General features: G+C 69.6%; 53 protein-coding genes and 2 tRNA genes (2 of these 55 running past the window's edge). 14 read left to right on the top strand and 41 right to left on the bottom strand.

The annotated features are described in order from the left end of the window. The 11 genes from ABNF93_RS04730 to ftsY all read right to left on the bottom strand — a co-directional run. Positions 1 to 2,218 carry the 5' portion of a [protein-PII] uridylyltransferase gene (locus ABNF93_RS04730; protein ID WP_349326281.1) on the bottom strand. Its footprint begins 116 nt before the window's first position, so 2,218 of the gene's 2,334 nt are visible here — the first part of the coding sequence; the start codon lies at positions 2,216 to 2,218; its stop codon lies beyond the left edge, outside the window. Positions 2,219 to 2,222: 4 nt separating this feature from the next. Further along, the gene (locus ABNF93_RS04725; protein WP_349326280.1) at positions 2,223 to 2,561 is read right to left on the bottom strand and encodes a P-II family nitrogen regulator; all 339 of its coding nucleotides are present in this window, start codon (positions 2,559 to 2,561) and stop codon (positions 2,223 to 2,225) included. Beyond that, the gene (locus ABNF93_RS04720) at positions 2,558 to 3,910 is read right to left on the bottom strand and encodes an ammonium transporter (protein WP_349326279.1); all 1,353 of its coding nucleotides are present in this window, start codon (positions 3,908 to 3,910) and stop codon (positions 2,558 to 2,560) included. Before ABNF93_RS04720 ends, ABNF93_RS04725 begins: the two co-directional genes overlap by 4 nt. Before the next feature lie 274 nt (positions 3,911 to 4,184). After that, positions 4,185 to 5,564: an aminodeoxychorismate synthase component I gene (gene pabB / locus ABNF93_RS04715; protein WP_349326278.1), complete on the bottom strand. Its 1,380-nt coding sequence runs from the start codon at positions 5,562 to 5,564 to the stop codon at positions 4,185 to 4,187. A 72-nt stretch (positions 5,565 to 5,636) separates the two neighbouring features. Continuing rightward, positions 5,637 to 6,971 carry a BtrH N-terminal domain-containing protein gene (locus tag ABNF93_RS04710; RefSeq protein WP_349326277.1) on the bottom strand — a complete coding sequence of 445 codons (1,335 nt, stop codon included), beginning with the start codon at positions 6,969 to 6,971 and terminating at the stop codon, positions 5,637 to 5,639. A gap of 254 nt (positions 6,972 to 7,225) precedes the next feature. Continuing rightward, complete coding sequence (locus tag ABNF93_RS04705; RefSeq protein ID WP_349326276.1) at positions 7,226 to 7,489, bottom strand: thioredoxin family protein; 264 nt, start codon at positions 7,487 to 7,489, stop codon at positions 7,226 to 7,228. Beyond that, positions 7,444 to 7,968 (bottom strand): MerR family transcriptional regulator, encoded by a 525-nt coding sequence (locus tag ABNF93_RS04700; RefSeq protein ID WP_349326275.1) that lies wholly within the window; start codon positions 7,966 to 7,968, stop codon positions 7,444 to 7,446. Before ABNF93_RS04700 ends, ABNF93_RS04705 begins: the two co-directional genes overlap by 46 nt. Positions 7,969 to 8,056: 88 nt before the next feature. After that, positions 8,057 to 9,718, bottom strand: a complete 1,662-nt coding sequence (gene ggt, locus ABNF93_RS04695; RefSeq protein ID WP_349326274.1) for a gamma-glutamyltransferase — start codon at positions 9,716 to 9,718, stop codon at positions 8,057 to 8,059. Then, positions 9,715 to 11,538, bottom strand: a complete 1,824-nt coding sequence (locus ABNF93_RS04690; RefSeq protein WP_349326273.1) for an ABC transporter substrate-binding protein — start codon at positions 11,536 to 11,538, stop codon at positions 9,715 to 9,717. The genes ggt and ABNF93_RS04690 overlap by 4 nt, the downstream gene beginning before the upstream one ends. Positions 11,539 to 12,158: 620 nt before the next feature. After that, on the bottom strand, positions 12,159 to 13,469 hold the full coding sequence (locus ABNF93_RS04685; RefSeq protein ID WP_349326272.1) for an aspartate aminotransferase family protein: 1,311 nt from the start codon (positions 13,467 to 13,469) through the stop codon (positions 12,159 to 12,161). A 67-nt stretch (positions 13,470 to 13,536) separates the two neighbouring features. Then, positions 13,537 to 14,739: a signal recognition particle-docking protein FtsY gene (gene ftsY, locus ABNF93_RS04680; protein WP_349326271.1), complete on the bottom strand. Its 1,203-nt coding sequence runs from the start codon at positions 14,737 to 14,739 to the stop codon at positions 13,537 to 13,539. A 177-nt stretch (positions 14,740 to 14,916) separates the two neighbouring features. Here ftsY and ABNF93_RS04675 point away from each other — a divergent pair, with 177 nt between their 5' ends. The 3 genes from ABNF93_RS04675 to ABNF93_RS04665 all read left to right on the top strand — a co-directional run bounded on the left by ABNF93_RS04675 (position 14,917) and on the right by ABNF93_RS04665 (position 17,682). Further along, positions 14,917 to 15,591, top strand: coding sequence for an RNA polymerase sigma factor (locus tag ABNF93_RS04675; RefSeq protein WP_349326270.1), 675 nt, complete (start codon positions 14,917 to 14,919; stop codon positions 15,589 to 15,591). Next, the gene (locus tag ABNF93_RS04670; RefSeq protein WP_349326269.1) at positions 15,591 to 15,908 is read left to right on the top strand and encodes a hypothetical protein; all 318 of its coding nucleotides are present in this window, start codon (positions 15,591 to 15,593) and stop codon (positions 15,906 to 15,908) included. The genes ABNF93_RS04675 and ABNF93_RS04670 overlap by 1 nt, the downstream gene beginning before the upstream one ends. Positions 15,909 to 16,386: 478 nt before the next feature. After that, positions 16,387 to 17,682 (top strand): DUF222 domain-containing protein, encoded by a 1,296-nt coding sequence (locus ABNF93_RS04665; RefSeq protein WP_349326268.1) that lies wholly within the window; start codon positions 16,387 to 16,389, stop codon positions 17,680 to 17,682. A 349-nt stretch (positions 17,683 to 18,031) separates the two neighbouring features. On the opposite strand, the gene ABNF93_RS04660 is transcribed toward ABNF93_RS04665, so the two are convergent. The 8 genes from ABNF93_RS04660 to ABNF93_RS04625 form a co-directional block, all read right to left on the bottom strand. Continuing rightward, positions 18,032 to 19,051, bottom strand: a complete 1,020-nt coding sequence (locus ABNF93_RS04660; RefSeq protein WP_349326267.1) for an adenylosuccinate synthetase — start codon at positions 19,049 to 19,051, stop codon at positions 18,032 to 18,034. Between the two features lie 57 nt (positions 19,052 to 19,108). Then, on the bottom strand, positions 19,109 to 19,954 hold the full coding sequence (locus tag ABNF93_RS04655) for a TrmB family transcriptional regulator (protein WP_349326266.1): 846 nt from the start codon (positions 19,952 to 19,954) through the stop codon (positions 19,109 to 19,111). Between the two features lie 58 nt (positions 19,955 to 20,012). After that, positions 20,013 to 21,068, bottom strand: a complete 1,056-nt coding sequence (locus ABNF93_RS04650) for a DUF3048 domain-containing protein (RefSeq protein WP_349326265.1) — start codon at positions 21,066 to 21,068, stop codon at positions 20,013 to 20,015. Positions 21,069 to 21,249: 181 nt separating this feature from the next. Beyond that, the gene (locus tag ABNF93_RS04645) at positions 21,250 to 22,215 is read right to left on the bottom strand and encodes an LLM class F420-dependent oxidoreductase (RefSeq protein ID WP_349326264.1); all 966 of its coding nucleotides are present in this window, start codon (positions 22,213 to 22,215) and stop codon (positions 21,250 to 21,252) included. Between the two features lie 104 nt (positions 22,216 to 22,319). Continuing rightward, positions 22,320 to 23,996, bottom strand: coding sequence for a thiol reductant ABC exporter subunit CydC (gene cydC, locus ABNF93_RS04640; protein ID WP_349326263.1), 1,677 nt, complete (start codon positions 23,994 to 23,996; stop codon positions 22,320 to 22,322). Then, positions 23,993 to 25,672 (bottom strand): thiol reductant ABC exporter subunit CydD, encoded by a 1,680-nt coding sequence (gene cydD, locus ABNF93_RS04635; protein ID WP_349326262.1) that lies wholly within the window; start codon positions 25,670 to 25,672, stop codon positions 23,993 to 23,995. The genes cydC and cydD overlap by 4 nt, the downstream gene beginning before the upstream one ends. Then, on the bottom strand, positions 25,669 to 26,634 hold the full coding sequence (gene cydB / locus ABNF93_RS04630; protein ID WP_349326261.1) for a cytochrome d ubiquinol oxidase subunit II: 966 nt from the start codon (positions 26,632 to 26,634) through the stop codon (positions 25,669 to 25,671). The genes cydD and cydB overlap by 4 nt, the downstream gene beginning before the upstream one ends. Beyond that, positions 26,625 to 28,043, bottom strand: a complete 1,419-nt coding sequence (locus tag ABNF93_RS04625) for a cytochrome ubiquinol oxidase subunit I (protein WP_349326260.1) — start codon at positions 28,041 to 28,043, stop codon at positions 26,625 to 26,627. The genes cydB and ABNF93_RS04625 overlap by 10 nt, the downstream gene beginning before the upstream one ends. Positions 28,044 to 28,208: 165 nt before the next feature. Between ABNF93_RS04625 and ABNF93_RS04620 the strand changes: the two genes are divergently transcribed. Continuing rightward, a complete protein-coding gene (locus ABNF93_RS04620) occupies positions 28,209 to 28,589 on the top strand; it encodes a BlaI/MecI/CopY family transcriptional regulator (RefSeq protein ID WP_349326259.1) in 381 nt (126 codons plus the stop codon). Then, positions 28,586 to 29,515, top strand: a complete 930-nt coding sequence (locus tag ABNF93_RS04615) for a M56 family metallopeptidase (RefSeq protein ID WP_349326258.1) — start codon at positions 28,586 to 28,588, stop codon at positions 29,513 to 29,515. Before ABNF93_RS04620 ends, ABNF93_RS04615 begins: the two co-directional genes overlap by 4 nt. Positions 29,516 to 29,559: 44 nt before the next feature. Here the strand turns inward: ABNF93_RS04615 and ABNF93_RS04610 are convergent, their stop codons facing one another. From ABNF93_RS04610 to rsmD, 11 genes are all read right to left on the bottom strand, one after another. Then, positions 29,560 to 29,739, bottom strand: a complete 180-nt coding sequence (locus ABNF93_RS04610; protein WP_349326257.1) for a hypothetical protein — start codon at positions 29,737 to 29,739, stop codon at positions 29,560 to 29,562. A 17-nt stretch (positions 29,740 to 29,756) separates the two neighbouring features. Continuing rightward, complete coding sequence (locus ABNF93_RS04605) at positions 29,757 to 30,410, bottom strand: IucA/IucC family C-terminal-domain containing protein (RefSeq protein ID WP_349326256.1); 654 nt, start codon at positions 30,408 to 30,410, stop codon at positions 29,757 to 29,759. A 164-nt stretch (positions 30,411 to 30,574) separates the two neighbouring features. Further along, positions 30,575 to 34,144 (bottom strand): chromosome segregation protein SMC, encoded by a 3,570-nt coding sequence (gene smc, locus ABNF93_RS04600; protein ID WP_349326255.1) that lies wholly within the window; start codon positions 34,142 to 34,144, stop codon positions 30,575 to 30,577. 246 nt (positions 34,145 to 34,390) lie between these two features. Beyond that, the gene (locus ABNF93_RS04595) at positions 34,391 to 34,588 is read right to left on the bottom strand and encodes a hypothetical protein (protein WP_349326254.1); all 198 of its coding nucleotides are present in this window, start codon (positions 34,586 to 34,588) and stop codon (positions 34,391 to 34,393) included. Positions 34,589 to 34,938: 350 nt separating this feature from the next. Continuing rightward, on the bottom strand, positions 34,939 to 35,805 hold the full coding sequence (mutM, locus tag ABNF93_RS04590) for a bifunctional DNA-formamidopyrimidine glycosylase/DNA-(apurinic or apyrimidinic site) lyase (protein ID WP_349326253.1): 867 nt from the start codon (positions 35,803 to 35,805) through the stop codon (positions 34,939 to 34,941). Positions 35,806 to 35,836: 31 nt separating this feature from the next. Continuing rightward, the gene (gene rnc / locus ABNF93_RS04585) at positions 35,837 to 36,622 is read right to left on the bottom strand and encodes a ribonuclease III (RefSeq protein ID WP_349326252.1); all 786 of its coding nucleotides are present in this window, start codon (positions 36,620 to 36,622) and stop codon (positions 35,837 to 35,839) included. A gap of 26 nt (positions 36,623 to 36,648) precedes the next feature. After that, positions 36,649 to 36,840 (bottom strand): 50S ribosomal protein L32, encoded by a 192-nt coding sequence (gene rpmF, locus ABNF93_RS04580; protein WP_349326251.1) that lies wholly within the window; start codon positions 36,838 to 36,840, stop codon positions 36,649 to 36,651. A gap of 4 nt (positions 36,841 to 36,844) precedes the next feature. Next, the gene (locus ABNF93_RS04575) at positions 36,845 to 37,444 is read right to left on the bottom strand and encodes a YceD family protein (RefSeq protein WP_349326250.1); all 600 of its coding nucleotides are present in this window, start codon (positions 37,442 to 37,444) and stop codon (positions 36,845 to 36,847) included. A 107-nt stretch (positions 37,445 to 37,551) separates the two neighbouring features. Next, positions 37,552 to 38,190, bottom strand: coding sequence for a F0F1 ATP synthase subunit B family protein (locus ABNF93_RS04570; RefSeq protein ID WP_349326249.1), 639 nt, complete (start codon positions 38,188 to 38,190; stop codon positions 37,552 to 37,554). Positions 38,191 to 38,321: 131 nt separating this feature from the next. Further along, entirely contained in the window at positions 38,322 to 38,801 is a 480-nt protein-coding gene (coaD, locus tag ABNF93_RS04565) for a pantetheine-phosphate adenylyltransferase (protein ID WP_349326248.1), read from the bottom strand. 12 nt (positions 38,802 to 38,813) lie between these two features. After that, the gene (gene rsmD / locus ABNF93_RS04560; RefSeq protein WP_349326247.1) at positions 38,814 to 39,404 is read right to left on the bottom strand and encodes a 16S rRNA (guanine(966)-N(2))-methyltransferase RsmD; all 591 of its coding nucleotides are present in this window, start codon (positions 39,402 to 39,404) and stop codon (positions 38,814 to 38,816) included. A 157-nt stretch (positions 39,405 to 39,561) separates the two neighbouring features. Here rsmD and ABNF93_RS04555 point away from each other — a divergent pair, with 157 nt between their 5' ends. Next, the gene (locus tag ABNF93_RS04555; RefSeq protein ID WP_349326246.1) at positions 39,562 to 40,239 is read left to right on the top strand and encodes an HAD family hydrolase; all 678 of its coding nucleotides are present in this window, start codon (positions 39,562 to 39,564) and stop codon (positions 40,237 to 40,239) included. A 25-nt stretch (positions 40,240 to 40,264) separates the two neighbouring features. On the opposite strand, the gene recG is transcribed toward ABNF93_RS04555, so the two are convergent. Then, entirely contained in the window at positions 40,265 to 42,535 is a 2,271-nt protein-coding gene (gene recG / locus ABNF93_RS04550) for an ATP-dependent DNA helicase RecG (protein WP_349326245.1), read from the bottom strand. 364 nt (positions 42,536 to 42,899) lie between these two features. Here recG and rpmB point away from each other — a divergent pair, with 364 nt between their 5' ends. Then, complete coding sequence (gene rpmB / locus ABNF93_RS04545; protein ID WP_349326244.1) at positions 42,900 to 43,112, top strand: 50S ribosomal protein L28; 213 nt, start codon at positions 42,900 to 42,902, stop codon at positions 43,110 to 43,112. Between the two features lie 97 nt (positions 43,113 to 43,209). On the opposite strand, the gene ABNF93_RS04540 is transcribed toward rpmB, so the two are convergent. Then, a complete protein-coding gene (locus ABNF93_RS04540) occupies positions 43,210 to 44,226 on the bottom strand; it encodes a thiamine-phosphate kinase (RefSeq protein WP_349326243.1) in 1,017 nt (338 codons plus the stop codon). A 298-nt stretch (positions 44,227 to 44,524) separates the two neighbouring features. Between ABNF93_RS04540 and ABNF93_RS04535 the strand changes: the two genes are divergently transcribed. Continuing rightward, entirely contained in the window at positions 44,525 to 44,761 is a 237-nt protein-coding gene (locus tag ABNF93_RS04535) for an Lrp/AsnC family transcriptional regulator (RefSeq protein WP_502877533.1), read from the top strand. 53 nt (positions 44,762 to 44,814) lie between these two features. Next, complete coding sequence (locus ABNF93_RS04530) at positions 44,815 to 45,255, top strand: DUF3515 domain-containing protein (RefSeq protein WP_349326242.1); 441 nt, start codon at positions 44,815 to 44,817, stop codon at positions 45,253 to 45,255. Positions 45,256 to 45,277: 22 nt separating this feature from the next. Here the strand turns inward: ABNF93_RS04530 and ABNF93_RS04525 are convergent, their stop codons facing one another. Continuing rightward, positions 45,278 to 46,450 carry a D-alanine--D-alanine ligase family protein gene (locus ABNF93_RS04525; protein WP_349326241.1) on the bottom strand — a complete coding sequence of 391 codons (1,173 nt, stop codon included), beginning with the start codon at positions 46,448 to 46,450 and terminating at the stop codon, positions 45,278 to 45,280. A gap of 75 nt (positions 46,451 to 46,525) precedes the next feature. Between ABNF93_RS04525 and ABNF93_RS04520 the strand changes: the two genes are divergently transcribed. Continuing rightward, positions 46,526 to 47,674 (top strand): trans-sulfuration enzyme family protein, encoded by a 1,149-nt coding sequence (locus tag ABNF93_RS04520; protein WP_349326240.1) that lies wholly within the window; start codon positions 46,526 to 46,528, stop codon positions 47,672 to 47,674. 92 nt (positions 47,675 to 47,766) lie between these two features. On the opposite strand, the gene ABNF93_RS04515 is transcribed toward ABNF93_RS04520, so the two are convergent. Further along, positions 47,767 to 48,618 (bottom strand): lysophospholipid acyltransferase family protein, encoded by an 852-nt coding sequence (locus tag ABNF93_RS04515; RefSeq protein WP_349326239.1) that lies wholly within the window; start codon positions 48,616 to 48,618, stop codon positions 47,767 to 47,769. Positions 48,619 to 48,758: 140 nt separating this feature from the next. Here ABNF93_RS04515 and cofC point away from each other — a divergent pair, with 140 nt between their 5' ends. After that, positions 48,759 to 49,439, top strand: coding sequence for a 2-phospho-L-lactate guanylyltransferase (cofC, locus tag ABNF93_RS04510; RefSeq protein WP_349326238.1), 681 nt, complete (start codon positions 48,759 to 48,761; stop codon positions 49,437 to 49,439). A gap of 65 nt (positions 49,440 to 49,504) precedes the next feature. Next, positions 49,505 to 49,714 (top strand): cold-shock protein, encoded by a 210-nt coding sequence (locus ABNF93_RS04505; RefSeq protein WP_349326237.1) that lies wholly within the window; start codon positions 49,505 to 49,507, stop codon positions 49,712 to 49,714. Between the two features lie 80 nt (positions 49,715 to 49,794). Here the strand turns inward: ABNF93_RS04505 and ABNF93_RS04500 are convergent, their stop codons facing one another. The 3 genes from ABNF93_RS04500 to leuC all read right to left on the bottom strand — a co-directional run bounded on the left by ABNF93_RS04500 (position 49,795) and on the right by leuC (position 52,980). Continuing rightward, entirely contained in the window at positions 49,795 to 50,316 is a 522-nt protein-coding gene (locus ABNF93_RS04500) for an HU family DNA-binding protein (RefSeq protein WP_349326236.1), read from the bottom strand. 609 nt (positions 50,317 to 50,925) lie between these two features. Beyond that, positions 50,926 to 51,537, bottom strand: coding sequence for a 3-isopropylmalate dehydratase small subunit (leuD, locus tag ABNF93_RS04495; RefSeq protein WP_349326235.1), 612 nt, complete (start codon positions 51,535 to 51,537; stop codon positions 50,926 to 50,928). A gap of 36 nt (positions 51,538 to 51,573) precedes the next feature. Beyond that, the gene (gene leuC, locus ABNF93_RS04490; protein ID WP_349326234.1) at positions 51,574 to 52,980 is read right to left on the bottom strand and encodes a 3-isopropylmalate dehydratase large subunit; all 1,407 of its coding nucleotides are present in this window, start codon (positions 52,978 to 52,980) and stop codon (positions 51,574 to 51,576) included. A 143-nt stretch (positions 52,981 to 53,123) separates the two neighbouring features. On the opposite strand from leuC, the gene ABNF93_RS04485 reads away from it, so the two are divergent. Together ABNF93_RS04485 and ABNF93_RS04480 are read left to right on the top strand one after the other, a co-directional pair. Then, positions 53,124 to 53,843 carry an IclR family transcriptional regulator gene (locus tag ABNF93_RS04485; protein WP_349326233.1) on the top strand — a complete coding sequence of 240 codons (720 nt, stop codon included), beginning with the start codon at positions 53,124 to 53,126 and terminating at the stop codon, positions 53,841 to 53,843. An 88-nt stretch (positions 53,844 to 53,931) separates the two neighbouring features. After that, positions 53,932 to 54,513 (top strand): hypothetical protein, encoded by a 582-nt coding sequence (locus tag ABNF93_RS04480; protein ID WP_349326232.1) that lies wholly within the window; start codon positions 53,932 to 53,934, stop codon positions 54,511 to 54,513. Positions 54,514 to 54,744: 231 nt separating this feature from the next. Here ABNF93_RS04480 and ABNF93_RS04475 read toward each other — a convergent pair. From ABNF93_RS04475 to ABNF93_RS04460, 4 genes are all read right to left on the bottom strand, one after another. Beyond that, positions 54,745 to 54,817 (bottom strand) — tRNA-Glu (locus tag ABNF93_RS04475). A gap of 172 nt (positions 54,818 to 54,989) precedes the next feature. Beyond that, positions 54,990 to 55,061, bottom strand: a tRNA-Gln gene (locus tag ABNF93_RS04470). An 87-nt stretch (positions 55,062 to 55,148) separates the two neighbouring features. Continuing rightward, complete coding sequence (gene gltX / locus ABNF93_RS04465) at positions 55,149 to 56,651, bottom strand: glutamate--tRNA ligase (protein WP_349326231.1); 1,503 nt, start codon at positions 56,649 to 56,651, stop codon at positions 55,149 to 55,151. Then, on the bottom strand, positions 56,644 to 56,824 hold the 3' portion of the coding sequence (locus ABNF93_RS04460; protein ID WP_349326633.1) for a fumarylacetoacetate hydrolase family protein. 599 nt of this gene lie beyond the right edge of the window; 181 of the gene's 780 nt are visible here — the last part of the coding sequence; its start codon lies off the right edge, out of view; it ends in the stop codon at positions 56,644 to 56,646. The genes gltX and ABNF93_RS04460 overlap by 8 nt, the downstream gene beginning before the upstream one ends.

The following is a 56,824-nucleotide window of genomic DNA, read 5'->3' as shown; positions in this document are numbered from 1 at the left end:
TGACGTGCGCCGAGCGCACCGAGGCGTCCGCAGCCGCCACCGCCGTACAGATCTGGTGGAAGAGTCCGGGTCGGTCGTGGGCGCGGATCTCCACCACCGTGGCGGTAGCCGACGCGCCCGGCACCACGCGGACATCCGCGGGCGCCAGAGGGCTGCGGTGGTTCGCGTCCAGCCTGGACAGCCGCTCGGCAAGGTCGCTGGCTCCCGCCGAGCTGGACAGCGCGGCGGCCAGGCGTTCGCGCAGGATCGCCGCGTCGGGCGGGTCGCCGACGACGGCCCAGATGGACACGCCCACGCCGTCCACGGTCTCGACCGAGGCGGACTGCACGGACAAGCGGGCGAGAGCGAGTACGCCGGCCACTGTGGCGAGCAGGCCCACCCGGTCGGGCGCCACGGCGGTCAGGCAGGTCGTGTCCGACCGTACGGGAGAGCTGGGCTCGACAACCACGTCGAGCCGGCCCCGCTCGGCGAGGGCGCGCTGCCAGTGCTGGAGCGGCTCGGGAACGGGCAGGTGGCCGCGTTCGAGCTGGCTGCGGACGCGGACGACGAGCCTCGCCAGCAGTCCGGCCCGCCACGGCGTCCAGGCGGCGGGGCCGGTCGCCTTCGCGTCGGCCTCGGTGAGCGCGGCCAGCAGGTCGAGGAAGTCGGCGTCTCCCACGGCGGCGGCGACCCGCGCGATCGTGGCGGGATCGTCGAGGTCGCGCCGGGTGGCGGTCTCGATCAGCAGGAGGTGCTGGCGGACGAGCCCGACGAGCGTGTCGACGTCGGCCGGTGTGAAGCCCCACTCGGCGGCGATCTTGCCGGCGAGCACGGCACCCCGCTCGCTGTGACCCTCACCCTCCCCCTTGCCGATGTCGTGCAGCAGCGCGGCCACGAGAAGGAGGTCGGGCCGGTTCACCCGGCGGACCAGGGTCGCCGCGTGTACGCAGGTCTCCAGCAGGTGCCGGTCGACGGTGTGGCGATGCACCGGGGAGTATTGCGGTGCACAGCGCACCCGCTCCCACTCCGGCAGGACGCGTCCGATCAGGCCCGCCTGGTCGAGCGTCTCCCAGACCGGCAGCAGGTCATGTCCCGCGCCGAGCAGCGCGGTGAACAGCCGGCGCGCCTCGGCCGGCCAGGGGACCGGGAGCCTCGCCCGGCTGGCCGCGAGTCGCTCGGCCGTGTGCGGCGCGAGCAACAGCCCCCGGTCGGCGGCAGCGTACGCGGCCCGCAGGGGCAGCAAGGGATCCGAACCCCACCGGGTGGCGGAGTCGGGAGCGAGGACGACCTCGCCGTCGACGGCCGCGACGCCGGGGGCGAGCGGCGTGAGCTGCGGACCAGGCCGAGGCCGCGTCCTGCCGACCCGGCGACCCGACCGTGCCGCCAGCCCGCGCCCGGCCCGCCGCCAGGCGATGTCGGCGGTGTGGCTCATGGTGCGCCCGAGCTGGTAGACGTGGCGCAGGAGCGCGTCCCGGTCGGCAAGGCCGCAGCCCTGGGCGACGTCGGCCTGCAGGTCGGCCAGCAAGCGGTCGGTGGGCTTGCGGCCGGCAACCTGGTGGAGCACGTCGCGGACGTCCAGCAGGTCGGCGCGCATCCGCGCCAGCGCCGCGTGCGGGATCTCCACCAGCCACGTCGCTGCCAGCGCCCGGAGGACAACGCCATCGCGAAGTCCGCCGCGGGCCTCCTTCAGGTCAGGTTCGAGCAGGAACGCCAGCTCGCCGAACCGATCGGCCCGCCGCCGGCAGCTCTCCTCGAGCTCGGGCAGCCGCTGCCGCGCGCTCCGCCGCCATCCGGTGAGCAGGGTCGTCCGCAGCTTGATCGTCAGCGCGGCATCACCGGCGACGTGCCGCGCGTCCAGCAACGACAGGGCCGAGCGTAGGTCGGAGTCGGCGGCTTCCGTTGCCTCCTCGAGCGTCCGGACACTGTGGTCGAGGGGCACTCTGGCGTCCCAGAGCGGATACCACAGGCCCTCGGCCACGGTGGAGACGTCGGGGCAGCGTTCGTCGTCGTAGAGCAGAAGGACGTCGAGGTCGCTCGCGGCCGAGAGCTCGCCCCGGCCGTAGCCGCCCAGGGCGACCACCGCGACACCGCCGCCGGCGGTCTCGTCGGGCAGTGCAGCGGCGAGCAGGTCCCGCAGACGCGCGTCGGCGGCATCGGTGCGCTCCGCCCGCGAGCGGCTGACCGAGGTCAGTCGCTCGCGCTGCGGTGGTGCGTCAGCCGATGCCGCCGTCGACGTCAAGGCCCTACAGCGCCTCCTGCCCGCTCTCGCCGGTACGTACCCGGATGACGGTCTCGACCGGGACGACCCAGACCTTGCCGTCGCCGATCTTGCCGGTGTGGGCGCTCTTGGTGACCACATCGACGATGTCCTCGACGTCGGAGTCGTCGACGACGATCTCGACCCGCACCTTGGGCACCAGGTCCACTTCGTACTCCGCGCCACGGTAGACCTCGGTGTGGCCCTTCTGCCGGCCGTAGCCGCTGGCCTCCGTGATGGTCATACCCGAGACGCCGAAGGCCTCGAGAGCCGCGCGTACCTCGTCGAGCCGGTGTGGCTTGATGACCGCTGTCACCAGCTTCATCGGGCCACGCTCCCTTCCTTGTTCCCAGCCGCGTCGGCGGTAGCCGGTACGGCGCCGTCGGAGCCTTCTTTGGTGAGGACGTGAGCGCGGGAGCCGCCGCTGATCGTCGAGAAGTCGTACGCCGTCTCCGCGTGCTCGGCGAGGTCGATGCCGCTGACCTCGTCGTCGGTGCTGACCCGGAAGCCCATCGTCTTGTCGATGACCTTGCAGATGACATAGGTCAGGACGAACGAGTAGACCAGAACCGCGCCCGCCGCGATGACCTGCTTCCACAGCTGGGTGAAGCCGCCACCGTAGAGCAGACCGTCGACGCCCGCCGGCGCCACCGCCGCGGCGAGGAACCCGATGAGCAGGGTTCCGACCAGGCCGCCGACGAGGTGGACGCCCACCACGTCGAGCGAGTCGTCGTAGCCGAACTTCGACTTGAGCGAGACCGCTAGTGCACACAGCACGCCGGCCGCGACACCGACAAGGATCGCGCCGATCGGTGTGACCGCGGCGCAGGCCGGTGTGATCGCCACGAGTCCCGCCACCGCACCGGACGCGGCACCGAGTGTCGTCGGTTTGCCGTCCCGGATCTTCTCCACGAGCAACCAGCCGAGGACCGCGGCGGCCGTTGCCACCTGCGTGTTGATGAACGCGACCCCTGCGGCACCGTTCGCGGCCACTGCCGAACCGGCGTTGAACCCGAACCAGCCGAACCACAGCAGGCCGGCGCCGAGCAGAACCAGCGGCAGGTTGTGTGGACGCATCGGCTCCTTGCGCCAACCGATGCGCTTGCCCAGGACCAGGGCGGCCGCGAGACCCGCCGCGCCGGCGTTGATGTGGACGGCGGTACCACCCGCGAAGTCGAGGGCCTGGAGCCGGTCGGCGATCCAGCCGCCGTCGCCGTCGTTGAAGAAGAAGACCCAGTGCGCGACCGGGAAGTAGACGATCGTCGCCCAGGCCACGACGAAGACGATCCAGGCGCTGAACTTCGCCCGGTCGGCGATCGCGCCCGAGATCAACGCAACGGTGATGATGGCGAACATCGCCTGGAAGGCGACGAACACCGTTGAGGGCAATGTGCCGGACAGTGAGTCCTCGCCCAGCAGACCCCTCAGGCCGACAGCTTCGAGGTTGCCGAGGAGGCCACCTCCGATATCGGTCCCGAACGCCAGCGAGTAGCCGTACAACACCCACAGGATGCTGACGACGGCAATCGCGGCGAAGTTCATCATGAGCATGTTGAGTACGCCCTTGGCCCGGACCATGCCGCCGTAGAACAAGGCGAGTCCAGGTGTCATCAGTAGGACGAGGGCGGAACTGGCCAACACCCAGGCGGTGTCGCCTGCGCTGAGCTCGGGCATCGCTTCTCCTCGCGAGTTCGTCCGAACCTTCGGGTGATGCTCTCGTGGTGGAACCCGACGGTGGGCCCACCGCGGCCACGGGGCGCCGGCCCTGTTCCTCCAGGTACCGGGGCCACCCGCGGATGGATCTGGCAAGCGTGGTCTGGCCGTGTTTCGCAGGCTGCCGCCGTATGTTGCGGACCGATGACGGAAGGCCGGTCCGATGTGAATTCCGTGTGAACTACGCTCCGCCACCAACCGGGTGCGAGGGCCCGAAAGGGACGATCGCGGAGTGTCAGACCCGGCCCGCGAGCGCCCGCAGCGGGACCGCCGCCTTGAGCAACATTTCGTCGTACTCCTCCCCCGGGTCGGAGTCGAGCACGATCGCCCCACCTGCACCCACCGTGAGCAGACCGGCATGGACGACGGCGGTACGGATGACCACGCTGAGGTCGGCGGTGCCGGCGAGTCCGAAGTGTCCGACCGCGCCGGAGTAGACGCCCCGGGGGCGGTCTTCCAGCTCGTCGAGGATCTGCATCGTCCGTAGCTTCGGAGCACCGGTCATCGACCCCGGGGGGAAGCACGCGCGGACCGCCTGGACCGCGCTCACGTCGGCGCGCAGGCGGCCGCGGACCGTGGAAACCAGCTGGTGCACGGTGGCGTAGGACTCGACGGAGAGGAATGCCGGAACGCTGATCGTGCCGGGCTCGCACACGCGGCCGAGGTCGTTACGCAGGAGGTCGACGATCATGAGGTTCTCGGCCTGCGTCTTCGAGCTCGTCGCGAGTTCCTTGCACAGCAGTGCGTCGATACCGGGGTCGGCGGCGCGGGGCGCCGTCCCCTTGATCGGTCGCGACTCGGCGTGACGCTCCGCGTCGACGGTGAGGAACCGTTCGGGCGAGGCCGAGAGGACGTGGGCGTCTCCGAGCCGTAGGTAGGTGGCGTAGGGCGCGGGGTTGATCCGCCGTAACCGCCGGTAGAGCAACCATGGATCCGCGTCGCAGGGCAGCTCCACGGAATTGGTGAGACAGATTTCGTAACTCTCACCGGCCCGCAACCGGTCAAGACAGGTTTCGATGTCGGCGACGTAACGGTCCCGCGGACGGACGAGCCATGGTTCGGGGTCCACCCCGGCGGCGGGTTCCGACCAGTCCCCCTGTGGTGTCGCCGCGCGGGACAGGTCCCGCAACCGGGCGAGAGCGCCGTCGATCCACCGCGGCGGCTCGCCCGTGGTCGCCAGCTCGCACACCCAGGTCCGCGCGTCGCGATGGTCGACGACGACGAACCTCGTCGCCGACATCCAGGTCGCATCGGGCAGCGGGGCCCGGTGGGAACTGGCGACGCCCTCGTACGCCTTCAGCTCATAGCCGAGGTAACCCACGTAACCGCAGGCGAGAGCGGGCGGCAGACCGTCGGGCACACGGACGGTCCGGGCGGCGAGCCGGCGTTCGAGGGCGTCGAACACCGTGTCGGCGCCCCGGTCGGTGACCCTGGCGTGCAGGACGTCGCCGTGCGGACCGCCCGCGTCTCCGAGCAGGGAGTAACGGGCGGGGCCGGCCACGAGGCTGCTGTCCAGCCAGAAGGCCCACCGGCTGGCCCCGAACAGGGCCTCGAACGCCTGCTCGGCGTCCACCTCGCCGGCCAGCTCCCGGCAGTGGAGGACCCAGCTCGTCACCGCACCAGGCTACGGAGTCCCGCGGGCGGCCCCGGTGCGCACCTCGGCGTGCACCACGTCGACGCCGCTGACTCAACCGGTAAGGACGTCGACCGCCCGGCGTTCGAGGTCGGTCGCCTGCTCGACAAGTCCCGCCAGCCGGTCGAGCAGCTCGCGCAGGACCGCCTCGCCCGGCGGCGCCGCGGCGTAGGCGTCGGTGAGCTCGTCGACCCGCGAGGTCACCGCCCGGATCTCCTCGGCCGCCCCACCGTCGAGCAGCAGTCCGAGCCGTTCCTCGACCATCGCGTCGTACGCGGCGAGTGCCGGCAGCTCCGCGGGCAGCGCCGCCGCCGCGAGCGCCGACCACACGTCGCCCGAACGCCGGAAGAGATCCGCAGCCTCGAGGTAGGCCGGATCGTCGACGACCCCGGCGGCCTCGGCCAGGAAGTCGGCGTACAACGGCCGCGTCGCGCCCGGCCCGGTGTACTCCACCTCCAGGCAGTCGTGCAGCCGGCGGACACCGGCGAACAAGGCCCGGGGGTCGGCGAACCTCACCGCCCACCCGGTCTTTCCGCAGGGATCGGCGAGCTGTTCTGCCAGCCTCCGCATCCCGGAAAAGCCGAAGTTGACGTCGAAGGTGTTACCCAGGACCGGCCCCGCGAGGTGCGCGCAGGTGGTGGCGACCGCATCCCGCACGGCCGCCGCGAGGTCGACCGGCTGCTCCGGCGCGACCACGGCCAGCATCGCGTGCCGCCCCCTGCGGTGGGCGGCCCACGCGGCGAGGAACTCCGGCAGCGGCAGCGACCAGGGCCGCACGCTCTCGTCGTCGAGCAGCACCCGCTCCTCCCCACCCTCGTCGTCGAGACCACAGACGAGAACGTCGTACGGGTCCGCGTAGCGCTCGCCACACGCGAGTCCGTGCCAGGGCAGGCCGGCACGGTCGACGGTGCAGAGCGCCGGCTTTCCGGCGGCCAAAGCGGCGCGGAGGTTCCGCTCAGCGGTCCGTGCGCTGGACGTCCGGAGGCTTTCCGCCGGCGTGCCGATCCGGCGGAGCGCCGCCGGGACGAACGGCTCGGGGTGGTGTCTGGCGACGATCGTCATCGTCGGCAGCTCGCCGGCGTAGGAGAAGACGGCGTACATGAAGCCGATACCGCCGGCGAGCCCGGCGAGCATGGCCTCGGTGTACGGCTCATTCGTGTGTGGGGCCCGGACGCCCACGGCGTCCAGGGCATGAGCCAGCGCCGCCGACGCGTGATGCTGGCCGCCACCGAACCCGCGGTAACCGGGAAGCAGACCCGGGTAGGTCGCCGACGTGACGGTGTTGAGGGACGCTTGGGCGAGAACGTGTCGCCGCGCGGTGGTGTAGGACTCGTTGGTGCGGGCCATCCGAGCCCGGACCAGTCGCTTGAAGGACCGGCGTACGGTCATGGTTCGACCTCTCCTGACAACCCGCGCGCACCCCACGCCTCACCCGGGCCGCCGGACAGGGTTCCACCATGGACGGTGACATCGAACACCGGTGACCAGACCGCCGTCCCGAGGACACGTGTCCCCTTCGCCTCCGCGAAAGCCGGGCGGCGTGGGCGCGCGGTCAGGAGGTCTGGCGCAGGACGGCGCCGAGACACAGCCTAGTGCCGCCGGTCACCACCGCGTCCTCGGGAGCCCTCGCGTTCCGCGGCGGCTCAAAGGCCCAGCGGCTCCCTGAACTCAGCGATCAGCCGCGCCTTCGACCTGGCACCGACGATCATGTGCACGAGCTCGCCGTGCCGGTAGACCTGCAGCGTCGGGTTGGCCCTGACCTGGCAGGCGGCGACCGTCTGCGGGTTCTCGTCCGTGTTGACCTTCGCCACCGTGATCCGGTCGGCATGCTCGGTCGCGATCTCCTCCAGTACGGGCGCGATCATCCGGCAGGGAGGGCACCAGGCTGCCCAGAACTCGACGAGCACGGGCCGGTCACTGGCGAGAACCCGTTCGGCGAAGTCGGCGTCGGTGACGGTGACGGTGTCGGTGACGGTGTCGGTGACGGTGTCGGCGCTGGCGACGGGACGGTGCGGCATGGCTGGTCTCCTGTCGTACGACGAAGGGCGCTGGCGAGCTGCGCCTCGACCCGGGCCCGGGTGGCCCGAAGCCGGTCGATGCACCCGTCGAGCTCGGCGAGCTTGCGGCGGTAGACCGCGACGGAGTTGGGGCACACGTCCCCCGCGTCGTTGCCGGCGCGCAGGCACTCCACGAAGGGTCGGGTGTCCTCCAGCGAGAACCCGATGGCGAGGAGCGATCTGATCTCGGTGACGATCCGTTCGTCCGCGCTGCCGTAGTCGCGGTAGCCGTTCGAGCTCCGGCGCGCCGCGAGCAGGCCCTGAGCCTCGTAGTAACGCAGCGCACGGGTGGTCGTGCCGGTCCGCTCGGCAAGCTCTCCGATCCGCATCTGACCTCCTCACCAGCGACCGTAGACCTTGACGCCGACGTCAAGGCCAGTCGTGGCGAGCGGTATTCCCGCGCGAATGGCGGGGCCCTCAGAACCCCAGGACGAGGCCCTCCTGGCGGGGGTCGGATCCACCGGCGAGCACGCCAGTGTCCGGATCACGGGCGATGATCTGCGCGCCGCTCAGACAGCTCCAGTCCCCGTCGACGACGATCGTGTGACCGCGGTCGCGAAGCGACTGTGCGTACTCCTCACCCACCCGTCCCTCGAGGGTCAGCTCGAATCCGGTCGCCGGCCCAGAGCCGAAGCCCGTCGAGCTGAACCACAGCGGCTGCTCGACGGTCTGCTGGGCGTCCCAGCCACCGTCGACGAGACCGACCACGGTCTGGAGGTTCCACTGCGGCTGCCGGTCGCCGCCCGGCGTACCGCCCGTGACGACCAGCTGGCCGGCCGGATCGGCGATGAGGTAGCAGTTGAGCGTGTGCATGGGCTTCTTGCCGGGCGCGTAGACGTTGGGATGACGGTCGTCGAGGGAGAAGGCCGACGCGCGGTTGTTGAGCACGACCCCGGTGTCGCCGGCTACCACGCCACTGCCGAAGTTGGCGGCGACGGACTGGATCAGCGACACCATCATCCCGTCGCCGTCGACGACGTTCAGATAGGTCGTGTGCCCCTCGTCGAACCTGCCCGCCGAGATGTCCGTCTGGGCCCGGTCGCCGATCCGCGCCGCCCGCCGCGCGGCCCAGTCCTTCGACAGCAGCTGGTCGACGGGCGACTCGCCTGCCGCCGGATCCTTCAGGTACGCATGCCGGTCGGCGAACGCCAGCCGGATCGCTTCGACCAGCAGGTGCGTGGCGGCTGCCGTCCCCACGCCGAGCGCCGGCAGGTCGAAGCACTCGGCGATGTTGAGCGCCTCCAGCAGGATGATTCCCTGGCTGGGCAGGGCCGTCTGGAACACGGTGTGGTCGCGATAGGTCGTCGAGAGCGGCGCCGACACGGTCGTGCGGTGGTCGGCGAAATCGGTCGTACGCAGAGCACCGCCGACCTCGGCGAGGTACGCCGAGATGCGTTCGGCGATCTCTCCCTGGTAGAAGACGTCCGCACCTCCCGCCGCGACAGTCTCCAGCGTCCGCGCGAGGTCCTCCTGCCGGAAGACGCTGCCAGGCTCGGGCGGATGGCCGCCGGGCAGGAACACCTTCGCCGACGCCGGCAGTCGCCCGAGCAGGTCGGCGAACTTCGCGATGAACGACACGAGCACCGGGGAGATCGCGTGTCCCCGCGCGTAGTCGATCGCCGGCTCGACGAGTTCGGCGAACGGCCGGCTCCCCCACTGCTCGAGCAGCGTGAAGTACGCATGGACCATGCCCGGCACCGTTACCGAGAGCGGGCCGTTGGATGGCATGCGTACACCGTCGTGCGCCTGCCGCATCGCCTCGAGGGAGGCGCCACGCGGGGCTATGCCGCTCCCCTGGACCGAGCTCACCCGGCCCGTCCCACCGTTCGCCGCGGGGTCGTGGATCAGGGCGAAGAGGTCGCCGCCGAGCCCGCACATCTCCGGCATGACGACCGCCGCCACCAGTCCGGACGCGACCGCGGCGTCGACGGCGTTTCCCCCTGCCGCGAGCGTGCGCAACCCCGTGCTCGTCACCAGTGGATGCGACGAGGCGACCATGCCGTGGCGCGCGAAGGCAGGTGCGATCCGGCGGCGGGGCCAGTCGAAGGGTTGTCCGTCGGTCCGTGGAAACCCGATCACTTGGCGCCTTTCGCCGGGGTCAGCCGTCCTGCGTACATCAGCATGATCGTGAAGTTGTCGGCGTACGGTGAGTTCTGCAGGATCGGATCGCTGTCCGGCGGCCACTTCCCGGCGCGCTCACCCTCCAGGCACGGATTGTTTCCGTACCTCTCGAACAGCGGGATCATCGGCAGCAACTCGTTGAAGGCAAGAGCGATGTTGGTCACGCTCTTCTTCTGCGCGGCCTCGTCCAAGCCTTCGCCCGCCTCGATCACAAGCCTTTCGAGGTCGACCTCGCCGAGCGCCTTCGTGGTCTGCTCCAGCTCGAACCCCATGCCCCGACCGCCCTGGTTGGCCGCGACCGGGATGTTGTGCGTGAACAGATCCTGGACGAACGCGAAGTGGGGGTGCGGGTGGGCCGACGTCCCCCACGCCTGGATCGCGAGGTCGAAGGCGCCCTTGTCGACGTCGATCGGCTGCTGCGCCTCGGTGACGCCGCGCGCGGTGACGGCGATGCCGAACGCCGAGAGCTGCTTGGCGGCGTTCTGCCCGGCGGCGGACCAGTCGGCGTACTCCGCCGGGAAGCTGAGCTCGTAGCGCGCCGGCTCACCGTCCGGTGTCAACCACTGCTTGCCGTCCTTCGTCCAGCCCGCCTGGGCCAGCAGGTCGGCGGCCTTGTCCTGGTCGTAGGAGTACTTCTCCAACCGGTCCTGGTCCTGCGTCGAGAGCCACTCGGGGACGAGGTTGTCGGAGAATCCGGCCATGTACTCGACACCTACGCCGGAGTCGGCGAGGGAGACCTGGCCGTTCTGGTTCCGGTCGATCGCGTGGGCGAGCGCCTGCCGTGCCCGGACGTCACCGAACTCCTTCAGCTTGTCGAGGTTCATGAGCAGCGCCGGGCCGGAGTACACCGGCGGGCGGATGATCCGGAACCCCGTCTTGATCATCTGCTTCTCGGTGGCGACCGGGAAGCCGTGGGTGGCGTAGTCGAGATTGCGGGCCAGCACGATCGGCGTGATCGTCGGTGTCTCGCCGTTGAAGACGACCACCTTGTCGAAGGCCACCTTGTCCGCCGCGTACCCCTTGGGGTTCTTGACCAGACTCAGCTGCGCGTTGGTGATGCTGTCGTAGTCGTAGGTGAACGGGCCGGAGGCGATCGCCTCCTTCGGCCGGTACGCCTGGAACTCCTCGTTGAGCTTCTTGCCCTCGGGCGTGTCGAGGTCCTTGCCGTCGGCGAAGAGCTGCTCGGCCTTGCGCGCCCACTCGCCGTAGGTCGCGTCGGAGTGGAGACGCTGACGCAGGACGTAACGTTCGACGACGGTCGAGGGCTTGCGCATGGTGAGCACGACCGTGTGGTCGTCGGGTGCCTCCACCTTGTCGATGTACTCCCAGAGGGAGTTGCGCATGATCCGCAGGCACCAGTACGTCGTGAGTGCGTCCCGGCTCGTGATCGGCTTGCCGTCGCTCCACGTGAGTCCCTTGCGGAGCGTCATGGTGAACGTGCTCGCCGCCTCGTCGGTGTTCCACTTCTCGGCGAGCATCGGCTCCCAGGTCTGTTCCTTCCACCGGAACATCGCGCCGGGAGCGAGGATGAGGTCGATGTAGAAATGGTCGCCGAGAATCGAGTCGGTGACGCCGTCCATGAGGTTGAAGTGACCCTTCGGCGGCACCTGGAACGCCGTGCCGCCGTGGAACTCGGCGACCTGCGCACCGGCGCCGGAACCGCCACCGCCACCTCGTTGGCAGGACATGAGAAGCCAGGCCGTCGCGCCGGCTCCGGCGAGTTGAAGGGCGTGCCGCCGGGAGATGCGGGTCTCAGACCGCGGTTGTGATGAGGTCATGGCGCCCGATTGTGTCGCTCCACGCCCGATATCGAAAGCTTACGAGCAGGTTAGGCCAGCATCGGACAGCGCCGGCTTCCCTTTGTGCACAAGGCTTTTCCAGCGTGTGCCGGGGTTAACCCGCAAGTGACTCCATCCAGTGATCATGACGCTGATCAACGCCGCTGAACCAGACGGTGACCAGTGCCGCTGAGCCATGGCGCTGACTACGCCGACCACGACGCGACGGTGATCATGACAGAGACCATGAAGCGCAACGGGGCCATGTGCCCGAACGCCTTCATGTGCCCGAACGTCTTCATGATCACGCAAGCCGCGGCTATTCCGCTGCCACTGGAAGCGAGCTTCGCCGGAACGCGACGCCAGCGCCGGCCGCCAAGGCGACGCGGTGTGGCCGACGCCAGACCTCCCATGATCATGAAGCCAGACCGGACTGTGAAGGCAAAAGGGGCCAGGTGTCCACACAACCTTCATGATCACGATCATGATCACAGAGCTCAATCGACCACGAGGGGGCAGCGCGTCCCCGCCGCCCGGTCGTCCCACCCGCCGCCCGGTCGTCCCACCCGCCGCCCGGTCGTCCCACCCGTCGCGGCGGCGGGCAAAGGGTGAGCGAGGCGCTAGGCGGGGATAGCCGCGCTGTTCACAGTGGCGAGCGCATCGGCCAGGATTCCTAGCCCTTCGTCGGCCTCGTCCTCGGTTAGCGTCAGCGGTGGGCCGAGCCGGATCACGTTGCCGTGCAAGCCGCCCTTGCCCACCAGCAGACCGCCGCGGCGGCACTCCTCCATGACGAGACCGGCCACCCGAGGGCTCGGCGTCGTACCACCCGGCTCGACGAGCTCGATCCCGATCATCAGCCCCTTGCCGCGCACATCGCCGACCACCCGAAGCTCGTCGGCGCAGGTACGCAGGCCGCTCAGCAGCTTGCCGCCCACCTTGGCGGCGTGGGACTGCAGATCGTGGTCGAGGATGTAGTCGAGCACGGCGTTGCCGACGGCCATCGCGAGCGGGTTGCCGCCGAACGTCGACAGCGAGTTGGCGGCCAGCCCGTCCATGATGTCGCCGCGCGCCACCACGCCACCGATCGCGAGCCCGCCCGCGGCGCCCTTCGCGAACGTCATGAGGTCGGGCACGACATCGTGCGCCTGGTAACCCCAGAAGGAGTCGCCGGTACGCCCCCAGCCGGTCTGGACCTCGTCGGCGACCAGAAGGATGCCGTAGTCGTCGAGGACCTCCTTCATGGCCGCGTACATCCCGTCGGGCGGGACCGTGAACCCACCCACACCCTGGATCGGCTCGACGATCATGCAGGCGACATCGCCCGCGGTCGTGGTCAGGAGCACGTCACGCAGGTCCTCGACACACGCCTGGATGTAGTCGGTGTCGTTCAGGTCCCGGAACGGGCTGCGGTAGCGGTAGCCGCCGTGGACCCAGCTGACGTGCACCGGGGAGAGCGACGAGGTGCCCCAGCTCCGGTTGCCGGTGATGGCGACCGTCGCGAACGCCCTGCCGTGGTAGGAGTTTCGCAGGGCAATGACCTGGTTGCTGCGCCGGTGATGGGTGGCAAGGAGCAGGGCCGCTTCGTTGGCCTCGGTGCCCGAGTTGGTGAAGAAAACCTTCGCGTCGGGGATGCCGGACAGTTGGGCGATCCGCTCGGCGTATTCCACCTGGGCCCTGCCGAGATAGGCGGTCGACGTGTGCAACACACCGCTCGCGAGCTGGCGTTGGACCGCGGCGTTGATCTCGGGTACGCCGTAGCCGAGGGAGTTGGTCAGGATGCCGGCGAAGAAGTCGAGGTAGACCTTGCCGTCGCCGCCGGTCAGCCGGCGTCCCTCACCGCCGACGATCTCCAACGGCTCGTCGTAGTAGAGCGCCATCCACGCGGGCATAACCTCGCGGTGGCGGGTGAGCAGGTCCTTCTCGTCGCCCATGTCGGGTCTTCTCCTCGCTCCCAGTCTCGCGTTCAGTCTCGGGCTCGGTCTCGGGCTCGGTCTGGCTTCAGTCGCCGAGCAGCGCGTCGACGAAGGCTTCCGGTTCGAACGGGGCCAGGTCGTCGGCACCTTCGCCCAACGTCACCAGCTTGACGGGTACGCCGAGCTCGCGTTGCACAGCAACGATGATTCCGCCCTTGGCCGTGGTGTCGAGCTTGGTGAGGACGATCCCGGTGACGTCCACGACCTCGGCGAAGACCCGCGCCTGTGTCAGACCGTTCTGGCCGGTCGTCGCGTCGATGACGAGCAACACCTCCGAGACCGGAGTCTGCTTCTCGACCACCCGCTTGATCTTGCCGAGTTCGTCCATCAATCCGGTTTTGGTGTGCAGGCGGCCGGCGGTGTCGACGATCACCACGTCGACCTCCTGCTCGATTCCGGCCTTCACCGCCTCGAACGCCACGCTGGCGGGGTCACCGCCCTCGGATCCCCGCACGGTGGGTACGCCCACCCGGTCGCCCCACGTGGCCAGCTGGTCGACCGCCGCCGCGCGGAACGTGTCGGCCGCACCGAGGATGACGTCCTTGTCCTCGGCGACGAACACCCGCGCCAACTTGCCCACAGTGGTCGTCTTGCCGGTTCCGTTGACGCCGACGACGAGAACGACCGCCGGCATCGCTTCGGTGCGTACGACATGAAGGGAACGGTCGAGGTCAGCGCCCACCAGCGCGACCAGCTCCGCGCGCAGGATCGCCTTGGCCTCCTGCGGGCTCGCAACGCCCTCGACCCGGACGCGGGTGCGGAGGTGCTCGACCAGCTCCTGGGTGGGACCGACGCCGACGTCGGCGGCGAGCAGGGTGTCCTCGATCTCCTCCCAGGTGGCGTCGTCGATGCGGTCCCGCGAGAGCAGGGCGAGCAGTCCCTGGCCGAGCGTCGACTGCGACTGGGCGAGTCGCGACCGGAGCCGGACCAGCCGGCCCTGCACCGGGGCGGGGCGTTCGACGACCGGCGCGACGGGCTCCTCGAGCGCGAGCTCATCTGCGCTGACGGCACCGCCCTGCGGGGGGTGCGGCCGGTCCGTGGCGGCGGGTGGGTGGGAGTCCTCGCGTTCGTCCGCGAGGCCGACACCGTGCCCACCCCGCGGCGGGGGGCCCTGCTGCTCCGGTGGCCGGGTGGCGGCGCCCTTGCGGCGGCGACCGCGGGCCAACAGGCCGACGATCACACCAGCGAGAACGATGACAACGACGATGGCGACGACGACGTACTCCACGGTCGTTCATACTCCCAGACCGCACGCCTGCCCGCAGGCACCGCCCACAGTCGGGGGCCCACAGTCTCACGGCCCGAGCTGATATCAGTCGCAGAACTTTGTCCCATGTCCACACGGCTCGCCGCCGGCTTGGGGTTCCATAAGGGTGCGACGCGATCGGGCCAGGGGGGAGGCGCCGTGACCGACACCGATGTCGCCTCGCTTGTCGAGGCGGTTCGGTCAGGCGACCGGGAGGCGTTCACCCCCCTGTACCGCGAGAACGTCCGTGCCGTGCACCTCGCCGTCCGCGACCAGCTCCGCGATCCGGAGCGGATCGCGGACGCCGTGCAGGAGACATTCGCGCGCGCCCTTGCCTCGTTGGACAAACTCCGCGACCCCGAACGATTCCGGCCGTGGCTGTTGGCAATTGCCCGACACACCGCGGTCGACATCCGCAGACACCAGAACCGCGTCGGGCTCGAGGAACTCAACGACGATGATGTCGTCACGTCCGACACAACTGACCCGGCCGAGCTCGCAGCCCTACGGGACATGGCGGCGTTGGTCAACGGGCTCGTCATCGGACTCTCCCAACGGGACGCCCTCGCCCTGAGCCTGGTGACCCTCGGATTCGAGGTTGCCGACGTCGCCGCTGCCCTGCGGGTCAAACACGGCGCGGCCAAGGTGGTCCTGCATCGCGCCCGGCGCCGGTTGCGGGCCGCGTTGGTCCTACGCCTGCTGGCCGCGGGCGCCGGCATCCGGTGCCCTGAACTCGGGCCGATCGTCAACGAAGGTGGCACCACCGCGGGCGCGCGACATGCCGAACGCTGTCCGTTGTGCGAGGAAACGGCGCGCCGGGCGATCTACGGTTGATGGCGAGGTTCGTGGCGATCTCGTGGTTCGCCCGCATTCTCGCTGATACCAGGATCGCCGCAGAGACCGGTGACTCGCAGGTCCGAGCGTCGCAATGCCTGAGTGAGGCTCTCGGGCAGCCGCTGCGGATCCCAGTGGGTTGCCGGAATGTCCTCACCGAGATCTTCTTCTGCGTACGCCTGTGCGACACCTGGCGCGAGAAGGATCGCCAGCAGGGCACGCTCCTCCCCATCCAGCTGCGTACGCGTGAATTCGCGAAGCTTCTGGACGAGGCGGGCGGCAGCGTCGGCGTCGATACCAACATTGTCGCGCAGTAACCCCTTTTGGTTACGCGAGGTTCTGTCGGGCGGCTGGAGGCGTACCACGGCGGCCTCTGAACAAGGGCGGCGGTGTAACCGGATGACGCCGGCACCGACCTGCCTCGTGGGTGGTGCGATCCCGGGTCGGGGCCAGGGGGTGGGTCCTGCCGCAGGTCGATCGTGGCCACCCGGCAAGGGGGGAGGCGGATCCGCGAGTGGGCTGGGCGTCCAGCACCTTGCGGATCCGCCCACCTCGAGCGGCTGAGCGCTCAGCACCTTTGCCGATCCACCCACCTCGAGCGGCCGGGCGCTCAGCACCTTTGCCGATCCACCCACCTCGAGCGGACACATGGGGCCCGCTACCACGATCGCCCCGCCGCGCGAGCGGGCAGATCCCCTTGTGCATCGAGGAGTTCCGGCTGTGATCGCGTCTCGGCAGACAGTTGATCTTGTGGTCACGATTCGGTAGAATCGCTGATATGTTCGACCACGGGGTGTGGACTTCTCGGTGCTGGCGTCGGCCGCGCCGGGTCCTGAGCTTGCCGCTGTGTTGGCGGGGATCGACATGGCGGCGATCAATGGTCATGCGCGTGTGGTGGTGATGGCCGCCTGGGAGCGGCAGGTGTCGTGGTCGAACGCGCAGCTGTATGAGGCGATGGCGTTCGTGGCGCGTTCGCCTGCGTGCACACCGGATTCACCGCCTGAGGTGAACGCGTCGTTCTCGGAGTTCGCCTCAGCTGAGGTGGGTGCGGCGCTGGGTTTGTCGCCGGGGTCGGCTGATCGGGAGTTGTCGTTCGCGTTCGAGTTGACCGAGCGGTTGCCGGGCACCCGTGCCGCACTCGCGGAGGGGACCATCAATCTGGGCAAGGCGCGGGCGATCGCCGAGGAGACCTGCTGTCTGTCACCGGAACTGGCGCGGGTGGCGGAGGAGTTCATCCTTGCTGCTGACGCTGCGGTCGGGATGGGTTTGACTCGGGCGCAGTTGGTGCGGCGGCTCCGGCGGAAAGTGCTCGAGCTCGACCCGGACGGCGCCGAGCAGCGACGGCGGGAGGCGCAGCAGGGCAGACGGATCCGGTTCGGTGCGGGAGTGGACGGCACCGGCAGCATCACGGGACAGGACCTGCCGATGGCGGGCACCGCGGCGGCCAGGGTGTTCGTCAAGACCCTCGCCAGACGCATCAAGGGCGAGGGTGATGGCAGGACGTTGGCCCAGATCGAGGCCGACGTGTTCCTCGACCTCCTCCGCGGCCGCCACCCCAACCCCGCTACGCCCGGATCCACCGACGGATCTGCTTCCGGTGCCGAGACGACTGCCCCCAACGGAACCGCAGAACCCTCTGATCACGCAGAACCCCCTGATCACGCAGGACCCTCCGATGACGCAGCCTCGCAGAGACCTGCCGCGGGTGCGGACATCGACCTCGACGGCCGCGCAGACGTCACCGCCGGCAAGGCATGGTCAGGTCTCGACACCGGGATTGACCTGGATGACCCCGGTGATGGCGGAAAGTGTGTCGAGACAGGCGACGAGCACCTGGTGGCCAAGGTCGAACTCATCGCCGACCTCGAAACCTGGCTCCGCCTCGGCGAAAAGGCAGGCGAACTCGCCGGCCCTCGGCGCCATCACCACCGCCGTGATCGACGACATCAAGAACGCCGCAGCAGGCGGGTTCGAATACTGCCGCACCGTCACCATCAACGACAAGGTCGTCTACCACCAAGCTTCCAGCCGCCGCTACAAACCCACCACCACCCAACGCCGCCTCATCCAAGCCACCCACCGCACCTGTAGCCCAACCCGGCTGCAGCCGTCCCGCCGTCGCCTGCGACCTCGACCACACCATCGAACACCGACTCGACGGACCCAGCTGCCTGTGCAACATGGCCCCACTCTGCCGACGACACCACCGCGCCAAACACGAAGCCGGCTGGTGGTGGACCCACAACCGACCCGGCCACCTCACCACCCAAAGCCCCCTCGGCCACACCTACACCGTCGACCCCGAACCGCCACCCAGCGCCGACGAACACTGAGCCGGCAGGCAACCCAGCGCCGACCGGCAAGCTTCGACGGCGCCGCCCCGCCCCCGCGCGATGTTCCCGATGGGGCGCAGACCCGTCGTGCGCCACGCCTGATCAGGTCAGGTCACACCACTCGCGAGATCGATCATGTCGGACAGTCGCGGTCCCGTGTCGAGGAGCGTCACCGGAGCACCGGTCACGTCCTCCACCCGATCGATCAACGCCCGCACGGGTGCCGTGACGTCGGCTGCCGAGCGGGCGCCGCGCATGTGCGGATCAGCGTGGTCGCAGAACGTCAGGGCGATCTTGGTCGGCCCGTTCAGCATCGTGGCGTACTCCAACAGACCCCAGTCGAGGCGCGCAGCCTTGCGTCGCGGACGCCCCGTCACGACGCCGTACTCCGCCACACCGCGACGCAGAATCTCCTGCTCGCACAGCTCGAACGGCAACGGGCCTTCACCCGCTCGTGTCGGCAGTGCCTTGACCACCATCACCACGTCCGAGACGAGCTGCCAGTTGAGTCCGACGTCATCCATCGCAGCCGCGGCGGTGCAGTTGTCGGAGGTCGTGTACGGATACTCCGAGCTGAACGCCAATGACAGCAGGGTTCCCTGAGAACCCTCGACGAGCACGTCACCGTCCCGCGCCGCCGCGTTGACGGCCTTGGCGACATCGGTCACATAGGGCGCCAGGTCCGGGAGCTCCCGCGCCTGCCGCGCTCGGCGCAGGATGAAGTCTGCTCGTGCAGCACCGTTGCCCGTACACGTGGAGCCGACCACGCCGGCGAGATGGGCGTCCTTGCGCTCGGCGGCGATGTGGTCGGGGGTGATGAGGGCACAGCGCCCGTCGACCAGCGCCCGCCCGGCCAGGTCGAACCGCGAAACCTCGGCGAGGAAGACCTCCGGGTCGACGAGGACGCCCGACCCCACGGCCACCGTGGTCGACGGGTTGAGCCATCCGGTCGGCAGCTGCCTGGCCTTGACCAGGGTCCCGTCGTCGAGGGTCACGCTCGCGCCCGCGTTCGTTCCCACCCCCGCACGTACCGTCAACGGCACGTTGTCGCGCCTGGCAAGGTGTGCGCACACCTTGCCCTTGCCGGAGTCGCCCCACATGGCATCCACGATGATGACGGCACCCATGGCAGTCCCTTCGTTCGTACGGAGGAATTCGTCGGCAGGTACGGCAAAAGCGCCAGGTCAGTCGGGTAGGAGCTCGTTGACGGCGGCGGGGTCAGCGCCGAAGCCGACGACGGACATCAGCCGGCTGGCCTGGTCGGGTGGGAGCAGGCGTGCCCGCAGCTCGACCAGGTGCCGGCCGAAGGCGCCTTCCAGTTCCGGGCGTAGGCGTTCGTAGATGGCGGCGAGGTACGCCTCGTCGCGGATGAGTTTCTCGACGACCCGCAAAAGGGCGGGATGCGCGGTGTAGACCGCACCCGCGGGTTCGTCGAGCGAGGCGATCAGCGCCGTGGTCGAGTCGACGGCGAGGGTCAGGACGTGCCCGCCGACCGTCATGTCCTGGGGTTCGTGCCGGTAGACCTCGCCGAAGTCGACGGGTACGTCGCCGAAGACGTTGACGACGACCTGACAACCGGTCTGCGCGGCCGAACGCAGGGCCGGCCCGAGCCAGGCCAGGTCGTCGGCCATGACACAGACGGCCACCCGTTCGCGGGCGTCGGCAACGAGCGCTCCGGCGCGTTCAAGGACGGCGTCGCGACCCCGCAGGGTCCAGAAGGCGGCCGGCTCGGAGGGCGTGGCCATGGCGGCCAGGTCGACGATCAACGCCTCGCAGCGCGAGGCGGTCTCGCGCTTGACGCGGCCGAGGACCTCCGCGGGTGGCAGGGCGACGAAGCGGGCCGGCGAGTCGCTGACCTGCTCGACGACGCCGCGGTCGCTGAGCCCGGCGAGGACCTGGTAGACGTTCGCCCGCTGCAGGCCGGCCACCTTGGCGATCTCGTAACCGGTCGCCGAGGGCTGGCGTAGGAGGGCGACATAGACGCGCGCCTCCTGGGAGGAGAACCCGACCTGCATCAGTCGTTCGATCACATACGCAGACCCTAGGCGAGGAGTAGTAGTGCGCGCAACTACGTAGGGCCCGTGGGGGCTACGACGGCAGCTTGAAGACCACCCAGACCTGGCCCGGCGCGAAGGTCATCGGCTTCCCCGCAGGTGTCGTGAACGTCGTGCCGCCCGTGGCACGTGGCCGCGACCAGCGGGCGTCGTACGCCCGGCCGTCCCGGAGGACGAGCGCCTTGCCCTTGCCCACCGACGCGAAGTTGGGCGTGATGTTGCCCCACTTGTCGCCGAGCTTGGACGGCTTGCGGGCGACGTTCTGCACCACGACGGTCGCCGGCTTCGGTGGTGCACCTCCGGTCATGCGGACCGGATCACCGTCCATCGAGACCAGCCACCGGCGTTCGCTCGCCGACCAGCGGAACCCGACGCGGAACGCGGGGTACCGCACGGTCTCGCTGCTCACCTTCCGACCGCCCTCAGGCGCGTCGCCGAACCGGAATCCGATGTCGCGGGCGGTGCTCGCCTTGGGCGCGTCCGCGAGCAGGCCCTTCGGCGAGGCGTAGAGGTTGTGGGGCGCCGGGCGCGAGTCACCGCGGAAATACGGCGAACCCGCATGGGCCGGCGACACGTCGTGGAGGGGCGCCCGCGCGATCACCGGCAGCAGCCGGCTGTTGGCGCCCGAATACGCGAACGCGGGCTGGCCGAACTGGCGGAGTACTTCGAGATCGGACTCCCGCGCGCTCCGGACCGGGCCGACGGTGGAGGGCAGCCGGGACGAGAAGACCGCCATGAGCCGGGCGAGCCCCGCCTCGACCTGCTCGACATAGATGAGGTCCGCACTGGCTAGCCCGGTCTGCGGGCGGGCCTGGCCGACGTTGTCGATCTTCACCGCGAGGACCGGCCTACGCCACTTGCCGGACAGACCGGTCAACGGGGATGTCGCTGCCGTGCGGGTCGGGGTCGGGCTGGGAGTCGCCGACGGTGACCGGTTGGGCGTCTTCGTGGCCGTCGGCTTGCGAGGGGCTGCGCCCCCGGCGTCGTCGTCCTGACCCGCGCACGCCGCCAGAGCGGCGAAGCAGAGCGCGACAACGGCAACGAGGGCGACAAACGGTGCGGATGATTTCTTTGAGGCAGAAGCCGGCATTCGCGGAACTCTCGAGAGGCGGTGGGGGCGGATCAGGCGGGCTACGCCGCCTACGGAAGGCACCAGGCTAAGGGTCGGCCGCTAGCCGGTTCCCCCCGCCGCGCCGAAACGCGCACGTGGGAGGGCTGGCGCGGCCGCCGCACCACGGCCGCACCCGCCCTCGCACCACGCGAAATGCCAGTTAGCTGAAGCGAGGAATGACGTCGGATGCGAACCGGTGCAGGGGTTCGTGGTCGTAGGCCACACCAGGGATGTACGTGATCAGATAGTCAGCGCCGGCTTCCAGGAGCTCCTCGATCTGGGCGGAGATCTCGTCCGCCGTGCCGATCACGTTGTTCTTGTTGAACTCCTCGAGGCTGGTCCGCCCGCGCGCCTTCGCCGTCACCTTCTCGAGGTCGGCGCCCTTCTCGACCGGGAAGACGGTGATGCTCGTCGACTTGATGATGTCGTCGTAGTTGCGGCCTTCCCTGTCGCAGTGCTGGCGAAGGATGTCCGCCTTGTGCTTGAAGGTCTCCGGGTTCCCGCCACCGATGTTGGCCGCGTCGCCGAACTTCGCGACGAGCCGCAGCGTGACCTTCTCGCCACCGCCGCCGATCCAGAACGACGGGTGGGGCTTGCGGGCGCCCTTGGGCTCGTTGTAGGGCTTGTCGATCGAGTAGTACTTGCCGTTGAAGACCGGCGCGTCCTCGGTCCACATCTTGTAGATGATCTCGGTCGCCTCACGGAAGGCGCCCATCCGGTCCTTCAGCGAGGTCCACTCGTAGCCGTAGGCCTTCCACTCGTGCTCGTACCAACCCGCGCCGAAGCCCGCGTACAGCCGGCCGCCCGCCGCGACGTCAACGGTGGATGCGATCTTCGCGTAGAGCGCCGGGTGGCGGTAGCCGTTGCAGCCGACCATCTGACCGACGTTGATCCGCTGGGTGTCACGCACGAGCGTCGACGTGATCGTCCAGCATTCGAACGTGGTGTTCTGAGTGGGCTCGGGCACCGTGTGGAAATGGTCGAAGACCCAGATCGAGTCCCAAGGACCTGCGTCCGCGGCCTTGGCGACCGCGGTCATCGCTTCGTACTGCTCGACCGGATCGGCGATCTCGGTGAGATCCATCCGCCAACCCTGGGGTACGAATACACCAAACCGCGCAATCATGCGTTCTGTTGTCCCTTCGTCGCACCCGCCCACCGGATGCTGAGGTGGGGGCGGGTTCCGATGGCGAAGCCATCGGGGGGTAGGAGTGTCACTGCCGTTGGACCCTACCGATAGCCGGCAAACGTCAGGGTTTCGCGCACGTTGCCATCGGCAGGAGAGGCCGGTATCGGTCGAAAGGTTTCGAGACGCTTCACCTCGTCGACCCACTCCGGCGGGACCGGGCGGTGCGTGACGAGGACGACTGTGCGGCCGGGAGGTTGGGCGCTCAACAGGTCGACGGTCAGCTCACCGGCCATCGCGGCGTCGAGGTGCTCGGTCGGCTCGTCCAGGATCAGGACCGGTGCCCGGCTGAGCAGGGCGCGGGCGAGGGCGAGGCGCTGGCGTTGTCCGCCGGACATGCGTACGCCATGCTCGCCGAGGCGGGTGGCGAGGCCGGCTGGAAGCGATTCCACGAAGGTGAGCAACCTCGCCCTGCGCAGGGCGTCGCGAAGCTCGTCCTCGCTGGCGTCCGGGCGGGCGAGGCGGAGGTTCTCCGCGACCGTGGTGTCGAAGACGTACGCCTCCTGCGAACTCAGGCAGACGATCCGGCGTACGTCGTCCCCCGACAGCTCACGCAGGTCGACACCGTTGACCGTGATGCTGCCGCGGCCAGGTTCGACGAACCGCACCAGCGCCTGCGCGAGCGTGCTCTTGCCGCACCCGGTCGGACCCACGAGCGCGACCCTGTGTCCCGGTGGCAGGTCGAGGTTGACACCGGTGAAGACCCATGGCGCGGTTGGCGTCCAGCGCACGGCGAGGTCGGTGACGCGGAGGTGGTACGGAGGCTCCGGCAGCGCGCGGGGCACCGCTGGCTCGCGCACCACCGGTGCCGCCTGCCCGATCGCGCGGACGCGGGCGAGCGCGGGGGCGGAGCGTCCGGCGGCCGCGGCCGCGAGCGGCAGTCCTGTCCACACGTCGGCCAGCGCGAGCGGGGTCAGGACGAGTACGGCGAGGAGGACCGGAGTCAGCTCACCCGAGTCGACAGCCCGGGCGCCGAGGGCGAGACCAGACCACGTGATCGCGCCCACGAGCAGCAGAAGGAGCGCACCCCCGAGACCGGAGCTCCAGGCCGACCGTGCTTCCGCACGGCGCAGCGCATGGTCCGTCGCCCGAAGGTCCGCCAGTGCCGGTCCCGTCGCGCCGTAAGCGAGCAGATCCGGAGCGGCGTCGAGCAGCTCGGTCGTCTTGGCCGCAAGCGTGCCCCGCCCAGGTGCGCGTGCGCGCTCGGCGCGACGGCCGGTCCGTGACACGAGCCACGGAACGCCGATCAGGCAGAGCCCCGAAGCGACCGCCGCCACTCCGCCTGCGGACGGAAGGATGAGAGCGAGCAGCGTGACGGTGGCGGTACCGGCGAGTGCCGCGACGATGACGGGGAGAGCGACCCGCAGGACGAGATCCAGGACCGCATCGACATCGTTGATCAGACGCGCCATCAGGTCGCCGGAACGGAAGGCCGGGGGCCCGTGGGGGGCCAGGCGTTCCAACCGGGTGTACGTCCGATGCCGCACCTCACCCAGGAGCCGGTACGCGGCGTCGTGGGCCAGCAGTCGTTCGGCATAACGAAGGACGCCACGTCCGAGGGCGAACGCACGTACGCAGACAATGGCCACCATCAGCGCAAGGACAGGTGGCTGTTCGGCCGCGTTCGCGATCAGCCACGCGGACGTGGCCAGCAACGCGATCGCACACGCCGCCGCGGCGACACCGGCGACGGTCGCGAGGGCGAGCCGGAGGGCGATCACGACACCGTGCACATGGGATCGGGCGCCACCAGGCCGGGTCGGGAGGTCGGGGCCTTGTGCAGAGGGACCTCCACGACCCGGTCAGCCAGGGTGAGCAGGGCGGGCCGGTGGGTGACGAGCAGGGTCGTGTGCCCTGAGTCGCGCAGAGTGCGGGCGATGCGTTGCTCGGTGACGAGATCGATGCCTGCGGTGGGTTCGTCGAGCAGCAGTAGGCACTCGCGGCCCGCTGCCCGACGCGCCTGCGCCCGCAGGAAAGCTCGGGCCAGCGCGACTCGGCGTACCTGCCCTGCCGAGAGCCCGGAACCGCGCTCCCCCACCGGCCGCTCGGGATCGAGCGCGGCGGCGCCCGCAGCGGACAAGGCTGTCCCGACCTGCGCGTCGGTCGCATCCGGAGCGCCCAACCGGACGTTGGAGCCCACCGTTCCGGCTTGCAGGCAAGGACGTTGCGGCACCCAGGCGAGCCCGGCCCGCCAGTCGTCGCTGTCGAGTTCGGCCACGTCGACCGGTCCGAGGCGTACGTGTCCTGCGGTCGGAGCGACGAAGCCCAGCAGCACGCCAAGAACCGTGGACTTCCCCGCACCGCTCGGCCCGCGTAGTGCGAGCAGTTCACCCGGACGCAGCGTGAACGACAGACCGGAGACGGCGGGTTCGGCCCGATCGGGATACCTGACCTCGAGGTCGGCGACCGTCAAGCTGGCCTTGCCCAGGTCCCCCACAGTCTCCTGTCGGCGCCCGCGCCCGTCGGATGCTTCCCGCGTCTCCAGCACCCGGAACACCTCGTCTGCCGCGGCGAGCCCGTCCGCACTCGCGTGGAAGTGCGTCCCGACCTGACGGAGTGGGAGGTACGCCTCGGGTGCGAGCACGAGGACGAGGACGGCCGTGTGCAGGTCGAGGTGCCCGTCGACCAACCGGAGGCCGACTCCGACCGCTACCAGAGCAAGCGACAACGTGGACAGGAGTTCGAGCACCAGCGAGGACAGGAAGGCGATCCGCAACGTGGCAAGGGATTCCGTGCGATGCCGCTCGGAGCTACGGCGGAGGAGGTGGGCCTGTTGCCGCGCCCGACCGAACGCCTTGAGGGTCGCGAGCCCCGCCACCGTGTCGGCGAAGTGGTGCGCGAGGACGGCGAGGGCGCGCCACCGGCGCCTGGTCCGGCTCTGCGTCGCGAGCCCCACGAGCGCCATGAACACCGGGATCAGCGGCAACGTCGCGCCAACGGTCACGGCGGCGATCGCATCGACGCCGAACATGTACGCCACCAACGAAACCGGCACGATCACGGCCAGCACGAGTTGGGGAAGGTACCGGGCGAAGTAGCCGTCGAGCGCGTCCAGGCCGGTGGTGGCCAGTGTGGTCAACGCTGCCTTGCGTTCTCCCGCGAGCCAGGACGGGCCAAGGGCAAGAGCATGAGCCAGCAGGCGTTGACGCAAGGTCGACTTGACAGCGGCCGAGGCACGTCCCGCGGCCATCTCCTGGAGCCACATCAGCACGGCCCGGCCGACGACGACCGCGCCGAGAGGGACCAGGACAGGCGACCCGTCCGCGATCCCGTCGGCCAGCAAGCTCGCCTGCGCGATGACGAGACCGGCAGCTGCCGCACCGAGCGCCACGCAGAAGCCTACGTACAGGCCCGTCGCTCTCGCCTGCCGCAACAGGCGCGGGTCCAACGGCCTCATCCTGCGACCCGTCGCCGGAACACCCAGTAGCTCCATCCCTGGTAACCCAGCACGAGCGGAACGAAGAAGAGCGCCACCCAACCAAGGACCGAGAGCGCGTAACCGGACGACGCCGCACTCGTCACGGTGACGCCGGTACCGGAGTCAAGCGTCGACGGAATCAGCGCCGGGTACGCCGACACCAGCACCGCCGTGATCGTGCAGCCCACCGCGATTGTCGTCCCCGCGAACGCAAGGGGGTCGTGACGCACCAGCAGACCGATCATCAGGCAGCCGCCCGCCACGGCTGCGAGCCAGGCACCCGGGCCGCCCGAGCTCGCCGTCCACGCCAGGAATCCGCCGCACACCGCGACCACGGGTGGGCCCATCCGCCGGCGCGCGATCTCGGCCCGGCGACGTAGGTCCCCGGTCGTACGAAGTCGCAGGAAGGTCGCACCATGTGCCAGACACAAGCCCAGCAAGGCGATGCCACCCAGCAGTGCGTAGGGAGAGAGGAGCTCCCGCACGCCACCGGCGTACTCCCCGGACGCGTCGAGCGGCAGCCCGCGCGCCGCCCCTGCCAGCGCGACCCCCCAGGCCAGTGGTGGTACGAGGGAGCCGAGCGCGACGCCGAGGTCGCAGCGGCGCCGCCACACCGGGTCGTCGTGCTTGCCGCGATACTCCAGCGCGACTCCACGCACGATGAGCGCCGCCAGGATCGCGACCAGCGGCACGTAGTAGATGCTGGTGAAGCCCGCGTACCACGCAGGAAATGCCGCGAACATCGTGCCGCCCGCGACGACGAGCCACACCTCGTTGCCGTCCCAGAACGGCCCGATCGTCGAGAGCAGGACACCGCGCTCCGCCTCGTCGCGACCCAGCACCCGTGCGAGCATGCCGACGCCGAAGTCGAAGCCCTCCAGAACGAAGTAGCTCGTCCAGAAGAACGCGGTCAACCCGAACCACAGGGTCGTCAGCTCCATGCCGGCACCTCGTCGTCCTCCTGCGTGCCATCCCCGGCATACGACTCCTCTGTCGGATGTGCGGAAGGAAGCCGGCTCGCCGCTCGGCGGAGCAGCCCGACCTCGACCACGGTCAACGCGCCGTACATCACCGTGAAGACGGCGAGTGAGAACGCGACCTCACCGGCCGTCCGGCCCGGCGACATCCCGTCGGCCGTCTGGAACAACCCGAACGCAAGCCATGGTTGACGCCCACCCTCGGTGAAGAGCCAACCGGCGCTGCTCGCCAGCAGCGGCAGGACCGGGACGACGAGTGCGGCAGGGCCGACCACCTTGTGGGCAAGCAGACTCGGCCGGCGCAGGAGCAGCAGACCCAGCAGCGCGAGGACGACAGCGAGCACCCCCAGCCCGATCATCAGCCGGAAGCTCCAGTAGGTCACCGGGACGTTCGGAACGTAGTTGCCGGGGCCGAAGGTCGCCGCGTACCGCTCCTGCAGGTCATTGACCCCGTGCACCCGGCCGCCGACGTCACCCGTCGCGAGGAAAGACAGCAGTTCGGGCAGGCGAATACTCCACAGCTCCCGTCGACCGTCTGCGGTGCCGATCGTCAGAAGCGAGAAGCCAGCGGGTTGTTCGGTCGCGAAGAGCCCTTCGGCCGCGGCCACCTTCATCGGCTGCAGCCGGGTCAGGAGCTTCATCATCGAGTCGCCCGTCACCGCGAGCGCCGCGCCCGCGACCAGCGTCACGACCGCACCGAGCTTCGCCGCCGTCCGGAACGCCACGAGCTCCCCCGCCGGTCGCCGGCGCCGGGCAAGGTGCCAAAAGCCCAATCCCGCCACGAAGGCGCCGCCGGTCAGGAAGCAGGCCGCAGCCGTGTGCAGACCCGCCTCCACCGCCATCGGGTTGGTGAGCAGCGCACCGAAGTCGGTGAGCTTGACGCGTCCGGTCGCGGGGTCGAGCCGGTAGCCGACCGGGTGCTGCATCCAGGCGTTGACCATGAGGATGACGTACGCCGAGATCTGCGTACCGATCGCGACCAGCCAGATGCACCCGAGGTGGACGAGCTTCGGCAGACGTTCCCACCCGAAGACCCACAGCCCCAGGAACGTCGATTCGAGAAAGAACGCCAGCAGGCCCTCAATCGCGAGCGGCACGCCGAAGACCTCTCCCACGAAAAGGGAGTAGGCACTCCAGTTCATGCCGAACTGGAACTCCTGAACGAGCCCGGTGACGATGCCCACCGCGAAGTTGATGACGAACAGCTTGCCGAAGAACCTCGTGAGGGCGAGGTACCGTTCGGCCTTGGTGATCACCCAGGCGGTCTGCAGCCCGGCCACGATCGCGGACAGCCCGATCGAGAGCGGGACGAACCAGAAGTGGTAGATCGTCGTGAGGCCGAACTGCCACCGCGCGAGGTCCACGACGTCCATGGCACAAATACTACGGCATGTAGTACGACGTTATGTCGTAAGCTTGGTCACACCCGGCGCGGCTGGGTCACCTTCGTGGTTGTCGGATCACCTTCCTTGTCCGCGTGGCCGATCCCACATTCCCATGGCCGAGCTCCTACGACACGGCGTCGTAGGATGGGCGCCATGGCACGGCTGGGCAACCTCGAACGCGACGTCATGGAACTCGTCTGGTCCGCCCCCGACCCCGTGACCGTCCGCGAAGTGCACGAGACCCTCGCCCGTGACCGCGACATCGCCTACACCACGGTCATGACGGTGCTCGACCGGCTCGCCAAGAAGTCCGTCGTACGCAGGGTCCGCGACGGGCGGGCCTACCGCTACGAGGCCGCCGCGGGCAAGGACCAGCTGATCGCCGGCCTCATGCGCGAAGCGCTCGACGACGCCGGCAACCGCGCCAACCGGGCCGCCGCCCTCGTGCGCTTCGTCGACCAGGCATCTCCGGAGGAGGCCGCCGCCCTGCGCGACGCCCTCGCCGGCCTCGAGCGGCGCGACGACGCGCCATGACTGTCGCCGCGCCGACGACACCGGTGATCCTCGGCATCCTCGCCCTCCTGCTCGCCGGTCCGGCGCCGTTGCTCCTGGCCCGCGCCAGCTGGCCCTCCCGGGTGCCGCGCGCGGCGATCGTCCTGTGGCAGGCACTCGCACTCGCGGCGGTCCTCGCCGCGCTCGGCGCGGGTCTCAGCCTCGGCCTCGACATCGTGTTCCAGCCGTTCCCCGGGCCGGCCGAGATCGCGGCCCATGCCCTGGTGACGACCCTCACCTGCGTCGTCGCCGCCCGCCTGGCCTGGACGACCGCGCGGGTCGCCATTCGTACCCGTGCCCGACGCCGGCGCCACCGCGACCTGCTCGACCTCGTAGCCGCCGCCCCGGCGGAACCTGACGGCCCTCGTGGGCTTGGCGGACCCGGCATGCGGATTCTCGCCGAGGAGACGCCGTTCGCCTACTGCGTGCCCGGCGTCCGCCGCCCCAGGGTCGTCATGTCCTCGGGCGCCCTCGAACGCCTCAGCCGCGCCGAGGTCGCCGCCGTCCTTGCCCACGAACGCGCCCACCTGCGAGCCCGCCACGACCTGGTCCTGGAGGCGTTCACCGCTCTCCGCGAGGCGTTCCCCCGCTTCTTCCGCGGCCGTACGACACTGCGGCAGAACCAGCTCCTCGTCGAGATGCTCGCCGACGACGCGGCTCGGGACCGGGTGGGCGCCCAGCCGGTGGCGCGGGCACTCGTCGCCCTCTCCGCCACCGCCGCACCGGCCGGTGGCCTCGCCGCCACTGGCACCGGGACGCTCCAACGGGTACGCCGAATGGCCGAGCCCCACGCGGATCACCGGGTGCTCGCGATGTTCTGCTATCTCGCAGCCGCGGCCGTCGTCGCCGTACCGACCGTGACCGTCGCCGTGCCATGGCTACTCCGGGTCGCGGCCCTGCTCGACTGAACGCTGCGCCCCGGCATCCGGAACTCCTCGACCGCCGAACGTCGCTAGGCGGCCTTGTCCAGACCCTCGTCGTCCTGTTGCTGCTTCTGCTTTGGTCGTACCTGCTTGGCCAGCCGGACCAGCTCCTTGCGCAGGTCAACGCCGCCGATGATGGTCGCGACCATCGCCAGGACGACCAGGGCAACAGCCACGATCAGTAACAAGCCACCTACCATTGCAGTCACACATGGACGATCCCCGGCTAGGTGTCGGCGCCAAACCCCACAGCACGCCGGCCGGGCCGATCGAGCCGCTGGATCGGGCAGTAGTCGCACACGCTCGGCGTCCCGCACCGGAAGGCCAGGCAGCAGGTCCGACGTCCGATCTCACCGCTGGCGTCGACATCGACCAGGCCGGCAACCTCGGGACCGACCGCTGCGAGGAACGCCGGGACCTCCCGCGCCGGGTCTGTCGTGCGTTCGGCCAAGGGATAGGCGAGGGCGTGCGCGACCGAACCCCACAGCAACCGCTGCCCCGCACGGGTCATGGCGTTCAGCCGTTCGACGAACGGTCTGAGGTGGCCGGCGATGAGGTGGGTGGCCAGACGGGCGGCGAGATCATCATCGGGCGCCGCCTCGGTCGGCGTCGTCTCCACGGCGATGTACGGAGGATCCATGGCCAGCTGCAGCTGGACCGCAGCCAGGCTCAGATCGGCTCGCGGGTCCTCCAGCGCGACCTGCACGACAAACCAGCTGTACTGCTTCCAGAAGAGCGCGGCGGCCACAGCGGGAGTGCAGGACCAGGCGTACTGGATCTCCCGCAGGTGCCCGGCGAGCTCCTGACGGCCAGGATCGACCAGCTCGCTTGCCCTCAGGGAGGTCACTCGCGGCGGCGTGAGCACCGGCTGTCCGCTCACGTCACTCGCCTCCCGGTGATGGCCATGAGCGTGGGCTGGGATCCCGCGTCGATGAGTGCATACCCGCCGCTCGACACCGGCACAGCTTAGGGAAGGCTAACCAAGGTAGGCAAACTGGGGGCCGCGACCGGCCGCCATCCGTCGTACGCCGGACAACCCAGACGTCAGGCGGACTCGGCCTCGCGGATTCGCTGACTGATCACGACCGAGACACCGTCGCCGCGCATCGACATGCCGTAGAGCGCGTCGGCGACCTCCATCGTCCGCTTCTGGTGGGTGACGACCAGGAGCTGACTGGTCTCGCGGAGCTCTTCGTACAGCTCGAGCAACCGCCCGAGGTTGGTGTCGTCGAGCGCGGCCTCGACCTCGTCGAGGAGGTAGAACGGGCTCGGCCGGGCCTTGAACAGCGCGACCAGGAACGTCACCGCCACGAGCGACCGCTCGCCACCGGAGAGCAGGGACAGGCGCTTGACCTTCTTGCCCGGCGGGCGGGCCTCGACCTCGACGCCGGTCGTGAGCATGTTGTCCGGATCGGTGAGCACGAGGCGACCCTCGCCCCCCGGGAACAGCCGGCCGAAGATCTCCGCGAACTGCTTTTCGGTGTCGTGGTAGGCCGACGTGAAGACCTGCTCCACCCGATCGTCGACCTCGCGGACGATCTCGAGCAGGTCCTTCCGGGTCGCCTTGAGATCCTCGAGCTGCTCGGTGAGGAACTTGTGGCGTTCCTCCATCGCGGCGAACTCCTCGAGCGCGAGCGGGTTGACCTTGCCCAGGATGCGGAGTTCGCGTTCGGCCCGCTTGAGCCGCTTCTCCTGTTCGGCCCGGTCGTACGGCTTCGGCTCCTCCTCCAGTTGCTCCTGCTCCTCCCCCGGCACGGGAATCGAGGGGGGCACAGTGACCTCGGGGCCGTACTCCGCCATCAGCGTCGCAGGCTCGATGCCCAGCTCCTCGACGGCGCGCTGCTCCAGCTGCTCGATCCGCAGCCGCTGCTCCGCGCGGGCCATCTCGTCCTTGTGGACGGAGTCGGTGAGCGTGTCGAGCTCGGCGTTGAGGGCGCGCACTCGCTGCCGGGCCGCCTGGACCTCCGCCTCTCGGGCGGCGCGCGCCTGCTCGGCCTCCTGGCGTTCACGCCCGGCGGCGGCGAGAGACACGTCGAGGCGGGCGAGTACCTGCTCCACAGCAGCCAGGACCGCGGCCGCCACCTGGGCCTCGCGGGCCCGGCGCTCGCGGCGCGCCCTGGCGCGCTCACGCGCGGCCCGCTCCTCGCGGGCGGCGCGTTCGAGCGAGTCGGCCCGCCCGGAGAGTGCCCGGCCGCGTTCTTCTGCCGTACGAAGGGCGAGGCGGGCCTCCATCTCGCGCTGCCGGCACTCGCGGCAGACCTCGGCGAGCCGGTCGCGCTCGTCGGTGGAGGGCTCTTCGTCGCTCGCGTCCTCGGCGTTGGTGAGACGTTCCTCGAGCTCACCCAGGCCGGCCTGGTCGCGCGCCATCGCCGCACGCGCCTCGTCGATCGTGGTGCCCAGGCGGTCGGCCTCCGCCCGGGCGGACCGGGCGGTCGAGCCGAGCTCACCCAGCCGCTCGCTGACCGCGGCCAGCTCGGCGTCGGACTCGTGAAGTCGGGCCAGCGTCTCCTCGACCCGCTTGCTGGCGACCGCGCGCTCCTGCTCGACTTCCGTGCGTTCCGCCCCCAGTCGCTCGGCCCGGTCACGAGCCTGGCGCAGCCGCTCCTCGGCGTCGTCGACCGCGGCCTGGACCTCGAGCAGGCTGGGCTGGGCCGCGGACCCGCCATGACCTACGTGGACGCCGAGCAGGTCACCCTCGCGCGTCACCGCGACGACCTCGGGCCGGTCCGCCACGAGCGAGCGTGCAGCCGCCAGGTCGTCGACGACCGCGACCTTCGCCAGCAGGCGGACCAGAGCGGGCAGGATCTCCGCGGGGGCAGAGACGACGTCCACGGCGTACCGGGCGCCGACCGGCAGCGCCGGCCAAGCATGGGGGTCGTCCTGGGCGACGGGGTTGGTGCCACCGAGGACAAGCCCGGACCGGCCGAGATCCTCCGAACGCAGATGCAGCAGGGCACCCACCGCAGCGTCGACCGACTCGACCGCGACGGCGTCGGCGGCCCGACCGAGCGCTCCGGCCACCGCCGCCTCGTAGCCCGGCTCGACCGAGAGCAGGGCCGCGACCGAGCCGAGCAGTCCTGAAACCCGGTCTGTCGCCGCCAGCAGCTCCGCGGCTCCGTCCTTGCGGGACAGGCCGAGCTCGAGAGCCTCCTTGCGCGCCGCCTGGGCGGCCCGCTCCCGCTCGGCCTCCTGCTCGGCCTGCCGGAGCGCGTCGAGGCGCTCCTTGAGCGCGTCGAGGACGCCACGGGCCTCCTCATGCTGGGCGTCCAGACCACTCTCGCCCGCGTCGAGGCTCATCACCTGCGACTCCAGGGCAGTGAACTCTCCCCCGGCGGTCTCGGCACGTGCCTCGGCCTCGACCCTGGCGGCAGTCAGGCGGGCGATCTCGTTCTCGCGGGTCTCCAGCCGGCTGCGTACGGTGTCAACCTGGCCGGCGAGCCTGGCGAGTCCCTCCCGGCGGTCGGCGGCGGCCCGCAGCAGGGCCGCGATCCGGCGTTCCTCCTCGGCGTGGGCCCGCTCCTGCGCCTGGCGGTAGCCGATCGCCTCGTCGAGCGCGACCTGGTGGCCCTCGACCTCGGCCGCGATCTGCTGCTCCTCCTCACGGACACGAGCGGCGTCGGCCTCGAGCTGGTCGGGATCGCGGCCGCTGCGCTCCTCCTCGCGGGCCTCGGACAGGTGCCGGCTGCGTTCGTTCGCCAGGCTGGCGGTGCCGCCGAGCCGCTCCTTCAGGCTGGACAGGCGGTACCACGTCTCCTGTGCCCGTGCCACCCGTGGCGCGTCCTCGCGCAGAGCCTCCTCGAGCTCGGCCTCCTCGCGCTGCAACCCGGTCAGCTCGGCCTCGACGGCCGCCCTGCGCTCGCGGAGCGCGTTCTCGTCCGCCACTTCCTGGGCGAGCGTGGTAGAGAGCTGGACGAGATCGTCGGCAAGGAGCCGGGCGCGAGCATCACGGGCGTCGGCCTGGATGACCGCCGCCTTGCGCGCCGCCTCGGCCTGCTTGCCGAGCGGGCGTAGCGCCCGGCGGATCTCGGTGAGCAGGTCCTGCAGCCGGGTGAGGTTGCCCTCGGTCGCATCGAGCTTGCGGAGGGCCTTCTCCTTGCGCTTGCGGTGCTTGAGGACGCCGGCGGCCTCCTCGATGAAGCCGCGCCTGTCTTCAGGAGTCGCGTGCAGGATCGTGTCGAGCTGGCCCTGTCCGACGATGACGTGCATCTCCCGGCCGATGCCGGAGTCCGACAGCAGCTCCTGGATGTCGAGCAGCCGGCAGGTCTGACCGTTGATGGAGTATTCCGACCCGCCGTTGCGGAACATGATCCGGCTGATCGTGACCTCGGAGTAGTCGATCGGCAGAGCGCCATCGGTGTTGTCGATCGTGAGGACGACCTCGGCACGCCCGAGCGGAGCCCGCCCCGACGTGCCGGCGAAGATGACATCTTCCATCTTGCCGCCACGCAGGCTCTTCGCGCCCTGCTCGCCCATCACCCAGGCGATGGCGTCGACGACGTTGCTCTTGCCGGACCCGTTGGGTCCGACCACGCAGGTGATGCCTGGCTCGAAGTGCAGGGTCGTCGAGGACGCGAACGACTTGAACCCGCGGAGCGTCAGGCTCTTGAGGTACAACGGGGCGACTCTCCTTGGTTGCGCGCGGACCACGAAGCCGGGGGCGGCCGTCCCGACGATACTCGCGCCGAGCCCGCTGGCCGAAACCGACGCGCACCCGCGCACGCAACGGCGTCGGACAGGTCACACCTTCGTGACGGCCGCGACAAGTGCAGCGGTCCGGACATACCAAACGGGACGCCTCCTGGAGGCGTCCCGTCAGTCGTTGGTAGTCGAGGCAGGTCTGCGGATCGAACTCCGGCTCCCTCAGGTCAGCGCAGGCTCGTGCTGCGCTTCGATGGTGAGCAGCTGTCCTTCGTGGACAGCCGCGTTCAGGGAGTCGTTCTCGGCCTGGAGACGCATCACGTGCGCCTCCAACTCCGAAACTCGTTGCTGCAGACGTCGCACCTCGGAGACCAGACGGGGGTCAGGGCCACCGACGTGGCCGAGGAGCGCTTTCGCCATATGGGGTCCTCCACGCTGAGAGACCGAAAGGATGGGCCAGAAATCGGCACAGCACTCAAGTTTGGCAGGGAGTGCTGGCGGCTTCTCTAGCGTCTCATCAGACGGCCATGCCGTCAAGGTGACGGGGTGGCCACGCAAAGTAGCTCCATGGTCGCGCTACCCACCCAATCGCTTACTAGCAGGTCCGCATCGGCATTCCTCTGATGAATCGTGACGTCATCCTCATCGCGCCACACCATCAACACTGCCCGTCATCGTCACGGTTCACCACAGCGACGTACCGCACGTCGTCAAGCACGGCTTGCCTGCCTTCGCGCGAAACGTCCGGGAGTCCACACCCACCTGCCCACTCACCACCGTCCGCGCCGTGGCCGCGGCTGGCACCGTCGGCAGGTAAAGGACGAACGGTTCATGAACGCCTCGCGTCGAACCGGTGTGCCACACCGTCCACACGGCTCACCCTCACGACCATAGACCGCGAGCGAGCGTTCAAAATAACCGCTTTCTCCGTTGACGTTGACATACAAGCGGTCAAAGGAGGTTCCGCCGGCCTCCAGTGCGGAACACATCACCTCGCGGACCGCCGTGAGCAGGCGCGAGATCTCGGCCTGCCGCAGATGTTCGGTCGCCCGCGCGTAGTGAAGACGAGCCCGCCACAACGCCTCATCGGCGTAGATGTTGCCCACGCCCGAGATCAATTTCTGGTCGAGCAAGGCACGCTTGACACCGGTACGACGCTTTCTGACCGCCGTCGAGAATGACTTGTCGTCGAATTCCGGATCGATCGGATCACGGGCGATGTGAATGATCTCTTCGGGCAGTTCCGCGCCCCCGACACTGAGCGACATACCGCCGAACATCCGCTGATCGACAAAACGAAGTTCAATGGGTTCTTGGCCGGCAACATCGTCGAAGCGAAACCGTATCCGAAGATGCGGTTCATCACCGGCATCAAGGGTTTGGAGGACGAATTGCCCACTCATTCCCAGGTGGGCCAGAACGGCGTCACCGGAATCGAGTGGGAGCCAGAGGTACTTCCCCCGACGACGGGCCGCGACGACACGCCGTCCCACCAGCCGGTCACCGAAGTCGCGCGGCCCCGCCAGATGCCGGCGCACCGGCCGGGGATGGCGAACCTCCACCGAAGCGATCCGGCGGCCGACGACGAAGCGTTCCAGCCCTCGCCGTACCACCTCGACCTCAGGCAGCTCAGGCATGACCGGATCCGGGTGGGTGGGTGGGTGGGGGCTACGACGCGCCGGACGGCGTGGACGTCGACCTGGCGCCGGATCCGGACGTACGCGAGTTCTTGGTGCCACCGGGGTCTTCGTCGGCGACGTCCGCGCTCTCGCCGATCAGGGTACGGATGGCCGTCCACGCGACCTCAGCGGCCTGCTGCTCGGCCTCCTTCTTGCTCCGACCCGAGCCGACGCCATAGTCGGTCCCGCCGACCACCACGTGCGCGGTGAAGAGCTTCTCGTGATCGGGACCTTCCTCGTCGACGACGTACTCCGGCACGCCGAGCGAAGCTCGCGCCGTCAACTCCTGCAGGCTGGTCTTCCAGTCCAGACCGGCACCCATCCGCGCCGAGGCCTCGAGCAACGGGTCGAAGAGACGGTGGACGAACTCGCCAGCCAGTGGGAACCCGCCCGCGAGATAGACCGCGCCGATCACGGCCTCCACCGCATCGCCCAGGATGGACGACTTGTCCCGGCCGCCCGTCGTCTCCTCGCCACGCCCCAGCCGGAGGTACTTCCCCAGCTCGAGCCCGCGGGCGACGCCCGCCAGTGCACGCATGTTGACGACCGCTGCCCGCAGCTTCGCGAGCTGGCCCTCGGACAGGTCAGGGTGGGTACGAAAGAGCGCGTCGGTGATGACAAGGCCGAGCACGGAGTCGCCCAGGAACTCCAACCGCTCGTTGGTGGGCAGGCCGCCGTTCTCGTAGGCGTACGAACGGTGCGTCAGCGCCCGCTCCAACAGGGCGCTGTCGAGCGTGAGCCCGAACCTTTCGTTGAGCTCGTCGTACGTCGTCAACCCCCCGGCGCTGTCCACAGGCGATCTCAGACGTCGAGGACCTGACGACGCTCGCCACGAGGACCGTACTGCCCGCAATCGGGGCAGGCGCGGTGCGGCAGGTGGCGCGCTCGGCACGCCGGGTTGGCGCACGTGACGAGTTGCGGCGCACTGGCCTTCCACTGCGCCCGTCGGCTGCGGGTGTTGCTCCGCGAAACCCTCCGCTTCGGAACGGCCACGGCACTACTCCTTTACATCAGGGCGCCGGGTCGAGCCGGCTCTCTCGTCGTCGGTGGGTTCATGTCCGGCCAGGTCCTCACCCGCGAGAGCCGCGAGAGCGGCCCAGCGGGGGTCGATCCCCGGGTCGTGCCGATGATCAGGGTCGTCAGCCAGACGCACCCCACACTCCGTGCAGAGCCCAGGGCAGTCGTCCTGGCACACCGGCTGGAACGGCAGCGCGAGCACCACCGCGTCCCGCACCACCGGTTCGAGATCGAGCAGGTCGCCCTCGAGCCGGCTGGCCTCGTCGTCCTCAACGTCACTGTCAGGATAGGCGTAGAGCTCCTGGAACTCGACGTCGAGCGTCTGCTCGATCGCCTCCAGACAACGCACGCACTCACCGGCGAGCTGCACCCACGCCGTGCCGGACGCGAGCACACCCTCGACCACAGCCTCGAGCCGAAGCTGCAGCTCGATCGTCGTGCCCTCGGGAACGCCGAGCACATCCGTACCCAGACCAGCTGGTGCGTCCACGGAGAGCCGGAGCTTGCGCTGGGCCCCCGGGCGGCGGCCGAGCTCGCGAATGTCGAGCACGAGCGGCGCCTGAGGGTCAACGGTGCTCAAGGCGTCCTAGCTTTCGTCGTTGCACATGACTGGCCTGGCCTGCGAATGAGACCGGCTACCGAGGGTACCTGAGGAGCGCTGACAGCCTCAAACGGACCCCCACCCCCTCAGGTCGGCAGGGGCGGCGCGTCCTCTTCGGCCGTGTAGGTGTCGAGGCCGCTGCGGTCGCGGAGTCGCTCCCGCCCCCTCGTCACCGCGTCGAGGGTCTTGTGCAACGAGTGCTCGAAGCGGCTCAGCTTGTGATCGACGTACTCGTCCGCCTCGCGCGGCGAGAGCGGGACCTCACCGCGGCGATTGGCGGGCGCCCGCCCCCGGAGCCGGTCCCGCCCCTGGGCCACCGAGGCCAGCGTCTTGTTGAGAGCGATCTCCAGGCCGGCCAGCTTGTGATCGACGTAGTCGTCGACCTCACGGCGAAGCCCCTCCGCCTCGGACTGCGCCTGCGCGAGCATCTCGTCAGCCGTTCTGCGCGCTTCGCGGTAAATGTCGGTGTTGTAGAGGAGGGCCTGCCGTTCGCGACGCGCCTCGTCCACCAGCCGGGCGGCCTCGGCGCGGCCCTGCTCGATCGCGGCCTGACGGTGCTCCATGACCGCGACGGCCTCGGCGAACTCCTTCGGCAGCAGCCGCTGCACCTCCGCCAGACTGGCGAGGAGTTCCTTGCGATTCACCACACAGGACGCCGACATCGGCATCGAGCGCGCCTTCTCGACGTTCCGGCGTATCTGGTCGAGCTTGTGTTGCACGTCCACCGGGGGTCCCTCCGGGACTTCTGCTGGTACCGGATCAGGCGGATCCGGCACCTCGAGCCGCCAGCCGCGCTGGGCACGATGTCCGCGCGACGGACGGGTTCGTTCGGATCCCCCGTGACCGGCCACGATGCTCACCCCTCACCGAGCCTCTGCGCGAGCAGACGGTGGACATGATCCGGCACGAGCCCGGAGACATCACCGCCGTAGGTCGCGACTTCCTTCACCAGACGTGATGACAAGAAAGAGTACTCGGGACTCGTCGGGACGAAGACGGTCTCGATCCCGGCGAGGCGAAGGTTCATCTGGGCCATCTGTAGTTCATAGTCGAAGTCGCCGACCGCGCGCAGGCCTTTGACGATCGCCTGGATCCCGCGCTCCCGGCAGAAGTCGACGAGCAGGCCGTCGAACGTCGTGATGCGTACGTCCCCGAGGTCCTTCGTCGTCTCCCGCAGCATCTCCATGCGTTCCTCGACCGTGAACAGCCCTTCCTTGCGAGGGTTCGCCCCGATGGCGACGGTCACCTCGTCGAAGAGCCGGGCCGCGCGAACGATGATGTCGAGATGGCCGTTGGTCACCGGGTCGAACGATCCCGGACAGACAGCGCGATGCACGGACGCCTCCTCCTACTCCTCGGCTGCTTCGCCCTCACCGGCGGCGTGACCGTACCAAAGGGTCGTATCCCCGTAGCGTCGCATGCGATCGGCCGCGAATCCGTCCGGCCAGCCGAACTCCCCGGACCGGGTGGAGCGTTCCAGGACGACGACGGCACCGGGACTGAGCCACGCGTGGGCGAGAAGGCGGGTCAGGACACCCGCCAATGCTTCGCCGGTCATGGCGTACGGCGGGTCGAGGAAAACCACGTCGAACGCCTGCCGATCGCCGCGCGGTTCGGCGATGAGTCGCTCCACCTTGGTGGTGAGGACCTGCCCCCCAGGGAGACCGACAGTACGGAGGTTCTGCCGGATGACGTTCGCGGCACGACGGTTGGTTTCGACCAGGACGACAGCGGTGGCGCCCCGGGAGAGGGCTTCGATGCCGACCGCACCACTTCCGGCGTACAGGTCGAGGACGCGACAACCGACCAGGCTGCCGATGTCGGCTTCGAGCGAGGCGAACAACGCCTCGCGGACCCGGTCGGAGGTGGGGCGGGTGTCACGCCCGTCGGGTACGGCCAGGCGGCGTCCGCGGGCCTCACCCGCGACGATGCGGCTCATCGTCCGCCATCATCTCAAAGCTCGCGCCCGATTCCCGCGCCAGACCTGCCGTGATCATGTCGGTGATCATGATCGTGATCGTGAAGGATCTGCGGCGTAGAGAGCCTGTTTCCTTTCATGATCATGGATCGGCGGGTGCGGCCCTATCCTGCTGTGCATGGGCCATAGCGCGGTGATCTTCGATTTCTTCGGCACTCTCACCGAGAGCGTCACGGCGGCCGAACGCAGGACCGGACACGCGGAGGTAGCCGCCGCCCTAGGCGTCCCGGCCGACGATTACGCCGAGGCGCTCCACCGCTCGTGGCCGGACCGCGCGCGCGGACGCCATGGCGACCTTCCGTCGACCATGCGCTGGCTCGCCGCCGCCTGCGGTGTCGAAGTGGACGACACGAGCTGCGCGGCCGCCTGCGCGGTCCGACGGCGGACCCAGCGGGACTACGTACGCCTCCGACCAGACGCCGAGCCGGTCCTTCGTACGCTGCGGGAACGTGGCATCGCCGTCGGTCTGGTGAGCGACTGCACCCTCGAACTCCCGGAGGTGTGGAACGAGCTGCCGATCGCGGACCACGTCGACGCGCCGGTGTTCTCCGTGCAGATCGGCGTCAAGAAGCCCGACCCGGCGATCTACCTACGTGCCTGTGAGCGGTTGGGCGTCGAGCCCACCGACTGCGTCTACGTCGGTGACGGCGACAGCAACGAGTTGGTGGGCGCCGCGACGGTCGGGATGCGGCCACGCCGGCTGCTCATGCCCGACCACGCCGACGCGCACGTCTTCGACCCGGTGACCTGGACAGGAGACACGATCGCCAGCCTCACGGCGGTCCTGGACAGCTGAGGATCGGCGGCGCGCGGAGATCAGATCAGGTCTTCTCGAGATAGTCGGCCCGGTCGGCTTCGTACAGCGCCCTGACCGCCTCCTGCAGGGCCGGCGCGCGACGCAGCTGCGGATCGTCGGCGACAACCTCGGTGGCGTCCGCCCGCGCGTCGGCGATGACGCTCTCGTCCCGGATCACGGCCAGCATCCGCAGGCTCGACCGCCGGCCGGACTGGTCGGCGCCGAGGACGTCGCCTTCGCGGCGCTGCTCGAGGTCGAGGCGGCTGAGCTCGAATCCGTCGGACGTGGACGCGACGGCGTCGAGGCGTGTGCGGGCGGGCGTGCCCTCCTCCGCGTTCGTGACGAGCAGGCACAGCCCGGGCAGGCCACCCCGGCCCACCCGGCCGCGCAGCTGGTGGAGCTGGGACACCCCGAACCAGTCGGCGTCCATCACGACCATCGTCGAGGCGTTGGGAACGTCGACACCGACCTCGATGACCGTCGTCGCCACCAGGACGTCGATCTCGCCGGCCGCGAAGTCGCGCATCACGGCATCCTTGGCATCCGATGCCAGGCGGCCGTGCAGCACCTCGACGCGGAGGTCGGCCAGCGGCCCGGCGCGCAGCGACGCGGCGAGGTCGAGAAGAGACTCCGCCTCGGGCCGGCTCGACGGCGCCCGGGTGCGCGAGCGGCCGCCCTGGACGAGCTTGAGCACCGGTGGACTGGTGCCGTCCGGTGGGACGATCTCCTCCTCGGCGCCGTCGTCGCCGATCCGTGGACAGACGATGTAGGCCTGCCGACGCTGGGCGACCTCCTCACGGACCCGGTCCCAGACCCGATCGAGCCAGGACGGCTTGTCGGCGATGGGAACGACGGTGGTCTGGATCGCCCCCCTGCCCTTCGGCAGCTCGGTGAGCGTCGAGACCTCGAGATCGCCGAACACCGTCATGGCGACCGTACGTGGAATCGGCGTGGCCGTCATCACCAGGACGTGCGGCGGGGCACCGCCCGCCTTCTCGGTGAGCGCGGCGCGCTGCTCCACTCCGAACCGGTGCTGCTCGTCGATCACCACGAGCCCCAGATCGGCGAACATCACCTGGTCTTCGAGCAGCGCGTGCGTGCCGATGACCAGGCCGGCCTCGCCGGACGCGATGTCGAGCAGCGCCTTGCGGCGGGTGGCCGTGCTCTGTCCGCCGGTCAACAGGACGACCCGGGTGCCCTGGTCGGAGCCGCCGAGCAGCCCGCGTTCGGCGAGCGGGCCGAGCAACTGCGTGATCGAGCGGTGATGCTGCTGGGCGAGAACCTCCGTCGGCGCCAGCAGGGCCGCCTGTCCCCCGGCGTCGACAACCGCCAGCATCGCGCGGACCGCACAGACCGTCTTGCCGCTACCGACCTCGCCCTGGAGCAGGCGCTGCATCGGGTGATCGCGGGCGAGGTCGTGCTCGATCGCCTCGCCGACCGCGCGCTGACCCGCCGTGAGCTCGAACGGAAGGCGCCCGTCGAACGCCGCCAGTACGCCGTCGGTTCGCGCGACCCGCGGTGTGGCCGGCAGCTCCCGCGCCGCCGACCGGCGCCGGGCCAACTCGACCTGGAGGACGAACGCCTCCTCGAAGCGGAACCGCTTCCTGGCTGCGGTGACGTCGGACTGCGAAGCGGGCCGGTGCAGGGCGAAGAACGCGTCGCGCAGACCCAGCAGGCCGTGCCGTTCGCGGATCTCGGCCGGAATCGGGTCCGGCACCATCTCCAGCGCGTCGAGGGTCCTGCGTACGCACCGGGCAATGGTCCACGTGGCCACCTGCGTGGTCGCCGGATAGATCGGCATCAGCTGCCCGGCGAACGCCTCGGTGAGGTTGTTGTCGAAGTCCTCGTCATCGGTGAGGAGTACGAAGTCAGGGTGGGTGAGCTGGCGTTTGCTGCGGAAGGCCTCCACCTTGCCGGCGAACAGCCCGCGCAGGCCGACCTGCAGCTGGTGACCCCGCCACGCCTGGTTGAAGAACGTCAACGACAGCCTGCCGCGGCCGTCGGTGACGACGACCTCGAGGATGTGGCCCTTGCGCGGGCGGTTCTTCATCTTGATCGGACGGCCCGTGACCGAGGCGATCTCCGCCATGACGGTGACCTCGTCGCCGACGCGGAGATCGTCGAGGTTGGTGAGTTCACCGCGCTGGACGTAACGGCGTGGATAGTGCCGCAGCAGGTCGCCGACGGTCTCGATGTCGAGGCGGTCGCGCAGGCCACGCGCCGCGCCCTCGCTGAGGACACCAGCCAGGTGGGTGCCCAGCGTCGTCTTGGACTTCAACGGAAGGACTTTTGCCATCACTCCACCCCGATCCGCAGGGGCCACATTCCTGGATTGGGTGCGGTTGGCCGCCGGCGTAGCTGAACGCGTCGACCTCGGGCGGCACGGATCCGGCCGATCACCTCATCGGCGAGCCTATCGCCAGCGTGCCTGGCCATGGGCGCGTGGCACTCCCGTGATCCCGTCGGCGGGCTCATGCTCCGCGAGAGTACCGATCACCACCCCCACCGCCCCGGTTGGCGCGTCGTGGCCCTGGTCGGATACTCTCGACCGGTTGCCCCCGTCGGCGCGGCCGGTACGTGTCACTTCCGTGCGTGCCACCCTCGACCGCCGATCGGCCGGGCGACCGTCCATATCCAGAATCTGCACAGGAGTGTCTGCCGTGGCTGCCGTCTGCGACGTTTGTGGCAAGGGTCCCAGGTTCGGCAACAACGTGGCCCGCACGGGTACGCGCGCACTGAAGCGGAAGGTCAAGGCCCGCACCGCTCGGCGGTTCGAGCCCAACATCCAGCGGGTGCACGCGACCGTCGAGGGCACGCCGAAGCGCCTCAACGTCTGCACCTCGTGCCTCAAGGCGGGCAAGGTCAGCCGCTGACCCCAAACCCTGCTCCGGTCTCACGACGGCCGGCCGTTCCGTCCGGGATGGCCGGCCGTTTGCCGTCCTCGGACGCCCGCGCCGGGCACCCAGACCTTCAACGGAAGTGTTCGTGACCGGCCCGCCCTTCGTGGGCCACGCCGTCGACAGTGACGAGCGGACCGGTCGGCGCGGTCGCCATCGCCGGCTCCGCGGCGAGGTCTGCGTCCCCCGCCGCGCACACGCGGCCGATCACGGTCCAGCGCGCTGGGAGCACCACGTCCGGACCGAACGTCCCGGCGAGCGCATGGTCCTCCCCGCCGGTCAGAACGAACGACAGCGGCTCGACACCGATCGCCGCCGCCACGGCCTGGAGCGGTTCGCCGATCTCGAGGGTGCTGGAGTCCACATCGATGCGTACGCCACTCGCGCGGGCGACGTGCTCGAGGTCGGCGAGGAGTCCGTCGCTGACGTCGACGAGCGCCGTCGCGCCGAGACCCGCCGCCTCCGGTCCCGCGTCGTACGGCGGCTGCGGCCGGCGATGCGCCTCCACCACGACCCGCGGCGACCGGAACCCCCGGCCTAGTACGGCGAGTCCCGCCGCGGACCAGCCGAGCCGGCCACAGACGGCCACCAGGTCGCCGGGGCGTGCTCCGGACCGGGTGAGCGGGCGACGCCCCTCCAGCGAGCCCAACGCGGTGATCCCTACCACCACCGCCGGCGAGGACACGACGTCGCCACCCGCGACGGACGCACCCACCAGGTCACACTCGTCGCGTAGGCCGTCGGTGAACTCGATCGCCCACTGCGCCGGCAGGTCGCCGGGCGCGCCGAAGCTGACCAGGAGCGCCGTGGGTGCGGCACCCATGGCGGCGAGGTCGGCGAGATTCTGCGCCGCCGCCTTCCGGCCCACGTCATAGGCGCCTGACCAGTCGCGACGGAAGTGCCGGCCCTCGACGAGCATGTCGGTGGTCGCCACGATCCGACCGTCTGGCGCGGCCACCACCGCCGCGTCGTCACCGGGCCCGAGCTCGACGCCCGGACCGACCGGCAACCTGGCTCGGAAGATGTCGATGAGTCCGAACTCACCGAGCTCGCTGAGAGTCTCGCCATGTCCCCCTGCGGGCGTGCCCACCTCGTCGCTCCCTCCCGGCCGGCTCCACCGTTCAACCGGCTCCACTGCCACCTGGCTCCACTGTTCAACCGGCTCCACTGCACCTGGCTCCACTGCCAAACTGGGCCCGCGGCAGCGCCGACAGCTGGGCCGACAGCTGGGCCGAGCCGCGCGGGGTGGCACGTCCCACGATAGCGTGACCACGACGTGATCCCCTGGAGCTCCGCGACGACGCTACCGCGTGGTGGCGGTATCAGGGCGTACGTCATGAATGCGCGCCAGCGCTGAGTACTGCGCCACGAGCCCGGGAGGACGACCAGTGGTGGTCCAGGCCTACATCCTGATCCAGACCGAAGTCGGCAAGGCGGCCGAAGTCGCAGAGCAGATTGCCCGCATCAAAGGTGTCACCCTCGCCGAAGACGTCACCGGGCCCTATGACGTGATCGTCCGTGCCGAGGCGACCAACGTCGACGAGCTGGGTCGACTCGTCGTCGCCAAGGTGCAGGGGGTCACCGGGATCACCCGGACCCTCACCTGTCCCGTCGTCCATATCTAGGTCCGGCCATTCTTCGCTGTCCTACGCCGGGATTCCTTCGTACGTCCGCGCTCGTGGTGGGTGTGGCGCTGGCGTTCGCCCTGACCGGCTGCGGCCAGGGGCCGGTGAGCGTCGAGCCACCGGAGCCGAGTGGGGCGGCGAAGGGAGCGTGTCGGGCGCTGATCGACGATCTTCCGGCCAACGTCGGCGGTGGCAAGGCCCGTCGGGTGGAGCCACCGGAAGCCCTGGCCGCGGCGTGGGGCGACCCGCCGATCACGTTGCGCTGCGGCGTAGCCCGCCCCGAGGCGCTGACACCGACCTCGGAGTGTTTCGAGATCAACGGCGTCGGATGGTACGCGGAGAAGGCGACCCGCGGGACGATCTTCACCACAGTCGGGCGGGCGACCTATGTCGAGGTCGCCGTGCCAGAGGCGTACGACCCTGCCGCCGATTCGCTGGTCGACCTCGCGTCAAGCGTCGACCGCCGTGTGCGCCAGGTGAAGCCGTGCCAGTAGCGCGATCCGCGCCCGGCGAGTCCTAGCGCAGGCCGGTGGGGCGCTGCAGGGCGAGCTGGATCAGCCGGTCGACCAGAGCGGGATAGTCGAGTCCGGTGGCGGCCCACATCCGCGGGAACATGGAGTACGGAGTGAAGCCGGGCATCGTGTTGATCTCGTTGAGGATCACGGTGCCGTCCTGGCGCAGGAAGAAGTCGACCCGGGCCAGCCCCTCGGCCGAGACCGCGTCGAATGCCTTGACGGCGAGCGCGCGTACCTCGTCGGCTACCGCGTCGTCGAGGTCGGCCGGCACCTCCAGGTTGACGTGCTCCTCGTCGTCGAGGTACTTCGCCTCGAAGTCGTAGAACTCGAACTCCGTGTCGCACCGGATCTCGGCCACGACACTCGCCTCCGGCCGGCCGCCGTCGAGGCGATCCAGGACGCCGCACTCGATCTCGCGGGCGTTCTCGACCGCGGCCTCGACGAGCACCTTGGGGTCGAACTGGCGCGCCTTCTCCACCGCGTCGGCGAGGTCGCCGGGCCGGCCCACCTTGGTGATGCCGATGCTCGATCCGCCGCGAGTCGGTTTGACGAAGACGGGGTAGCCGAGCGAGGCAACCGCCTCTTCGCAGGCGGGGCGGTCGCGGTCCCAGGCACCGGGCTTGAGCACGGTGTAGGGCGCCACGGGAATGGCGTTGGCGGCGAAGACCTGCTTGGCGAAGTGCTTGTCCATGGCGATCGCGCTGGCCAGCACGCCGGCGCCGACGTAGCGCACGCCCGCCATCTCGAGCAGACCCTGCAGGGTGCCGTCCTCGCCGAAAGGCCCGTGCAGCAGGGGGAAAACGACATCGACCTCGCCGAGACTGCTCGGCCCGGAGGCAGGGTCGAGGGCGACGAGCCCTTTGTCCGCGTCGTTGGAGAGCACGACGGCGGCACCCTTCTCGTCGACCTCGGGAAGGTGGCCCGCCTGGATGGCGAGGTGTTCGGGTTCATCGCGTTCGAGGACCCAGCGCCCGTCGAGGGTGATGCCGATGGGGATCACGTCGTACCGGTCCCGGTCGAGGACACGCAGCACACTGCCCGCGGTGGAGCAGGAGACGGCATGCTCCGAACTGCGCCCGCCGAAGACGACAGCGACCCGGGGCTTGGCATCGGTTGGAGACGGCCCGTCGTCGGGTAGTGCTCGGGGCGACAGGCTCCGCTCGAACTCGCTCATCGCCCTGACCCTACTCGGCAGGGGCAGCGAAATGTCAGCGGTTGAGCCGCGCAATGAGTCAGGAAGAATCGGCATATGCGCGAACTCCCCGAGACGCTCACCCCCTCGACACTCACAGTGACCGCCGGACGCCCCGCGCACGAGCCGGACGCCCCGCTGAACCCGCCCTTGACCCTGGCCTCGACCTACGTCGCCGGAGGCGCGCTGGAGTACGGGAGGTATGCCAACCCCACCTGGGAGGCGTTCGAGGAGGTCCTGGGGGGCCTGGAGGGCGGGCGGGCCCTTGCGTACGCGTCGGGGCTCGCCGCGATCGCCACCGTGCTCGACCTGGTGCCTGTGGGTGGCATCGTCGTGGCCCCCCGCCACGCCTACCTGGGCACCGTGGGACAGCTCGCCGATCTCACGACGTCCGGCCGGCTCGGAGAGGCACGGCTGGTCGACATCGCCGACACCGAGGCGGTACGCCGGGCGATGCCGGGCGCCCATCTGGTCCTCGTCGAGTCGCCGACGAACCCGGCGCTCGAGGTGGCGGATCTGCCCACGCTGTGCGCGGCCGGGCGGGAGGCGGGAGCCGTCGTCGCCGTCGACAACACGTTCGCGACCCCGCTCCTGCAACGACCCCTTGACGCAGGCGCCGATGTCGTCGTGCACTCGGCGACGAAGTTTCTCGCCGGGCACAGCGATGTCGTACTCGGTGCACTGGTGACGGCCCCGACCCCGCGCGGTGACGAGTTGTACGAGGAGCTCGCGAGCCGGCGGAGGAAGATCGGAGCGATACCGGGGCCGTTCGAGACGTGGCTCGCCTTGCGCGGCATGCGTACTCTCCATCTCCGCGTGGAGCGCTCCTGCGCCAACTCGGTCACCCTGGCCGAACGCCTCGCCGCCCATCCGGCTGTGGAGCGGGTGCGCTATCCAGGGCTGGCGTCCGATCCTGGGCACGGGCGCGCGACGGCGCAGATGCGGGCGTACGGCGGGATCATCGCGATCGAGTTGCGTGGCGGTGCGGCGGCGGCGGACGCCCTCACCCGAACGACCCGGCTGTGGGTGCACGCGACGAGCCTCGGCGGCGTGGAGTCGACGTTCGAGCGCCGACGGCGCTGGGCAACCGAGGTAGCGACGATTCCAGACAACCTCGTCCGGATGAGCGTCGGGATCGAGGACGTCGACGACCTCTGGACCGACCTCTCGACCGCCCTCGACCAACTCGTCGACCGGTCAGGCTGACCGCGCCCCGCCGATTGGATGAGGGGCACCCTCCACCAATCGGGCACTGGATGAAGGCACCCTCACACGGAGCTATCGGATAAAGGGCACCATCATCGCTGGTGAATCCGCTTCTTGTACGGGTTTCCGATCGAGGGCACGTCGAACTTGCTCGGATCGAACGGGTCGTTCGGCGCCTCCTGCCCACGTAGCTCGGCGAGCAGCGCGGTGATCGCGTCCATCACGACCACGGTCGCCTTCTTCAACAGCGACGGGGTTGCCTGGTCGCCGCGGAACGCCGAGAGATCCACCGGTGGTCCCGCCGCCATCCGCATCGTCTTGCGTGGAAGCAGGCGCGGGAACTTGGCGTACGGCAGAAGCACGTCCTGGGCCCCCCACTGCGCGATGGGAACGATCTCGCAACCTGTACGAAGGGCGATGCGTACGGCTCCGGTCTTGCCGACCATCGGCCACAGCGAGGGGTCACGGGTGATCGTCCCTTCCGGATAGACCACGACACACTCCCCCTCGTCGATCGCGGAGCAGGCCTCGGCGAGAGCGTCGCCGGCGGTGCGCTTCTCGCGGTGCACCGGGATCTGTCCGGCCGAGCGCAGGAACTTCCCCACCACAGGAATGTTGAACAGGCTCGCCTTGGCGAGGAATCGCGGCGGGCGGCCGGAGGTGTGCAGGAAATGCCCGATGGCGATCGGGTCGAAGTACGACAAGTGGTTGGTGACGGCGACGATGCCACCTTTGGCGGGAATGTGCTCGGTGCCTCGCCACTCGCGCCTGGTCAACGTACGCATGAAGGGCACGACAGCCGCGGCGGCCAGGTCGTAGCAGAAGCCGGTCTTCGGTGACGGCAGGGTCTTCGGTGACGGGGTCTGCGGCGGCGGCACTCTGTCCTCCTCGTCGGCCCGCGCGGTGTGGGGTGACGGGCGTGGGCGGTCGGTCAGGGCGCGCATGGCACGAGGTCCTGGAAACCCTACGTTCGCCCGCCACAGTCTGAACGACGCCTGGTGTGGTGTCGAGCAGCGGGTCCGGGGTGCTCTGCCGGGAGTCCTGCGGATCGCCGGTGGGCTGGGACTTGAGAGGATCGACGTCGATGTCTTTGCTAGAACGTGCCAACGGCAGCGGCAGTTCCCCCGATCACCGCGGTGGGGCCGGCTGGACCCTCGTGGTGCCCGTCAAGCCGGCGACGGTCGGAAAGTCCAGGCTTGCTCCGTTCGCCGGAGAGCACCGGACCGACCTTGCCCGGGCGATGGCACTCGACACGGTCACCGCCGCGATGGCATGCCCTGTCGTGGTTGACGTCCTTGCTGTCACCCATGATCACGAGTCGGGTGCCGCCCTGTCAGCGATCGGCGCCATCGTCATCTCCGACGAACCGGAGGAAGGCCTCAACGCCGCCCTCCGCCATGGCGCCGCACGCGCGCGGGCCCGCCGGCCAGGCTGTGCCGTGGCAGCGATGCTGGGCGATCTGCCCGCACTTCGTCCGGACGAGCTCGCGCCGGTGCTCGATGCCGCGCTGGCACATCCCACGTCGTTCGTGGCCGATGCCGACGCCGTCGGTACGACCTTGTACTGCGCGGCAGGGACGGCGGAGTTCTCCCCCCGCTTCGGTGGTGCGTCCCGTGCGGCCCATCTCGCCTCCGGCGCGGTGGAGTTGGACCTGCCCGCGATGACCTCCGTACGCCGCGATGTCGACACCGAGGCCGACCTCATGGACGCGTTGACCCTGGGGGTGGGCGCACGTACCCGGGCCGCCGTCGCGCTTCTGCTGTGACAGTGGGTTTGTTCGGCACGAGGAGGGAATAGTCCTCGCATCGCCGGGCGCATAGACTTCGCGCCATGCAGGCGACGGTGCGTTCGTTCGATCCTGAGACCCGGTCCGGCACGGTGTTGGCCGATGACGGGGTCGAGTTGACCTATGACGCTGAGGCCTTCGCCACCGCAGGCCTGCGGCACCTGCGTATCGGGCAACGGGTCCGTCTCGATGTCGAGGGATCCGGCGACGCGACCAAGATCCGATCGCTCACGATCTACACCCTGACGGACTGACGAAACGCAAAGGGGCCGGCACCTTCATCAACAGAAGGTGCCGGCCCCTTTGCCTGCTGCCGGCTTGCGGCTGGCGACAGTCAGCGCTTCGCCGCACGCCTGGCTGGCGTGCGCTTGCTGGTGGCCTTCTTGGCCGTCGTCTTCTTGGCCGCCGTCTTCTTCGTGGCGGTCTTCTTGGCGGTCACCTTGGTGGCGGCCCGCTTGGCCGGCGACCGCGTGGCGGTCTTCTTTGCCGGAGCCTTCGTCGCGGCCCGCTTTGCCGTGGGCGCCTTGGCTGCCGTCTTCGTCGCGGTCTTCTTCGCGGCCGCGAGCCTTGGCAGCTTCTTGGAGCCGGACACGACGGCCTTGAGTTCCGCACCTGCGCGGAACTTCGGAACCGACGTCTTCCTCGCCCGCTTGCGCTCGCCAGTGCGGGGGTTACGGACCATCCGGGACGGGCGGTCGATCTTCTCGAACGCGCCGAACCCTGTGATGGCGACCTTCTCGCCTGACGCCACAGCGCGCGTAATCACGTCGATAACCGACTCGAGCGCGTGCTGCGCGTCCTTCTTGTTGCCCTCGAAACGCGTTGCCAGCGTCTCGACCAACTGAGATTTGTTCACTGCTTCCCTCCGGTGAACGGGATCGTACGAGCCTGCGCTCGATTCATGCGCACGTTAGGGAATGTATCGCTCTTACTCAATAACCTTCACCCGGATGCTCCTTGTGTCGCGGCGTTCTGGCCGGCTGGAGGCGCTTGGAACCGGGTCCGCGTCGGACGCTCGTAGGGTTCGGGTACGGGCCGCGGGAGGCCCGATGTCGCCTGCTGGCGTTGACGAATGGCGGCCCTCCCGGACCACCTGGCCGGCTGCCGTTCGTACCCCTCCGGTCGCCAACCGACCCCGCGCCAGCGGCCGTCCCAAGCGGCCTACATGCCGTCATATCCCTTACCACACAGGGCTTTCGAGGTACGCCGACCGCAGACACCTACGACTTCGGTTGATCTTGGATCCCCGCCAGGCCGCCGCCGCGGAGCCCCAACCAGGCAGCGACTCGGCCGTGTCGACGACCTGCGGCGGCATCGGTCGGATCCGCATCGGAGCAAGGGTTCGGCAGTGCCGAGGGCGGCGTCGAGCGGCCTCAGATCTGCCGAAAACAAGAAAAGGTGAAGTCGGTCACGTTCGGGCGTGTCGCGGGCGACACGCACCCCTGAACCACTCGATCCGGCTGGTTCAGGAGCTCACTGGCAGCGTCGTGGGCCGCAAGGAGGGACGCTGGGACTCGTACGCATCGATCAGATCCACGTGCGTGAGCGAGATGCCGATGTCGTCGAGGCCCTCGCGCAACCGCCAGCGCGTGTAGTCGTCGATGTCGAAGGAGTCCCGGATCGCGTCCGGGCCGTCGCCGGCAAGGATGAGGCGCTGTTCGAGGTCGACGGTCACGGGAGTCTCCGGCTCGCGTTCGACCAACTCCCACAGGCGTTCGACGATCTTGTGGTCGACGAGTGCCACCAGAAGGCCCGCCTTGCCGGCATTGCCGCGGAAGATGTCGCCGAACCGGGCCGCGATGACGACCTTGAAGCCGGCGTCCTGCAAGGCCCAGACCGCATGCTCCCGGGAGGATCCGGTGCCGAAGTCAGGGCCGGCCACGAGGATCGAGGCTCCCTGGTGCTCCGGCTTGTTGAGGACGAACGCGGGATCGCCCCGCCAGGCGGCGAAGAGCCCGTCGCCGAATCCGGTCCGCGTCACGCGCTTGAGGTAGACCGCCGGGATGATCTGGTCGGTGTCGACGTTGGACCGCCGCAGCGGGGCGGCCTTGCCGGTGTGGACGGTGAACTTCTCCATGGCTGTGGCTCCGTCAGCTTCGGATCGTGCGGAGGATCAGGTCGTGGGCAGGTCGGCGGGCGAGGCGAGGTGGCCACTGACGGCGGTCGCGGCCGCGACGAGCGGCGACACCAGGTGGGTACGTCCGCCCTTGCCCTGCCGGCCTTCGAAGTTGCGGTTGGAGGTCGACGCGCTGCGCTCCCCCGGCGCGAGCTGGTCGGGGTTCATGCCCAGGCACATCGAGCAGCCGGCGCCCCGCCATTCGGCTCCCGCGTCCTTGAAGAACACGTCGAGACCTTCGGCCTCGGCCTGCAGGCGTACGCGGCCCGAACCCGGAACCACCAACATGCGTACGCCTGGTGCGACCTTGCGGCCGCGGATCACGTCGGCGGCGGCGCGCAGGTCCTCGATCCGGCCGTTGGTGCAGGACCCGAGGAACACCGTGTCGACAGTGATCTCGCGCATCGGAGTGCCGGGCGTGAGGCCCATGTACTCGAGCGCCCGCTCGGCCGACACCTGTGCGCCCGGGTCGTCGTAGTCGCTCGGATGGGGGACGGCGCCGCCGAGGGGAACCCCCTGCCCGGGGTTGGTTCCCCAGGTGACGAAGGGCGTCAGGGCGCTCGCGTCGAGGTGGACCTCGCGGTCGAACTCCGCGCCGGGGTCGGTCGTGAGGCCACGCCAGTAGTCGAGAGCGGCCTCCCATTCCTTGCCCTTCGGGGCGTGTGGGCGACCCTCCAGATAGGCGAAGGTCGTCGCGTCCGGCGCCACCATGCCGGCCTTGGCACCCCACTCGATCGACATGTTGCAGACCGTCATCCGGCCTTCCATCGACATGGCGCGCATGGCTTCGCCGCGGTATTCGACGACGTGCCCCTGCCCGCCGCCGGTGCCCACCTGGGCGATGAGGGCGAGGACGAGGTCCTTCGGCGTCACGCCTTCCGGCGGTATGCCGTCGACCGTCACGGCCATGGTCTTCGGACGACTCTGGGGCAGGGTCTGGGTGGCGAGGACGTGTTCGACCTCGCTCGTGCCGATGCCGAACGCCAACGCGCCAAAGGCTCCGTGGGTCGAGGTGTGGGAGTCACCGCAGACGATCGTCATGCCGGGCTGGGTGAGGCCGAGCTGCGGGCCGATGATGTGCACGATGCCCTGGTCGGCGTCGCCGAGCCGGTGCAGCCGGACCCCGAACTCCTCGCAGTTGCGACGCAGGGTCTCGACCTGCGTGCGGGAGACCGGATCGGCGATCGGCTTGTCGAAGTCCAGGGTGGGGACGTTGTGGTCCTCGGTCGCGATCGTGAGGTCGGGACGCCGTACGCCGCGGCCGGCAAGGCGGAGGCCGTCGAACGCCTGCGGACTCGTCACCTCGTGGACGAGGTGGAGGTCGATGTAGAGCAGGTCGGGTTCGCCCTCACTCCGGCGTACGACGTGCTCCTCCCACACCTTCTCCGCGAGGGTGGTCCGCATGGTGGTGCCTCCAGACAGGTCTTTTGCAATTGTTTCGACCCGACCCAACGTGGGTCCGGTTTGACTGGTTCTCGACCCTTCAGACCTTGGCCTTTTCAGGTTCTGGGCTTGCGTCTCGTAATTCGAGACTGCAATATCGAGTCATGGACAACTCTAGCGGAGTCGGCGTTCTTGACAAGGCGGCGCTCGTTCTCGGTGCCCTGGAAGCGGGTCCGGCCACCCTCGCCGGGCTGGTTCAGGTCACAGGTCTGGCCAGGCCGACAGCCCACCGGCTGGCGGTCGCGTTGGAGCATCACCGTCTCGTGGCCAGGGACATGCAGGGGAGGTTCATCCTCGGTCCCCGGCTCGGGGAGCTGGCCGCCGCGGCCGGTGAGGACCGGCTGCTGGCCGCCGCGGGGCCCGTCCTGGCACGCCTTCGCGACATCACGGGGGAATCCGCTCAGCTCTTCCGCCGCCAGGGCGAGGGGCGCGTCTGTGTCGCCGCCGCCGAACGCCCGAGCGGGCTCCGCGACACGATCCCGGTTGGCACCCAACTCACCATGCACGCCGGCTCCGCCGCCCAGATCCTGCTGGCGTGGGAGGAGCCTGAACGCCTGCACCGCGGCCTGCAGGGCGCGAAGTTCACGGCGGCGACGTTGGCGGCCGTACGCCGGCGAGGATGGGCGCAGAGCGTCGGGGAACGGGAGGCGGGGGTCGCGTCGGTCTCGGCCGGGATCCGCTCTCCGTCCGGCAAGGTCGTCGCGGCGGTGTCGGTGTCCGGTCCGCTGGAGCGGCTGTCTCGGCAGCCGGGTCGGATGCACGCGCCTGCGGTGATGGCGGCCGCCGAACGCCTCTCCGAGTCCCTCCGCCGAGCCGCCGAGTAAGCACCTGCCGGGCCGGAACCGCCCTACCGGCACACGGTTGCAGCGCAGGCCAGGGCGGCACACCGTCAAGAGCGGCTCTGGAGGACCGATGCCCGTCACCGTCGTCACCATGTCGCTGCCGACGTACGACCTCACGGCGCCTCCCGACGCGGAAGCCGTCGGCGCAGCTCTCGATGACGTCATCTGCAAGAACTTCGGCCAGGACGGGGAACGCGAGATTGCCATCCGGTCCGTCAGCCTGATCGACCATCCGACGCACACGCACGACTCGCTGGGCGAAGTGATCAGGGCGACCGGCACGGATCGGTACGACCCTGAGCGGAAGGGCCCGCTGCACGAGGCCTACGACCGTTACGGCGTCGAGTTGCACGTCGTGCCCTGCGTGGTCTCGGCAACCTCCCTGAGCTCGGCCATGTGCGACGGCCGAACCTTCTACGGCACCACGGAATCGGTGATGGCGGAGGCCGTGAGCGACTTCTACGTGGGTCCGCCGGTCGACCGCGACGGCGTTCCACTGAGGATCGACCTGCTCACCATCTACGACCTCGCCCACCTCGAGGGCATCCCGATCCCCTTCCATGGCGAGGAGACACCGCCGCTGTCAGCCTGCCGTTTCAGACATCCCGATCGGCGCAGCGAAGCAGTACTCGGGCTGATCAAGGTTCTCTGAGCCTTGGTAGGTCACCTGCGGCCGGTCCCCAGGTGCCGACGCACCGTGTCCCGGGGTGCCGGTCGGGCTCAGAAGTCGATCCGCACGGCGTCCTTCCGCAAGGCTGCACACGCTAGGTCACGTTCCGGATGCTCTACCTCCGGAAACGCAGACACCTGCTGTCGTACGACGTCAGTGACACGCGAAAGGCGACCCGGTGCGCTTAGCGCACACGGATCGCCCAAGAGCCTGTAGCCCCGACCGGATTCGAACCGGCGCTACCGCCTTGAGAGGGCGGCGTGCTAGGCCGCTACACAACGGGGCCGCAAAGCGAGCTGCACTCTATCAACCGGAGACTGTCCGTCCGCCAGAGCCTCCCAGCCAACCAGCGTTTCCCAGCCAACCAGCGTTTCCCAGCCAACCAGCGTTTCCCAGCCAACCAGAGCCTCCCAGCCAACCGGAGACTCCCGAGAACGCGGAGACTCCCAGCTCACCCGCTGGGGTACTAGGACTCGAACCTAGACTAACGGAACCAGAATCCGTCGGGCTGCCAATTACCCCATACCCCATGGGTCGGCCCGAACCACCATCTGGCAGCGGGCCGCCTCGATGATAGCGAAGCCGTCGCGTACCCCCACACGGGCCATCAGGGTCGGCTAGCCGACGTCCACCTCGAGCGCCCGCTCTATCCGCCCGAGCGTGCGGTGAGCTCCCAGCAGCTCCAGCGACTCGAAGAGTGGCGGGGATACCCGCCGCCCCGTCACGGCCACGCGTACGGGCCCGAACGCGTGCTTGGGCTTGCGTCCCAACTTCTCGACGAGGACCTGCCGCAGCGCCTGCTCGATGGCTGCCCGGTCCCATACGGCGAGCGCCGCGAGGGCTTCGTACGCCGCGGACAAGACAGGTCCGGCGTCGGTGGTGAGTACGCGCGCAGCAGCCTCCGGGTCGACGGTGAAGGCGCCCTCGCGGACGAAGAGGAAGGCCAGCAGGTCGACGGATTCGGTGAGCCTGGTCAGCCGCTCCTGAATCAGGGGCACGGCGGCCACCACGAGCCGTGCCTGGTCCGGATGCACCGGCTCGGCCACCAGCCCGGCCGCCTGCAGGAACGGCATGATCCGATGGGCCAACTCGTCAACGCCGAGCGCGCGGATCTTGTCCCCGTTGATGGCGTCGAGCTTCTTGGGGTCGAGGCGACCTGGCGTGGCACCCACCCGGGACAGGTCGAAGAGCTCGACCAGCTCGTCGAGGCGGAGGTCCTCGCGGTCGTTGCCCGGTGACCAGCCGAGCAGCGCGAGGTAGTTGACCACCGCTTCCGGAAGGTAGCCGTTCTCGCGGTACCACTCGATGGAGGCCGATCCGTAGCGCTTCGACAGCGGCTTGCCGTCGGTCCCGAGGACGTACGGGCAGTGGGTGAAGACCGGGACGTCCTCGGCGGGAACGCCCATCGCCTCGTACATCGCGATCTGCCGCGGCGTCGAGGCCAGCAGGTCGTCGCCGCGGACGACGTGGGTGATCCGCATGAGCGCGTCATCCACTGACACGGCGAGGTTGTAGAGGGGGTAGCCGTTGGCCCGCATGATCACGAAGTCGGGGATGTTGGCGTGGTCGAAGACCACCTCGCCACGAATCGTGTCGTGGACGGTGGTGGTGCCGGGCGGCATCCGGAAGCGGACGACGGGTTTGCGTGCCTCCGCTTCGAAGTCCGCGACCTGCGCAGCCGTCAGCGTCCGGCAGCGACCGCTGTAGCCGGGCGGCAGGCCCTTGCTGCGTTGCGTTTCCCGCTCGGCGTCGAGCTCCTCCTGCGTGCAGTAGCAGTGGTACGCAGTGCCCTCGGACAGGAACCGCTGGACCCACTCGTGGTAGAGCGGAAGGCGTTCGCTCTGCTGGTACGGGCCGCAGTCGCCGCCGATCTCCGGACCCTCGTCCCAGTCGAGGCCGAGCCAGCGCAGGTCCTCGAGGGCGGACGCGATCGCCTCGTCGGTGATGCGTGACCGGTCGGTGTCCTCGATCCGCAGGACGAACCGGCCCCCGGTGTGGCGCGCCCATGCCCATGCGTACAACGCGGTTCGGATGTTGCCGACATGCAGGTCGCCGCTCGGGGAGGGCGCGAAGCGGGTACGGACGGCTGGTGAGGGCCGGGCGGAACCGCCTTCAGCCATGGGCGATCACCGGGTTGGTCAGGGTGCCGATGCCCTCGATGGTGACCGACACCTCCTCACCGGGACGCATCGGCCCGACACCGGCCGGCGTCCCGGTGAGGATCAGGTCGCCGGGCAACAGCGTCATGAACGAGCTGACGTACCAGACGAGGGACGGGATGTCGTGGATCATC

It is taken from the genome of Actinopolymorpha sp. B9G3 (assembly GCF_040120725.1).
GTDB lineage: Bacteria > Actinomycetota > Actinomycetes > Propionibacteriales > Actinopolymorphaceae > Thermasporomyces.
The sequence above is the reverse complement of the archived record's forward strand: the minus strand, read 5'-3'. Positions and strand labels throughout refer to the sequence as shown.

Excerpts from the sequence above, each read along its gene's own strand:
- ABNF93_RS04595 (WP_349326254.1), bottom strand. The coding sequence starts at position 34,588 with ATGGCGAAAGCGCTCCTCGGCCACGTCGGTGGCCCTGACCCCCGTCTG.
- cydB (WP_349326261.1), bottom strand. The coding sequence starts at position 26,634 with ATGGAGCTGACGACCCTGTGGTTCGGGTTGACCGCGTTCTTCTGGACG.
- ABNF93_RS04710 (WP_349326277.1), bottom strand. The coding sequence starts at position 6,971 with ATGACCGTACGCCGGTCCTTCAAGCGACTGGTCCGGGCTCGGATGGCC.
- ABNF93_RS04650 (WP_349326265.1), bottom strand. The coding sequence starts at position 21,068 with ATGCCGGCTTCTGCCTCAAAGAAATCATCCGCACCGTTTGTCGCCCTC.
- ABNF93_RS04480 (WP_349326232.1), top strand. The coding sequence starts at position 53,932 with ATGCCCGTCACCGTCGTCACCATGTCGCTGCCGACGTACGACCTCACG.
- ABNF93_RS04555 (WP_349326246.1), top strand. The coding sequence starts at position 39,562 with ATGGGCCATAGCGCGGTGATCTTCGATTTCTTCGGCACTCTCACCGAG.
- cofC (WP_349326238.1), top strand. The coding sequence starts at position 48,759 with ATGTCTTTGCTAGAACGTGCCAACGGCAGCGGCAGTTCCCCCGATCAC.
- ABNF93_RS04505 (WP_349326237.1), top strand. The coding sequence starts at position 49,505 with ATGCAGGCGACGGTGCGTTCGTTCGATCCTGAGACCCGGTCCGGCACG.
- ABNF93_RS04625 (WP_349326260.1), bottom strand. The coding sequence starts at position 28,043 with ATGGACGTCGTGGACCTCGCGCGGTGGCAGTTCGGCCTCACGACGATC.
- mutM (WP_349326253.1), bottom strand. The coding sequence starts at position 35,805 with ATGCCTGAGCTGCCTGAGGTCGAGGTGGTACGGCGAGGGCTGGAACGC.
- ABNF93_RS04515 (WP_349326239.1), bottom strand. The coding sequence starts at position 48,618 with ATGCGCGCCCTGACCGACCGCCCACGCCCGTCACCCCACACCGCGCGG.
- gltX (WP_349326231.1), bottom strand. The coding sequence starts at position 56,651 with ATGGCTGAAGGCGGTTCCGCCCGGCCCTCACCAGCCGTCCGTACCCGC.
- ABNF93_RS04645 (WP_349326264.1), bottom strand. The coding sequence starts at position 22,215 with ATGATTGCGCGGTTTGGTGTATTCGTACCCCAGGGTTGGCGGATGGAT.
- cydD (WP_349326262.1), bottom strand. The coding sequence starts at position 25,672 with ATGAGGCCGTTGGACCCGCGCCTGTTGCGGCAGGCGAGAGCGACGGGC.
- leuC (WP_349326234.1), bottom strand. The coding sequence starts at position 52,980 with ATGCGGACCACCCTCGCGGAGAAGGTGTGGGAGGAGCACGTCGTACGC.
- ABNF93_RS04690 (WP_349326273.1), bottom strand. The coding sequence starts at position 11,538 with ATGACCTCATCACAACCGCGGTCTGAGACCCGCATCTCCCGGCGGCAC.
- ABNF93_RS04670 (WP_349326269.1), top strand. The coding sequence starts at position 15,591 with ATGGCGAGGTTCGTGGCGATCTCGTGGTTCGCCCGCATTCTCGCTGAT.
- ABNF93_RS04700 (WP_349326275.1), bottom strand. The coding sequence starts at position 7,968 with ATGCGGATCGGAGAGCTTGCCGAGCGGACCGGCACGACCACCCGTGCG.
- recG (WP_349326245.1), bottom strand. The coding sequence starts at position 42,535 with ATGGCAAAAGTCCTTCCGTTGAAGTCCAAGACGACGCTGGGCACCCAC.
- rsmD (WP_349326247.1), bottom strand. The coding sequence starts at position 39,404 with ATGAGCCGCATCGTCGCGGGTGAGGCCCGCGGACGCCGCCTGGCCGTA.
- ABNF93_RS04525 (WP_349326241.1), bottom strand. The coding sequence starts at position 46,450 with ATGAGCGAGTTCGAGCGGAGCCTGTCGCCCCGAGCACTACCCGACGAC.
- ABNF93_RS04620 (WP_349326259.1), top strand. The coding sequence starts at position 28,209 with ATGGCACGGCTGGGCAACCTCGAACGCGACGTCATGGAACTCGTCTGG.
- leuD (WP_349326235.1), bottom strand. The coding sequence starts at position 51,537 with ATGGAGAAGTTCACCGTCCACACCGGCAAGGCCGCCCCGCTGCGGCGG.
- ABNF93_RS04660 (WP_349326267.1), bottom strand. The coding sequence starts at position 19,051 with ATGGGTGCCGTCATCATCGTGGATGCCATGTGGGGCGACTCCGGCAAG.
- ABNF93_RS04485 (WP_349326233.1), top strand. The coding sequence starts at position 53,124 with ATGGACAACTCTAGCGGAGTCGGCGTTCTTGACAAGGCGGCGCTCGTT.
- ABNF93_RS04725 (WP_349326280.1), bottom strand. The coding sequence starts at position 2,561 with ATGAAGCTGGTGACAGCGGTCATCAAGCCACACCGGCTCGACGAGGTA.
- ABNF93_RS04520 (WP_349326240.1), top strand. The coding sequence starts at position 46,526 with ATGCGCGAACTCCCCGAGACGCTCACCCCCTCGACACTCACAGTGACC.
- ABNF93_RS04615 (WP_349326258.1), top strand. The coding sequence starts at position 28,586 with ATGACTGTCGCCGCGCCGACGACACCGGTGATCCTCGGCATCCTCGCC.
- ABNF93_RS04720 (WP_349326279.1), bottom strand. The coding sequence starts at position 3,910 with ATGCCCGAGCTCAGCGCAGGCGACACCGCCTGGGTGTTGGCCAGTTCC.
- ABNF93_RS04685 (WP_349326272.1), bottom strand. The coding sequence starts at position 13,469 with ATGGGCGACGAGAAGGACCTGCTCACCCGCCACCGCGAGGTTATGCCC.